The sequence below is a fragment of the Sporosarcina gallistercoris genome (assembly GCF_050459885.1).
Lineage (GTDB): Bacteria > Bacillota > Bacilli > Bacillales_A > Planococcaceae > Sporosarcina > Sporosarcina gallistercoris_A.
The window spans coordinates 1-57671 of the sequence record NZ_JBCMNO010000019.1 but is presented as its reverse complement, the minus strand read 5'-3'; the positions used below and the strand labels follow the sequence as shown (position 1 = coordinate 57671).

Here is a 57671-nt window from a genome sequence, read left to right as displayed (position 1 = left end):
AACAAGCGGTACGTCGGACTTAATGTATCGACATTGAATTCTACGCTCGCATTTGCGACCCCGCTTCGGTTATAACTATAAGCTTTCAGTTCTGGATAGTGAGTGGTCGCCATGACGCGCGCACCTGTTCCATGAACTTCATCCAAAATGGAAATGGCGAGTGCTGCACCTTCTTGTGGATCCGTCCCTGAACCAAGTTCATCGAAAATGATGAGCGAGTCGTGATCGAAGTTTTTCAGAATATCCACGATATTGACCATGTGGGATGAAAACGTACTGAGACTCTGTTCGATGGATTGCTCATCCCCTATATCAGCAAATACGGACCCGAAGACAGCAATTTCCGAACCATCCAACACTGGAATGGGCAGGCCTGCTTGCGCCATCAGCGTGCACAGTCCTACAGTTTTCAATGTGACTGTCTTTCCCCCTGTATTCGGTCCAGTGATGACAATCGTCGTGATCTCTTTTCCGAATTCAATCGTATTGGCAACAGCTTCGTCAATAGGTAAGAGGGGATGACGCGCTTTTGAGAGCCGCATATAGCCATCCTGGTTAACTGTCGGTTTAGTACATTTATTTACCATACCGTATTTCGCTTTTGCTAAAATAACGTCGACTTTCACTAGCTGGTCGACTAAGATGAACAATTCATGTGCGTGTTCTTGCACAATAGCTGAAAGTTCGCGAAGAATCTTTTCGATTTCTTCTTTTTCACGGGATTTCAACGTCCGGATTTCGTTGTTCGCTTGTACGACTGCATCCGGTTCGATGTATACCGTTTGGCCTGATGAGGACGAATCATGGATGACACCGCCATAATGACTGCGGTACTCGGATTTTACAGGAATGACAAATCGGTCATTCCGAATTGTGACGATGCTGTCGGACAACATTTTAGCCGCGTTTTTCCCTCGGATGATGCTTTCCAATCTATCCCGTACACGACTTTCTTGAATGCGCAACCCCTGACGGACCGACCGCAATGCACTGGAGGCACTATCGAGTACTCGTCCATTCTCATCCACGGCACTATTAATTTCATGTTCTAGTCCTGTAACAATCGGCATTGTGTCTTTGATGGCGAGGAAATTGGGTATTTCCACTTCCTCGTCTGCTACGACAGCTTCTATGAATTGTCGGAAAATACGGCTAGCGCGAATCGTGGATGCAGTTTCCATCAATTCTTGGGCACTTAGGACGCCCCCGATTTGAGCACGCCTCGCATGGGGTCTAATGTCTGTGATCCCCCCCATCGGAACGTTGCCTCGCACCCGTAAAATAGCAAGACCTTCATCTGTTTCTTCTAATAGGCGTTTCACCGTTTCGAAGTCGGTATTCGGTCTCAACTTTTCCATTTCTGCGCGTCCGGCAGGAAACGTACACTGTTGTGCTGCTAGTGCAAGGACTTTGTCAAACTCTAATGTTCTTAATACGCGTGAATCCACTTCGGATCCCTTCCTTTCACTTATCGACAATTTCCTGTTTGAACCGGTCCAATGACCAGGTATTGACGACAGTTTCTTTTTTCAACCATGCTTTTTGTGCATATTCTACTCCTATAGCCATGAGCTCCAATTGCTCTGTCGCATGGGCATCCGTATTGATCGAAATCCTAACGCCTGCCTTTTGTGCCATCTCCAAGTATTCCTTGTCCAGATCGAGCCGATGCGGGCTCGCGTTCAATTCAAGGATTTTATCGTATTTCGCTGCCCATTCTATAAGTTGCGGCACATCCGGGTCGTAGCCATCCCTTTTTCCGATCAGACGGCCCGTCGGATGCGCTATCAAATCGACATAGGGGTTTTTCATAGCCGAATGTAAGCGTTCCATGATCTGTTCTTGAGGTTGGTTGAAACTTGAATGGATGGAAGCGATCACAAAATCGAGCTGAGCGAGTACTTCATCCTCAAAATCGAGTGTTCCGTCCGGCAAGATATCCATCTCCGTGCCACTGAATATTTCGATGTCCGGATAGTCTTCATTGACTTCCCGGATTTCTTTCAATTGGTCAAGGAGCCGCTCGGGAGTTAGACCATTCGCCACTTTCAAATAGTGAGAGTGATCTGTAATCACCATATGGCTATATCCGCGCGCTCTGCACGCATCTGCCATTTCACGAATCGAATAGCCTCCGTCAGATGCAGTTGTGTGCATATGAAAGTCGCCCCTGATGTCACTTAATGCGACCAGGCCATCCAGTTCGTCAATACGGTCCAATTCCCGGCCGTCTTGACGTAAATTCGGCTGGATGAACGGGAGATCGAAGTGAGCAAAGAAGTCTTCTTCCGATTCGAAGGTCAGAATCGTTCCGTCTTCTTGCTCGACACCATATTCACTAATTTTTTCACCGCGCGATTTAGCAAGCTGACGCATTCTTACATTGTGATCTTTGGAGCCCGTAAAATGATGCAGCGCACTTGCAAATTGTGCGTCTGGGACAAATCGGAAATCGACATCTATGATTTCTTCCAATTCCAATGTCACGGAGAGCTTGGCATCCCCTGCTGCAATCGTTTCTATGACAGGGAGGAATTTCAACAGTTTCTCACGGACAATCGCAGGAGTATCTGTGACGATGATGAAATCCATGTCACTACTTTGCTCTTTCGTTCTGCGATAACTGCCTGCAATTGAATACTTGCTGATTTCTTCGATTTCATCGAGCACGGGCTCCACTTGGGCAACCAACTTCACCATTTGCCAGAGAGGGAACGATGTTTTCCGTTCAGATAATTGTTCGATTTCATGAAGTAACTTCTCTTCCGTTTTCTTACCGAAGCCAGGAAGTGCGCTCACTTTATTTTTTTCACACGCTTCTTTTAAGGCTTCGATCGAATCGATGCCGAGCGCTTCATGAAGTTTCGCAATGCGTTTACCTCCTAGGCCGGGAATTTCAAGTAGCGGAATCATTCCCGCAGGGACGGTTTCCTGAAGCTCCATCAGTAGGTCGGACTCACCTTTGTCCATCAAATCCTGAATGACCGCTCCTGTCCCCTTCCCGATTCCTTTCAAAGTCAAAATATCATCCATTTCAGCAAGACTTCTCGGGTCGACTTCAAGGACATTCGCTGCTTTACGAAAAGCGCCGACTTTGAAATGATTCTCCCCGAGTAATTCCATAAAGAGTGCAATTTTCTCCAATGTTTGTATGATCACTTTTTTGTTCATCAACAAAACCTCCTCGTTCTATTCGTTCCCTGACTGAACAAAAGCTTCCCGCCGCTCGGGGGGAAGCTGTTCAAACTTATTGTGCGTAAACGTACCACCACTCCTTCACTTTGTCTGAAATGATTGGAGTATGCTCGAACATGGTTTTCGACAGTAATGAGGAATCTAATAATTTTTGAACTAAGTCGATCGGCAGCAACGCAAGGAAGCTGATGAGCAGCAGAATGATGATATAGAATTCCACAAATCCCAGTGCCGCGCCAAAGAAACGCGAGATGAATCCAAGTACAGGCAAGTGTTTCAAGAAGTCGAACATCGATACAAAAAGCTGCAGTAGAAATTTAACAACAAAGAAAATCAGGATAAATGCTAATAACCGATAAAACGTCTGATCCAAGTCCAACTGTCCAAATGACCAGCTCAACTTAGACTCTGCAGTGACTCCCGGATAGGGAATCCATAGCACGAATTTATCCGCAAGTTGTTTGTAATACGCGTATGCAACAATAAATGAAACGATAAAACCTGTCATATGTAAGACTTGTACAAGCAATCCTCTTCTAAAGCCTGTAATAAGTCCTCCAACCAATAGAAACAATATAAGTATATCTAACATGATCAGCCGTCAGCCCTTCAGTTTTTTCAATTCTTCTTCAAGTAATTCTTTTTCAGTTTGCAACTTCAAATAGTCATGTACACTGTTGACAGCTGTCAGCACCGCAACTTTCGTCGTATCCAAATAGGGATTACGCGCACTGAGTTCACGCATCCGGTCGTCCACGAGTGTGGCCACTTGTCGGACGTGAGCAGACGAGTCGGTCCCGATGATGGTATACGTCTGACCGTATATATCGATGGTGATCCGTGTTTTTTGTTCTTCTTCCACCGCCATAACCTCCCGCTGAAAAACTATGAAGTTAATCATACCATGAAAAAGGTTTTTTTGTGAACATAGTCATTGCCAGCTGACTATTTTTGTGCTTTCTTACGGACACGGTATACTATACAAAACGCTTAGGAATGAACGGTTTGAAAGGATGATTTTGAGTGGTGAATTCTGTAATAATCTTATCTGATGAAAAATTGACTGCGTTAAAAGCCTATTATGCGAGTGATGTAGTGAAGCGGGATGCACCTGGGGTTGTGTTTGCTGCAAAAACGGCGAATGCATCCATTACTGCATATCGTTCGGGAAAAGTCCTTTTTCAAGGTGGCGGTGCTGAACTGGAGGCCGCCAAATGGGAATCCGGAATGGGTGCTGGTTCGAGTGCTTCGAGTAAAAAGCCTCTGACGAAAGGGACTGTCCTGCCCGATCGACTTGCAACGCTTTCCGTGATCGGATCTGATGAAACCGGGACCGGAGATTTCTTTGGCCCTGTGACGGTTTGCGCATGTTATGTACGTGCAGAACAGATTCCTCTTGTCACTGAACTTGGTGTAAAGGACTCGAAGTTGCTGACGGACCCCTATATGAGATCGATTGCCCCTGATTTGAAATCGGTGCTGACGTATAGTGTCCTGACATTACAAAATGAGAAGTACAATACCGTGCAAGCAAAAGGCTGGTCTCAAGGCAAAATCAAAGCGCTGCTGCACAATCAGGCGATCCGCCACGTATTACGTAAATTGGAAGAGGAACGTCCAGACTATATTTTGATAGACCAATTTGCTGAGCGCGGTGTGTACTACAACCATTTGAAGAATGAACAAGAGATTGTGCGGGAGAATGTAGTGTTTTCAACAAAAGCGGAAGGATTGCATGTCGCCGTTGCAGCAGCATCGATTATCGCACGTGTAGCCTTTTTAGATGAAATGGACCGTTTGAGTGAATTGGCGGGACGGACACTTCCAAAAGGTGCCAGCAAGAAGGTCGACGAAACCGCTGCAGCGATTCTCCTCGCAAAAGGCGAACCATTTTTACGTTCCATAACGAAGTGGCATTTTGCAAATGCCAAGAAGGCTGCGGTAATAGCTGCAAAAAAGCGTGGATGAAAGGATTTGAGGAATGGAGATGGTTGCGCGCGGGAACGGGCGGGTTGCTTGCGGAAACGAGCGGGTTCGGGCGTGAAACGGGCGGGTTGCTTGCGGGAACGAGCGGGTTCAGCTGTGGAACGGGCGGGTTGATCGCGGGAACGAGTGGGTTCGGGCGTGAAACGGGCGGGTTGATCGCGGAAACGAGCGGGTTCGGCTGTGGAACGGGCGGGTTGCACATATAATTTCGATTCCTCCACTTTCTCTCCTTAAATACGAAGCGGCTCCCACCAATTAGTCTTGGTTTGGCATCAAAAAAAGAGTAAATCCCGTATATGGTGATGAATTGGAGAAAGTATTGTCTGCGGAATAGATGCAGGCAGTTCTCGAAAATACCAGACTCAACGGACAAAAAAGCGCCTCGCATAGCGAAGCGCACAAATCTTCATTTGTGTTTCATCCAACATCAATCAGCTATGTCAATGACGTGTAACGACTCCCCCGCCCTTTTCCTTGCTTTTGAATATCCGAGCGTGCCAGCATTCTTTTAGCAGTGTGACGACTGGTGATTCCTGTAAACTCGCAAAATTTTCGATTTGTTAGTGGACTGGACATAAGCATAAACCAATCTATCACCGCACTTTGGTGACTCCCGATTTCACGTACACCGCAGACCGAGCAATACCACCTCAACTCAGACCATCTCATAATTGTTGGAATTTCACACTCTGAACAAAAGACCCCTCCCCGAATATCCCGTTCCCCTATTTTATATCGAGCAGTTATGGGAAATGGGTTGTACTCTGTATGTCCGCGAGCTAACGTTTTTGCAATTTCAGCAATATCCCGACTCTCTAAAGATTCGTTTTGAGGGGTCAAGGAACGGAAATAAGTAGGTGCCTCATATGCTGTAATCACTTTCATAGAAGGCTTTTCTTCAATAAACATTTCATTGTTATATGCAAATACAATGAGCCCCTTTACAGTAACGACTATATTGCGGCTAGCTAGCCATTGTTCAAGAAACTGAATTTTGCGTTCCACTTCTGCAATAGGGCTTCGAAATAGCAACCGCGATCCGTCAGGTAGCTGTTTCATAAATTGTGTTGGATTGGCTTTGATGAAGATTTTGTCTGCGATGTTTTTCACTTCCGAAATGATGATGGTATCTGGTGTAATGAAAAGCGAATCGATTTGAAAATGGACGCCTTCATGCTGAAGGGAGAGATCGTGGAGAATGGCGTGTGGATAGTCAGTCCGGACTTCTTTCATGTAACGATCGTACTCTTGCTCACCTCCGTACCCGGCACGTATTTTATAGAGTTCACTTTTGATGTAATCGTATTTTTCATGTGTTGGCGAAAGACGTTTCTCTAAAGCTAGTAGTCCACTTAATAGTCTTGGCTTTGTTCGATGTTTATAAATCAACGGCGGCACCCCTTTTTTTCTTAAGTGTATCGGTTCATACAGAGAAGAGGAAGACTTTGGTCGAAAATAGCATTATCACGTTTTTGACACAATTCACTTTAAACTTATAGTGTGTGATCTGATTCAAGTAATCTACCTTAATACCTATAAAGATGTTATATCCGTAGACTAGTTTTATTTTTGAATTAAGGAAAGATGGTTTGGTCGCGACATCGAATACGCAATAAGTGTGATTGCTGGCCGCTGTAACAACAGTAAACGGGCGGGTATTTCGCGGAAATGAGCAGGTTCTCTCGCGGAACGGGCGGGTATCTCACGGTAATGAGCGGGTTCTCTCGCGAAACGGGCGGGTATCTCACGGTAATGAGCGGGTTCCTCGCAGACACGGGCGGGTTCCCTCCCGAAACGAGCGGGTGCCCCACAGACACGGGCGCTGTCACACAAAAAAACAGAGGGAGTACCGACTTTTGTCGGTACTCCCTCTGTTTTCATCTGTAATCAGGCGCGCAAGACAGCGCCTGATTTTTCTTTTAGTGCTGTGAGTACTTTGTCGTGACGAGTGACAACTTCCTCGTCTGTCAACGTTCGTTCCGCATCGAAATAGGTTAATGAGAATGCGAGTGATTTTGTACCTTCTTCGACATTGTCGCCTTCGTACAAGTCGAATACCGATACATCTTTCAGCAGCTTGCCGCCTGCTTCTTGAATGATTTCCATCAAACTTCCTGCCGCCACATCTTTCGAAACGACGAGCGCGATATCACGTGACATCGATGGATAGCGCGGAACTTGCTCGTACACAAGTGCTTCAGCAGATTCCGTCAGCAATAGCGCTAAGTTCATCTCCATCACATATGTCTCTTTCAAATCACGTTTTTTCTGTTCAGTTGGATGCAATTGACCGAGCATTCCGACTACCTTACCATCCAATAGAACATTTGCTGTTCTGCCTGGATGCAAGCCGTCGTGTGTCGCTTTCGCATAGGTCACTTTCTCGGTCAGGCCGAGTGTATCCATGAGCCCTTCTACGATCCCCTTCATCACAAAGAAGTCGACTTTCTTCGTTTCCTGCTGCCATGCGTGGTCCACCCATTTGCCGGTGATCACTGCTGCAACGTGACCGACTTCTTTTGGAAGTCCATCTTCTTGTGTTCCAAGGAATACCGAACCTGTCTCATACAGCGCAACCGTGTCTATGCGACGCGCTACGTTATACGTCGTTGCATCCAGCAAATGAGGAAGCAAGCTTTGGCGCAATACACTGCGATCCTCACTCATTGGCATGAGCAGTTCTGTAACCGGCGCCGTCTCAAGTGCAAAGCTTTGGGATTCCGCACGCGAAGTCAGTGAATATGTGATTCCCTGATAAAGCCCCGCACTCTCGAGATAGCGGCGTACGAGACGTCGTTTTTCCTGGAAGCTGTTCAACCCGCCTGGAACACTCTCGCCAATCGGCAACGTCATCGGGATCTCATCGTACCCATGAAGCCGTGCTATTTCTTCGATCAAATCCTCTTTTATGCGCAAATCCTGTCTGCGTGTAGGAGCGTCAACGATCAATTGACCGTTCGCCGCTTCTACAGGTATTTGGAGACGACCTAATATCGAAACCATTTCGTCCATCGGAATCTTCATTCCCAGACGCTTGTTCACATAATCCGGTGACAACAAAATGCGGACGGATTCTTTGTTCAACTCATCGAATTGAACAGAGCCGGCCAAGACTTCACCGCCAGCCAAATCTGCCATCAGCTGAGCCGCACGTTCTGCAGCTTCAGCTACGCGATTCGGGTCTACTCCTTTTTCAAAACGAGTACTTGCGTCGCTGCGCAAACCGACGTCTTTTGAAGTTTTACGCACGGAAGCAGGGGCAAAATAAGCCGACTCAATGACTACAGTCGTTGTGCCATCGTGTACCTCTGAATTCGCTCCGCCCATGACACCTGCAAGTGCTACTGGCTCTTTTCCATTGGTAATCACTAGCTGATCTGCATGCAATGTACGTTCAATGTCATCCAATGTTGTCATCTTTTCACCTTCAACAGCGTGACGAACGACGATTTCTTTCGTTGCAAGACGATCATAATCGAAAGCGTGCAACGGTTGGCCATATTCAAGCAATACGAAATTCGTAATGTCGACCACATTGTTATGGGGACGGACGCCAGCAGCCATCAAATAGTTTTGAAGCCAGAGCGGTGACTCAGTAACTTTGACGTTTTTCACAACTTTAGCAATGTACATCGGGTTGTCTTCCTTAGCTTCGACTTTCAATGACAATACATCTTCTGCTTTTTCGTTCGCAGCTGTGTATTCGATCTTTGGAAGCTTGACATCTTCTGATAAAATCGCACCGACTTCATAGGCAACTCCTAGCATACTGAGTGCGTCCGCGCGATTTGGCGTCAAATCGAGTTCTAAAATGATATCATCCAAACCGACTAATGAACGTGCATCAGTACCTGGTATAGCGTCGGCTGGAAGTACATATATACCTTCCGCATAAGCTTTAGCGACAGTTTTCCCTTCAATCCCGAGTTCTTGAAGAGAACAGATCATGCCGTTAGATACTTCGCCACGGAGTTTCGCTTTTTTGATCTTTATGCCTCCTGGCAATTTCGCGCCAGGGAGAGCAGCAATAATATTTTGACCAGCCGCTACGTTCGGAGCACCACAAATGATTTGAACGGTTTCTTCGCCGATGTTCACTTGGCAAATATTCAATTTGTCAGCTTCCGGATGTTTTTCACATGATTCAACATGTCCGACAACGATGTTTGTCAGTCCTTCAGAACGGTCGATAATCGTATCGACTTCAATTCCCGCACGTGTAATCTTTTCAGCAAGATCCGCAGGTGCGATGCCTTTTGTATCTACATAGTTTTCTAGCCATTTCGTTGATACGTACATGGGGTCTCCTCCTTACACTTCTGTGCGGTTAAATTGTGAAATGAAACGCATATCGTTCGTAAAGAAATGGCGGATGTCTTCGACGCCATACTTCAACATGGCAATTCGTTCCGGTCCCATACCGAATGCGAATCCAGTGAAAACAGCAGGATCATATCCAGCCATTTCGAGGACATTCGGATGTACCATACCCGCACCAAGAATTTCAATCCAGCCAGTTTTCTTACATACGTTACAGCCTGATCCGCCACATTTGAAACATGAAATATCCATTTCTACAGAAGGCTCTGTGAATGGGAAGAAACTTGGGCGCAGTCTAATTTCACGTTCTTCACCGAACATCTTTTTCGCAAATAATGCGAGAGTTCCTTTCAAGTCACTCATCCGGATGTCTTCTCCGACTACGAGACCTTCGATTTGAGTGAATTGGTGGGAGTGCGTTGCGTCATCACTATCGCGGCGATACACTTTGCCCGGACAGATGATTTTAATCGGCTCGCCCTTTTTAGCTGCCATCGTGCGCGCTTGGACAGGAGACGTATGCGTACGAAGCAACACATCTTCCGTAATGTAAAACGAGTCTTGCATATCGCGTGCAGGGTGACCTTTTGGCAGGTTCAATGCTTCAAAGTTGTAGTAATCCTGTTCCACTTCGGGACCTTCTGCGACTTCATATCCCATGCTGATGAAGAAGTCTTCGATTTCTTCAACAACGCGAGTCAATGGATGATGGTTGCCAAGTTTGACAGGTCTTCCTGGCAAAGAAATGTCGATTGTTTCTTGTTCCAGTTTTTCATTCACCGCTTGTTGTTCCAATAATTCCATTTTATCTTCTAGCGAAGTTGTAACGGTTTCACGAACGACGTTGACGAGTGCCCCCATTTTAGGGCGTTCTTCTGCCGGTAGTTTCCCCATTCCTTTCAGAAGGTCCGTGATCGGCCCCTTCTTCCCTAGATAAGCAACACGCACATCGTTCAGCTCTTTCACTGACGTGGCGGCTTCAATTTTCTGCAGTGCTTCTTGTTTCAACTGTTCCAGCTGCTGCTCCATTGTCATTCTCCTTTCAAAATAGCTTTGTTTTCACTGATGAATGTCAGTCAAGCCCATTGCTAAACAAAAGCTTAACAAAATAAAAAACTCGTCCCCTAAAAAAGGGACGAGGACGAATTCGCGGTACCACCCTGATTATCATGCCAGTCGTGCACATGATCTCTCAACTTCGGAATAACGGTCCGTAGCCGGCTCATCTTTACAGCTCTATGCTGGTCCTGAAGGCAGCTCGCGGGGTGAACGTCAACAGTTTCGACCATCCATACTTCCAGTCAAGGTATGGACTCCCTAGCGTCAAATGTTCTGTTTCCTCTTCCCGGTCAACACTTTTGTTTTTTTGGTGCTCTTCTATACCTCATCAGTATAGCGGAATCCGTTTCATACTTCAATACTTGACTGACTTATCTGCGTGCGTATGTGTACAACAGGACACCCGCTGCTACTGCGACGTTCAATGATTCCGCCTTGCCGTATAATGGAATCTTTACGATCGCATCCGCTTGTTCCAAGTATTCGTCCGAAACACCTGCACCTTCGTTCCCAACTATAAGTGCAAACGCAGGCATCGGGTCTACAGTGAAATGATCTTTCGCTTGTTGCAAACCGGTACCGACCACTTGTAAGCCGCCTTGTTTTGCGCGTTCGATCCATTCGCTCAAGTCACCTTTGACAATAGGAATGTGAAAATGGGAACCTTGCCCGGAACGGACTGTTTTCGGACTGAAGGGATCTGCACACCCTTTCCCGAGAATCACTGCATCCATTCCAGCCGCATCAGCAGTACGGATCATCGTACCGATATTACCGGGATCTTGGACAGCGTCGATGAACAGAAGGCGTTTCCAATCCGAATAGGTATCCTCTGAAGGTATCGGCTGTTTGCAATGGGCAAAAATCCCTTGTGGGTGCTCTGTTTCTGAGATTTCAGCAGCAACTGCTTTTGTCATTTCAATGATTTGGATTGAGGACTCTTCCAATTCGAATGGAATTTCAACGTCTTCCCGGAACATAATGTGCAGCACTGAACCTTCAACTTTCAACGCTTCTTCGACTAAATGGTGCCCTTCTATGATGAATTCTTCGGACCGTTCGCGCTCTTTCTTTGTTGCAACAAGTTTTTTCCAATGTTTCACAAGTGCATTCTGGGTGGATTCAATACGTTTCATAGTGTAGGATAACTTCCTTTTTTTCTTTTCAGTGTATCAAAGACAAGCTCTCTTGGCGATACTTAACTCAAGTACGTTGAAAGGAGGTCAGATGAATGAATTTTCAAATCAGAGATGCCATTACGGCAAATATGACCGATAACAAAGCGCAAGACATTCGTGGAGTTGTCGACGATGCAATCGCGCGAGGAGAAGAGCATCTGCTTCCTGGCTTAGGCGTGTTCTTCGAGAAGTTATGGCAGCGCGCCGATGATCAGGAAAAGATGAAAATCACAGGAGAGCTCGAGCACGCCTTTGCTGCACAGTGAATCCAACTAAAAAAGACCGGGATATGCGAATTGAATCGCTTCCCAGTCTTTTTTTGTCGTCATAACAAAGCAGCTAGTAAAGCTTTCTGCGCATGCATACGGTTTCCTGCTTGCTGGAAGACGACGGATTGGTCTCCGTCGATGACTGATGCCGAAACTTCTTGACCGCGATGAGCGGGCAGACAGTGCATGAACGTATAATCTGATTTTGCGTAGCTCGTGAGTTCGTCATTGATTTCGAATCCTTCGAAGTCGGAGAGTCGCTGTGCTGTTTGCTCATCGTCCCCCATACTGACCCACACGTCTGTATATAAAATGTCTGCTTCTTTTGCAGCTGAGATCGGGTCTGTCAATTGTGTCATCGTAACACCTGATTGTTCCGCTGCTTTCTCGATAGATTTTGCGATGTCCGCATCCATTTCGTATCCGACTGGTGTAGCGATTGCTGTGTGGATGCCCATTTTAGCAGCAGCCATCAGAAGAGAATGCGCAACATTGTTTCCGTCTCCGATGTAGACGAGTTTCAAGCCTGTCAGCTTTCCTTTCACTTCCTGGATTGTCAGAAGGTCCGCCAGTGCCTGACACGGGTGTACCTTATCCGTGAGACCGTTAATGACAGGGATGGAGGCATTGTCTGCGAACTCTTTCACCATTTCATGTGAGTTCGCGCGAATCATGACTCCATCCAGATACTCGGAGAACACTTTCGCTGTATCTGCAATCGACTCCCCGCGTCCGATTTGCAGTTCTGTCGGGTTCATCATCAATGCATGCCCGCCTAGCTGGAACATGCCCACATCGAACGAAATACGGGTACGTGTCGAATTCTTTTCAAATACCATTCCAAGAGTTTTTCCTTCAAGTGGTTTACTCGCTCCTCCTGCTAAAAAATCCTTTTTCATTTTCGCTGCCTGATCGAGCAGATAGTCGATTTCTTCAGATGAAAAATCCTCGATTGCCAAAAAGTCTTTCCCTTTCAGTTGCTTCTCCATGTATTTCAATTCGAATGCGCTTGTCATACTATCATCCTCCATGAATAAAATTGGTTATTCACAGTATAAATATGAATAATTATAAAGTCAAATGTATTTTTATACTTTATTGAAAATTAAAAGAGACAGACCAGGTTCTGATCTGCCTCTTCCTTCATTTATTCAGAAATAATCTTATCGACTGTTTCTTGGTCCAGCTTTTTAATGACTTCCACGATTAGTTTAACAGCATTTTCATAGTCATCGCGGTGCAGCATTGCGGCGTGACTATGGATGTAGCGAGTCGCAACAGTGATTGCGATAGAAGGTACGCCGTTGCCGCTCAAGTGGATCGAACCGGCATCCGTCCCACCACCTGACATGGAATCGAATTGGTAAGGTATGCCGTTTTCTTCCGCAGTGTCGACAACAAAGTCACGTAACCCCTTATGCGCGATCATTGACGCATCATAGAGAATGATTTGGGGACCATCCCCCATTTTTGCTGCTGCTTCTTTAGCGCTAACCCCTGGTGTATCCCCAGCGATTCCGACGTCTACTGCAATACCGATATCCGGCTTGATTTTGTTGGCTGCTGTTCCAGCGCCGCGAAGACCCACTTCCTCTTGCACAGCTCCGACACTGTAGAGCGTGTTAGGGTGACCTTGTTTGTTCAACTCTTTCATGACATCGATTGCAATGGCACAGCCGATCCTGTTATCCCAAGCTTTCGCAAGCAAATATTTCTCATTGTTCATGACCGTGAATTCAAAGTAAGGAACAACCATGTCTCCAGGCGAAACGCCCCACTCCTTCGCCTCCTCACGAGAAGAAGCACCGATATCGATGAACATATCTTTTATGTCCACTGGCTTCTTGCGTACTTCAGCAGGAAGGATGTGTGGTGGTTTAGAGCCAATGATTCCTGTGATGGATTCCCCTTTGCGCGTTACAATCGTCACGCGTTGAGCAAGCATGACTTGTGACCACCAGCCGCCGATAGTTTGGAAGCTCAGGAACCCTTTATCGTCAATTCGTGTAATCATGAATCCGACTTCGTCGAGGTGACCCGCAACCATGACTTTCGGTCCTGCTGCGTCGCCTGTATGTTTTGCAATGAGTGAACCGAGTCCGTCCTGGTCAATTTCGTCTGCAAATGGTTCAAGATAACGCTTCATGACATCACGCGGTTCCCGCTCGTTTCCACCTGTACCTTTTGCATCCGTCAACTCTTTCAGCATGTGCAGCGTATCATCCATCATAACCAAATCCTTCGACCCCCTAAGTAAATATGTTCCTAGTATAGTACAAGTTGGCGTGTTTTCAAAGTTACCTGTACATTATTACAACAATTCTTTTCGAAGTTGTGCAGCACTTTTAGGTGATAAAAGACCTGTCGGAATGTCGAACACCGTTTTCGCACCGTACTGTCCGGATTTGTTCAATTTGTGTGCAGCTCGTGCATAAGCGGTAAGGACACTTGAAGTAAACTCAGGATTGCTGTCAAGCGTCAGTGAATATTCCATCACCTGGTTGGTGCCATTGCCTGTCTTACCGCTGCGGATGACAAAGCCGCCATGAGGCATTGCGCTGTGGTTCTGCTGCATTTCTTCTTCACTGATGAACGAAACAGTCGTGTCATAGTCCGAAAAGTAGTCTGGCATCGTGACAATGGTCTCTTCCACAGCTGCTGCATCCGCGCCATCTTCTAACACGACGAAGCATTCCCGTACATGCTTTTCTCTAGTTGATAATTCGGGCTGTTCACCAGCTCGAACTTTTACAATCGCTTCTTCTGAAGGTACGGTATATTGGACTGCACTCTTGACACCGTCAATGCGCCGAACCGCATCGGAGTGGCCTTGGCTCAACCCTTTCCCCCAGAATGTGTATGTGGATCCTTCAGTCAGTACAGACTCACCATATAGCCGATTCAACGAAAATAAGCCTGGGTCCCATCCTACAGATAGTACCGCTGTGGTGCCCGCTGGCTTTGCCGCTTCATCGAGCGCCTCGAAATATTCAGGTATTTTTGCATGTGTATCGAAACTATCGACAGTCGTAAACAACTTGGCAAGCGCAGGGCCTTGTTCAGGCAAATCTGCACGGGAACCTCCGCATAGAATCATGACGTCTATGTTCTCAACATACTTCTCAACATCTGTTAACGGATAGACAGCTACACTGTCACCAACTGGGTGGACGCTACTTGGATCTCTTCTTGTAAAAATTCCAACCAACTCCATATCAGATTGCTGGGATATAGCATACTCAACCCCTTTTCCAAGGTTGCCATATCCTGCAATTCCAATTTTAATCTTCGGTTCCATGTGTCATTCCCCCATTATGTTCGACTATTCGTTATTTTACAGTTTTTTTAGTTAGATTGCTATTTTTTGTTCTGATTTCTCCTAGTCTACAATTTCGTCACACGATTCCTCCATTTTGGTCAACAACTATTCTTGTTCGTTGATTTAAAACCTTGTCATGATAAAATATAAATGGTTATTGAATTCCTGAAACGAGGCGTATGTATGCGATTTTTTGTTTATTTAATCGTTTTCTTTTCATTTTTTGATTTGTTTTCCCAGTTACCTATTATGAGTCCCTTTGCGCTTTCTCTTGGCGCTTCCACTTTTGTAGCTGGATTAGTTGTCGGAACCTACTCCCTTGCAAACGTCTTTGGAAATGTCATTTCGGGATTTGTGACGGACAAAAGAGGTCCTTTCATTATTTTACTTATTGGGCTTTTGACAAACGCTCTGGCGTTGGCGCTCTATTCCACAGTACATGTCGCTTGGCTGCTCGTGGGGGTCCGTTTCGTCCACGGATTTACGAATGGTTTGATCATTCCTGCTGCATTTACTTTCCTAGCCAATCGGGCTCAACCTGATAAGCGCGGGAAAAGCGTCGCAATTTCCGGTGCATTTGTCGGGATGGCTGCGATTGCAGGTCCTGCATATAGCGGTATCATCGCTTCCATAATCGGGGACCCGTCAAAAGGAACACCTCTCATCATGCTCATAAACGGCGTTATCATGGCAATCCTGGCTGTTTTAGCTTTTCTGCTATTGCGTTCTGTTAAACGGTTGAAAAAAACCCAAGAAAAGTCTGCCCAAAAGCATGTTGGAACCATGTTCCGTCATCCTGGAATACAACGTGCCTTTGCTGGCGCTTTCTTCCTTATGTTCTCACAGGGTGTCCTAGCACTCATTCTTCCGTTAAAGGTGGAAGCACTTGGTTTTGATACAAAAACGACCGGTGCACTGCTTAGTACGTTCGGCATTGTGGCGATCCTCGTATTTTTACTGCCGATCAACCGGATTTTCGATCGAGTGAGGCCTATGATTACACTGGCTTTCGGAATTTCTTTAATGGGCGTCAGCATGTTGCTGTTAAGCCAGGCAGACGAGCTTTTCAATCTATATGGAACGATGTCACTGTATGGGGTCGGATTTGCGTTTTTATTCCCATCCATCAACTCCTTGCTAATCGATTCCTCGAAAGCCGCCTATCGCGGAAAAGCCTATGGTTATTTCTATGCGTTCTTCTCGATGGGAGTCGTGGCAGGATCGTACACGATTGGCGCATTGAATTTGAATTTCAGAGGTGCCTTCACTTTTACAGGTGTGGTCTTGCTGATCGTTGCAGCTTATACCATTTACGGCTTGTTCAAACAACAGACAGCACCAGTCCAATAAAACAGTTCGTTCCAAGAGTCGATGTAATCCCTGTTACTTGCTAATACCGTTCAACTAAAAGATATGATATGGTAAACGGACAGACTTGTCTGATACAATTAGAATGGAGTGGTTCCTATCGGGGTTAACGTATATGTAACATTTAACGGAGATTGCCGCCAAGCTGTGGAATTTTATGCAGACGTTTTCAATACTGAAAAACCTGAGTTCATGACATTTGGTGACTCGCCACAAAATCCCGAATACCCGTTACCGGAAGAGGCGAAAAATCTCATTATGCATACTCGTCTTACAATAAAAAATGACGTGATTATGTTCTCAGACACATTTCCCGGATCACCGGTTGTAGTTGGAAACAATGTCAGCCTAGCATTCGTAAGTGATGATAAAGAGGAGCTGACTTCCTCGTTTGAAAAGCTCAAGCAAGGTGGTTACGTGTCAATGGAGTTACAGGAGACTTTTTTCAGTAAATGCTACGGTAAAGTTAAGGACCAATTTGGTATCGAATGGCAAGTTAGTCACGAAGAATAACAGAGAACAAAACAAAAAACATACTTATTGAGTATGTTTTTTGTTTTGTATATTTTTGTGTAAGTAAACCGTCATATTTCCTGGAGTTGAAAAGACTGAATCTCCTCGATGAACGCCTCTCCATAAATCTCAAGCTTCGTTTGTCCAACACCTACAACGTCTAAAAACTCAGCAGGCGTTGCCGGCCTCTTCATCGCCATATCCTTCAAGGACTTGTCCGAGAATACGACGAATGGTGGGACTCCAGCCTCTTGTGCGAGTTGGCGTCGCAGTTGTCTCAGTTGTTCGAACAACGGATCGTCTTCTGTCAGTGTTTTGGAGACAAATGATCCTTTACGCATGATCTTATCGTTGCCAAGCAAGACTTCTTTTCCACGCTCTGCCACTCGAATCGTCGGAAACTGGCCATTCTCAACTTGTAAACAATTAGCCGAAATCAGAAATTCGATAAAATCGGAGACTTCTTTCGCATTTTTCTCTTTCAACAACCCATACGTCGTCAACTGATCGAATTTAAAATCCAACAATTTTTTATTGCGGGAACCGGTTAGCACTTGAGCAATCATCGTCTTCCCAAAACGCTGTCCCATGCGAATGACACATGACAATACCTTTTGAGCTTCGAGTGTAACGTCCATTTGTTCACGCGTATCCGTGCAATTCGCACATCTCCCGCATACCGGAGCGTCTTGTTCACCGAAATACGTCACTATGTATTGCTGCAAACATTTTTCTGTATGGCAATAATCGATCATTCCTTGTAATTTTTCAAGTTCTGCCGGAACTCTAGAGGAATCAGGGGATTGGTCAATCAGAAAGCGTTGTGTCTGAATATCTTGCGAGGCGAACAGGAGCACACATTCACTATCAAGCCCATCGCGACCTGCTCGGCCCGCCTCCTGATAGTAACTTTCCATATTTTTCGGCATTTGGTAATGGATTACATATCGAATATTCGATTTATCGATTCCCATTCCAAATGCATTGGTTGCCACCATGACTGTCGCTTCATCGTTCAAAAAGCGTTCCTGCTCTTCATGACGTTCCGAATCCGACATTCCACCATGATACTTGGCTGCCTCAAATCCAGCACGTTTCAATAATTCATAAATACTCTCCACAGCTTTACGGGTTGCTGCGTAAATGATTCCCGCCTCGCCCTTGTTTTTACTAGCATAATCTTTGATGAACTTTTCGCGGTTTTGCCCCTTCACGACTGTAAATACCAAATTCGATCGTTCAAAACCTGTCATCACAGTTTGCTCTTGAGGTATACCTAGCTGCAGACGGATGTCTTCACGGACATGAGGCGTTGCCGTAGCTGTCAAGGCAAGCAGTACCGGTTTTTCATGGAAGCAATTCAAAACGCGGCTAATATTACGATAGCTCGGTCTGAAATCATGCCCCCACTGCGAGATACAGTGCGCTTCATCGATGGCGATCATAGGTACGCTCATGCGGCTCAATTCTCTTAAAAATGATTCAGACTCCAATCGTTCAGGCGCAATGTAAAGCAATCGATAATGCCCTGCAATCGCATTCTCAAGTATTCCAAAATACTCTTCGGACGATAACGTGCTGTTTATGTAGGCTGCTGGAATCCCGAGCTGCCAAAGTGCATCTACCTGATCTTTCATAAGGGAAATGAGTGGGGATATGACGAGGACCGTTCCTTCGAATAACATTGCTGGTACTTGATAGCACAACGATTTCCCTCCGCCTGTCGGCATGACACAGAGCGCGTCCTGTCCATCCATCACATGCTGGATCACTTGCTCTTGACCTGTGCGGAATGAAGTATATCCGAATTTTTCAGCGAGCACGGCCAGTGCTTGTTGCATCATTGAGCATCCTCCTTTCGGGAAATTATCTACTCTTAGAATAGCAGATTGGTAAGCGGAATGGAACGAACATGGGGACGATACTAAATGTGAGGTGAAAAAAACCGTCTCGCAAATTCGCATAGACGGAGTGGAATATATATGGCGGAGGCGAGAAGATTTGAACTCCCGCGGCGCTTGCACGCCCTAGCTGATTTCGAGTCAGCCCCCTTCAGCCTCTTGGGTACGCCTCCAATAATGAGTTAAATTATACCATTTATCCTGCTATTCTTCAACAAAGTAACCCCTTTACTCAACTATACCGAAGTAGCTAAGTAAAGGGGGTGACTGTTATACTTTAGAAATCTTAAAGTTACTGACCATCGCCCAAGAAAGAACGAGCATCGCAATGACAAGATAAGGTGCAGCAACATATGGAACCGCGAAATATAACGCTGTTAAAATGACACCTGCCGCAGTAATCGGAACGCCGCGGAATACACCATCGAATTCTTCCACATTATATCGTGCCAAACGAACAGCACCGCAAGCGATATAAATAATTGTGGCAGCAATTCCTACCCAAAGCATATCAGATAACGCAGTATGGTAGATCAGAACTGCAGGTGCGATCCCAAACGATATAATATCACTTAAAGAATCCAATTCTTTACCAAAAGCGGATTCTGTATGGAAATGACGAGCCGTCATTCCGTCAAAACGATCGAATAACGCCGCCAGGAAAATGAATACCAAACTCATGTGGGACAAATCTCGTGAAATCAGTATTATGGCGATAACCCCAAAACTTAAGTTCACTAAAGTGATGGCATTCGCCAATTGGGCCTTCACTTTAGTATAATCAATGTATCGAAACGAAAACATAACAAACCTCCCAATAATATATATTAGATAAAGATGGTGATTGTATTGAAAAAGAAATTTTTAAAATCATTTGTAGAATTGACAGGAAACCCGGTTGCTTCTAGTATACTTCGGCATTTGTCTGCTTCACGGCTAAGTAAACCGCTCATTAAAATGTACTCTAGTGCCTATAAAATAGATGAGTCCAGCATGGAATATCCAAGAGCACACTATGACAGCCTGCAATCTTTTTTCACACGTAAGCTAACGTCCGGAGCGCGACCTTTTGATAATGCACCAGAAGTTCTCATCTCTCCTTCCGACGGACATCTAAGTTCTTTTGGGCGTATGAAAGATGGACACCAATTTACAATTAAAGGTCATACGTACAGTATAAATGAAATATTCATGGATGAAAAGAGGGCATCTGATTATAAAAACGGTTGGTACTTTGTATTCTACCTGTCTCCAGCAGATTATCATCATTTCCATTATCCTGCAGATGGTACAGTCATTAACCGTTACGCTCTTGGAAAAAAATCATATCCTGTTAATAATATGGGACTAACTTATGGAGACAGACCATTTGAAACGAACTACCGTCTCATAACTGAACTTTCAACAGCTTACGACAAATTAGCACTTGTCAAAGTGGGTGCACTGAATGTAAACTCCGTACAGTTATACTCATCTTCCAAAGAAGCTAAAAAAGGGGATGACTTCGGGTATTTCTCTTTCGGTTCAACGATTCTGTTGTTCGTTGCAGGTGATTCTACATTCTCTCCAACAGTCCAAAAAACGGGTGCAATACAAGTCGGAGAAACGATTGGTCGATGGCTTCCATAAGATAGTTCATCAAAGAATTGACAAAAGAGGGATATAAGTGAGCGTTTTGCAAGAATTTGTTATCCATTACGGGTATTTTGCTGTTTTTCTTTTTCTGTCTCTCGGGATTTTCGGTTTACCTATGCCTGATGAATTCGTCATTGTCTTTATTGGATACTTGTCTTCTGCAGGGCTTCTCAATTTTGTATGGGCAATGAGCATTGTAATTCTTGGTGTGTTCATCGGAACGCTCGTAACATATGCTATTGGAAAAAAAGTCGGACGTCCCCTCATTGAGCGGTTCGGGAAATGGGTCGGGCTGTCCGAAAAACGGGTGTTGAAAGTTGAACGCTGGTTTGGCCGCTATGGATCCTGGACTGTGACATTGGGCTTTTTCGTTCCTGGAATGAGGCATTTCGTCTGCTGTTTTTCAGGCATGAGCGGTATGGCCGTAAAACGCTATATGCTATTCTCATCACTCGGCACAACAGTTTCAGGTATTATATGCATCACATTCGGTTATTTGTTCGGTTGGCCATTTTAAACATTCCGTTGATGGCGGAGTGTTTTTTGTTTGGTCAAAGAAGTTCAAAAGCTCAGTGCAGCGAAGCAAGTTTACATAATTGTATCCTCGAAACGGATCCGCACCATTTTCCTTCGATAACTCCACCTGCCCTTTATTTTCCATCCTCTACGAAAAGGATTGCAATCCTTTTTATCATCCGCATTGATAGCTATTTTCGCTATGAGCTCCATTTCCCCTGCCCGTTCATTCCCAAATCGATTTGCTTTGTCCGCATTATCGTCCAGCAGTTCCTCTATCCCTTAGAAATCAGATGGAGAAGTTTCACTTTTCTCGTTCTTGTCTTCACGCGCAAAAAGGCACATTCCTTACGATTGGCCATGATAATATGAACAGCGTTAACGACTATTTCAATGTCGACACAGCGATTTCCTTTCAAATATTAAAGGAGATACAAGTATCCAATATGGTAATTTCCATTTTCCAAGAAGACTAGGTAGTTAACAAGAAACGAGAAAAAACTATGATAAATGTAGTGACAACCTACATTTGTCATAGCCTTTTCCATTTATTCCGAGTGGTCCATTACGCTTCGCTTCGATTTAACTGGCTCACATACCGCGATCCAATTCCACAAGACGCCGGTAACGTGAAGAACTCACAAGAAGTTCTTCGTGCGTTCCCGCATCCGATAGTTCACCGGCTTCCAAAAACACGATATGGTCCATCAGTTCCATCCCCATCAAGTGATGAGTGATCCAGATGACTGTTTTCCCTTCCAGACTTTGCATCATCGTCTGAATGAGATCACGCTCTGTTTCAGGATCCAATCCGACTGCGGGTTCATCGACAATGACAATTGGCGTGTGGTTCAACAATATACGAGCTAACGCAATGCGTTGACGTTCCCCCCCGGAGAATCGACGTCCGGCTTCTTCCGTTTGGGTTTGAAGTCCATCAGGAAGTTTGCGGAGATAGTCCTCTAAGCCGACCTGACGGATTACTTGGTCAACTTCTTCCATTGTTGCAGAGGGATTTCCGAGACGAATATTATTTTCAATCGTTGTACCAAATAAATAAGGTTTTTGGTTTAATACACTTACGATTTGATGAATATTTTCGCCGTATCGTTCCGGTGATCTGCCTGCAATCCGTATCTCCCCTTCGTCCGGTTTCAACGCACCTAATAAAAGCTGAACAAGCGTCGATTTACCTGCACCACTTTTACCGAGAATCGCCACTTTTTTCCCTTGTTCAATTTCGAGAGTTGCATGTTTTAGCGCTTGTCTTTTTTCCGACTCATACCCGTAAGAAACATTCTGAACTTGGATATCTGCAGTAGTCGGCACATCATCCACTGTTTCAGTCGTTGTGAAAACCGACTGGGCTGTATCTTCCGTATGCTGTATACGAGCAAACGATTCTTGATAGGCAGGAATTCGTTCAACAGCATGTGAAATAGGGATCAGCGATTCGATGATTGGAAGTGTCACGAGCGTAAACGCGGCAATATAGGTTGGCAGAATGGTTCCATCTATCGCTTGCATCCCTGCCCAAACCCCTACAATCACGGTAATGAGTCCAGATATCAAATGCAGTTGGAATGTTCTATTCTGATCACGCTTTGCAAGCTTTTTGTCTGTCTCATAACTTACATTGCGCTCTGTCTTGAACTTATTCAGAAAATCAACAGTTCTGCTGCTAATGAGCCAATCTCGGATCCCATAGACGGCATCTCCAAGTGTATGATACAGCTTTGTATGTTGCTGTTTCGATTTCTGCTGGTGTTTTTTCATCATCAATAATGACAACATAGGATAGACGAAAGCGATCACACTCAAACAGAATCCGATGAACAGTCCGAACTTCCAATCGAACACTGAGACGGATACAGTTGCAAACACAAATATGAATAAGCCGCTAATCGTCGGGAATAGCGTACGGATGTACACATCTTGTAAATGTTCAATATCGTCTGCCAGTGTACCAAGTAAATCCCCTCGCTTAAAACGCGAGCGGATGAATAGCGCTTGCGGCTCCAATGCGCGGTATAACCGTACACGCATTTCAGACAACACTTTCAACACGGCGTTGTGACCTGTCATCCTTTCTGCATAACTGAAAGCTGCGCGTGACAAGCCGAATGCACGGACCAATACAATCGGGACGTAGACAAGTAATATCGTTTCAGGACGTTCAGAAGCAGCAGATATTAAATAACCCGATGCAAAAATAAGAAGTGCCGCAGACAAGGACGCACAAATGCCTAATAGAACAGTAACTGACATTAACTTCCAATATTTACTCATATATGGAGTAACGAAGCTTTTGACGTAATTCATAGCACCATCCCTTCCCATTGTGCACGGGCAAATTTGCTGTAGACACCGTCTTGTTCAGACAATTCTTTATGAGTTCCTTGTTCAGCAATCTGACCATTTTCCATGACAAGGATCCAGTCCATTTCTTTCATCCAGTGCAGACGATGTGTCGCAAAAAATACGAGACGGTCTTCCAAAATCGGCAGAAGCAATTGTTTGATTTCATGTTCGGTCTCGATATCCAAGTGGGCTGTCGGTTCATCCAATAACAAGACTGATGTATCCTCCAGCAACGCACGGGCAATCGCAACACGTTGTTCTTCCCCGCCGGAAAGTGGTCGTCCGCCTTGGCCGATCATCTCATCATATCCATTCGCCAGTTCACTGACCAGTTGCTCGAGTCCCGCAGCTTGTGCGGCTTTTATAACTGTGTTGTCACTCGCTTCGGGATGATAAAAACGAATGTTGTTTGCAAGTGTGTCAGAGAAAATCGTTGGGTGCTGTGGAATGTACGTCACTTGCTTGCGCCAAGAATCCGAAGCAAGAGAATCTATAGACTGTTCTCCAATCTTAAATTCACCACTTGTCGGCGAAGTGAATCCTGCCAACAGGTCAATGAGTGTGGACTTACCGGATCCTGAAGCACCGATAATCCCGATTTTTTGTGCACCAGTTACGGAAAATTGTACGTCTTTTGCAATTTCGATGTCATGATCTCCAAGTTTTCCAATAGAAATTGCCGAAAACTTACTTGCTTTAGTAACAGTCGGAACGATGACAGCGACTTGTTGAGCGGTTGCTTCAGATTCAGCAAGCAGTGAACGGATTTCATCCGCTGCGTCTTTTCCATCCATCGTCGCATGGAAATCAGCTCCCAAATCACGGACAGGTAAAAAATATTCAGGAGCTAATATGAGGATGACGAGTGCGGCTTCCAGTCCGATCCCTCCATTGATCAATCGCAGACCAAGTTCAACAGCCACCAACGCCACAGAAAGGCTTGAAAAGAAATCCAGTGAGAATGATGACAAAAAGGCATAACTTAACGAACGATTCGTCGCTACCCGGTATTTGTCACTCACTTCTTCGATTGCTTTCTCATGCGACTTGCTGCGCCCTAAAAACTTCAGTGTTTCAATTCCTTGAATGGAATCAGCAAAATGTCGGGAAAGCTGGCGGTATGTCCCCATTTGGTCGTCGATCTTTTTCTTGGAAACAATCCCGATCAAAATCAAGAAAATGATCAGAATCGGCATGACAAGGAACAGAGTCACGCCAGACATTAAATCGGACGTGACAATGTAAAGAAGAATGACCCCTGGGATGATTCCCATCGATAATGACCTTGGTATGAACAGTTCCACGTAATTACGGAATTTCGGGACACCTTCCAAGGTAAGGGTCAACAACGAACCGGAGCCTTGTCGTGCAATCATTCCCGTTCCATCCCTTAGGAGTGCTTCAGCTAACTGGTCTTGGTAAGAACGCGCAATTTCATCTGCAAACTTGAGCGCAATGCGTTCTTTCCCCCATTGGAGGGAATGACGAATCGCATGAGCGACAAAAAACACGGCAAGCGATATAACGGTCCCCTTCCATTCTAGCCCTTGAAACATCCGGGTAATGGCTGAAGACAAGGAGAGGGCTTGCAGGATGATGAAAGCCGCTTGAATGACTGTCAAGATTCCTACAAGCGCAAAGGTTTTCCTGCTGCCGTTATACCGTAGAAGATGTCGGTCCATCAATGTTCCATGTGCTCCACATCTTCTGTAATCCGTTTACGGAACACATAGTAACTCCAAATTGTATAGGCAATCACAATCGGCACCATTGTAAGCGCAACGAATGTCATTAATTTCAACGAATAGTCACCAGATGCTGCTGCCCGGATGGTCATGTTAAATGCAGAATCCAATGAGCTGATCATTACGTTCGGGAACAAACCGATAAAGAACGATGCCATCACTGCAACGAGGGTGATCCCTGTAATAGTGAAACTGAATGCTTCTCGTCCTTTTGCAATGAAGCGATGTAGGAACGCATATAATACGAAGACGACTGCAAATAGCGGTATCAGAATGGGTCCTCTGTCTGCGAACGCTTCTGTGTAAACAGCTGTTAACGCTACAAACGCTATTATGACAGCACCCGTTGCCCAATAGATCTTAAGTGCAGCCTCTTTTGCCCGTGTCCGAAGTGATCCTTCTGTTTTCAATGTCACAAACAGCAATCCATGTAAATAAGAAAGAAGTACAAACGCTGCTCCCCCTACCACGGTGTAGACATTGACGAAATCAGTGAATCCAGCGTAGATGTTCATGTCCGCATCCACCGGCATACCTTTCAACATACTGGAGAATAGGACACCTAATAGGAAAGGCGGCAGAATACTTCCCGCAAAGATTGCCCAATCCCAAGTTTTCACCCATTTGTCCGATTCGATTTTCTCTCTGAATTCGAACGCTACTCCGCGGGCGATCAACGCCATCAGCAACACGACAAACGGCAAGTAATATCCACTGAAAACCGTGGCATACCAATGTGGAAATGCTGCAAACATGGCTCCACCTGCAGTGATCAGCCACACTTCGTTCGCATCCCAGACAGGTCCAATCGTATGGATGAGCATCTTTTTATCTGTTTCATTTTTGGCTAAGAATTTCAAACTCATTCCGACACCAAAGTCAAACCCTTCTAGAAATATGAACCCTATGAACAAAACAGCGATGAGCACAAACCATAATTCACTTAGAGCCATTAGACACACCTCCTACATTAAACGGATCTGTTACGGATACGTCTTTTTGCTTACGCTCTTCAGGTCCGAGTTGAATGACCTTCACAAATAATACAACCATGATAATCCCGAGGATCGCATAGATTGTAGAGAATGAAATGAGTGAAAACAATATCTGTCCTGCCGAGACGTTAGGCGAAACACCATCCGCAGTCTTCATAAGACCGTTGACGACCCATGGTTGACGACCGATTTCAGACATGATCCAACCGAATGAGTTCCCGATGAACGGTAGGAAGATGACTGGAATCATCACTTTCAAATACCACGTAGTGGCAGCGATTTTTTTGCGGAACAGTAGGAACAGTCCAAGAATACTAGCCACTACGAGAGCTCCACCCGTTCCCGCCATGATCCGGAAACTCCAGAATGTCGTTTTCACAGGAGGAATGTAATCTCCCTCTCCATACTTCTCAATCATTTGCTTTTCTAGACTTTCCATTCCTAATACTTTACCTGAAAATTCATTGTATGTTAGATAGCTTAGTAAATAAGGAATTTCGATTCGTCCAGTTGTGACACGGTTTTCGGTATCAATATTACCGATAAGTGTCCATGCTGCCGGGTCTCCACTATCTTGCCAGAGTCCTTCTGCAGCAGCCATTTTCATTGGTTGAGCATGCATCAGGTACTGTGCTTGGGAGTGACCTGTCAATGCAAGACCTAACCCACCAACAAATCCAACGAGTAAACCGATGGCGATTGACTTCTTAAAGAAATCAACTTGGCGCTTCTTAATAAGATAGAACGCACTTACTCCGACAACAAAGAACGCACCTGTTGCAATACTGCCGAAAATGGTATGAGGAAATGCTACCCACAATTTCTCGTTTGTTAAAAGTGCAACAATGTCGTTCATTTCGGCACGTCCATTTTGAAGAACATAGCCTACTGGATTTTGCATGAAAGAGTTTGCTGCTAAAATCCAAAAAGCTGAAAGGATCGTTCCGATCGAAACGAGCCATATAGAAGCTAAGTGCATTTTTTTAGATAGTTTGTGCGCTCCGAAGATCCAGATTCCGATGAATGTAGACTCCAGGAAAAACGCGAGCAATGCTTCTACTGCTAATGGAGCACCGAATATATCTCCAACAAATCTGGAATAGGTCGACCAGTTCATCCCGAATTGGAACTCCTGGAAAATCCCTGTTACGACCCCAATCGCGAAGTTAATAAGAAAGAACACACTCCAAAACTTCGTCATTTTCATATATATCTCTTGTTTTTTTACAACGTAGAGCGTTTGCATGATCGCTATGATCAGCGCCAATCCGATAGACAACGGGACAAATATAAAGTGAAACAATGTTGTCGATGCGAACTGGATCCGTGCAAGTAAAACTTCTTCCATCTCTACCTCTCCCCTCAATCTCAATCTCAATCTGTCTCCATTATAAATTAAACGTTAAAATACTTTGTGAGCAATTAGCGTATGATCTGTTACAAACCTCAAAACTTCAGGGGGGTTCCGGGGTCTAATGTTGAAATGTTGTCACAAGGTCCGTTTTTTCGGGAATTTCTTCTTCCGAGAATAGAATTGTTGCAACTCTAACTATCTGTTAATAATAACTTCTCCTTAACGATAATTATTCTAAACAAAATGCTAGCTATCTAAGAAACGCTCTGCTATAGTTAGTTTAAAGCTTCACAAACCTTTATGTAGGAGGAATACACATGAACAATAATGAGAATGAGTCTCGTAAAAAGTTAACTACTGCTGCTGGTGCACCTGTAGTTGATAATCAAAATTCAATGTCAGCAGGTCCAAGAGGTCCTCTGCTGCTTCAAGACGTATGGCTTATCGAAAAACTTGCGCATTTCGATCGGGAAGTCATTCCTGAACGTCGCATGCATGCAAAAGGATCAGGTGCATACGGTACTTTCACTGTGACAAATGACATTACAAAATACACGAAAGCTAAGATCTTCTCTGAAGTCGGTAAGAAGACAGAGATGTTTGCACGATTTTCAACGGTTGCAGGTGAACGGGGTGCAGCTGATGCAGAACGTGACATCCGCGGATTCTCATTGAAATTCTATACTGAAGAAGGAAACTGGGATATGGTCGGAAATAACACACCAGTCTTCTTCTTTAGAGATCCACTTCAATTTCCGGACTTAAATCACGCAGTCAAACGAGATCCACGAACCAATCTAAGAAGTGCCACAAACAACTGGGATTTCTGGACATCACTCCCTGAAGCACTCCATCAAATCACGATTTTGATGAGTGAACGCGGAATCCCGCGCACTTATCGTCACATGCACGGTTTCGGCAGCCATACGTATAGCTTTATCAGCCCTGATAACGAGCGTTACTATGTGAAGTTCCATTTCCGTTCACAACAAGGAATTGAAAACCTTTCCGATGAAGAAGCCAGCAAAACAATTGCTACCGATCGCGAAAGCCATCAGCGCGATTTGCTTTTGAGCATCGACAACGGAGATTTCCCGAAATGGAAAATGTACGTTCAAGTGATGACAGAAGAACAAGCAGCAAATATGCCTTACAATCCGTTCGACTTAACAAAAGTTTGGTATAAAGGCGACTTCCCTCTTATTGAAGTGGGTGAATTCGAACTGAATAGAAATCCAGAGAACTATTTTGCAGAAGTTGAGCAAGCTGCTTTTACACCAGCTGCAGTCGTTCCAGGCATCAGTTTTTCACCAGATAAGATGTTGCAAGCCCGACTCTTCTCTTATGGGGATGCACAACGTTACCGTTTAGGTGTCAATCATCACCAAATCCCAGTCAATGCGCCTAAATGTCCGTTCCACAGTTTCCATCGTGACGGTCAAATGCGTGTAGACGGTAATCATGGCAGCAGAACTTCTTACGAGCCCAACAGTGTAGGTGAGTGGCAAGAGCAACCTGATTTCAGGGAACCTCCTTTGAAGCTGCATGGTGCTGCAGATCACTGGAACTTCCGTGAAGATGATGATGATTACTTCACTCAACCAGGAAAGCTGTTCAATCTTATGGACGACGAACAAAAACAGCTCCTATTCCGGAACACAGCGGATAACATGGGCGATGCACCCGAAGAAATCAAATTGAAACACATCAAGCACTGCTATCACGCGGATCCAGCTTATGGTGAAGGTGTTGCGAAAGCACTCGACATTTCGATGAATGATGTTCTTGTCAACTAAGTGATTGCCTGAGGCCAACAAATGAAAAAAGAACGTACAGAGGATTTACAATCCCTGTACGTTCCAGACTGTAGACAAAAGGGTTGGAAATCGAAATGATTTCCAACCCTTTTAGTTTTTGTTCGTATAAATCTGCAACTCATCTAGAGCCGTTGATCTCCGTTCCGGTCGGACGCTTTCCAGGGGGCTTGCCCTCAGCCTCCTCGTCGCTTTGCTCCTGCGGGGTCTTCGCGCTGCGCTGATCCCCCAGGAGTCGCCGACCTGCTCTCCAATCAACTCGATGTCCCATAGGATATTCCATATGTATGTGCATTTTCCCTTACAGATGGGATCCATGTCCAGCTGACAAGTTTCTTCAAATTTTGGGCAGCGAAAGTAAGCATCGCCTGCATAGACATTTTTTTAAGTCCCCTCAGGGTTGTCCATCGCATACCATGCTTCTCCTTGGCATCGGCAAAGACTCGTTCAACCGTCTCTTTGCGTTTTCCGTATATTTCTTTGATTTCATAATGGTGTCTCAAGTCTTCTGCTACATCTAGATAGTCTTGCCAGATATGACGCTGTATCAGCTTTTGTTGATTTTTACTTTTCGTACACTGATCGATTACTGGACAAGATGCACAAATGGAAGGTGTCGATGCGTATTGGCGATATCCTTCCTTCGTTGTCGTACGGTAATTGAGCGCTTGTCCTTCTGGACAAAGATAACAATCGAAATGCTCATCATAAACGTACTCATTTTTCTTGAAGAAGCCTTCCTTTGTCATTGGCCGTTTATAAGGAAGCACCGGCAATATCTGATTTTCTAGGAGAAAGTTTGCAATAGCTGGTGTCTTATAGGCAGCGTCAGCGGCGACAGCCAGTGGACGTTTTCCTTATCGATAATTTTCTGGACCAGCGGTTGAAGCATATTGCTATCGTGAACATTACCTGGAGTAACGATATTTGCGAGTACAAATCCTCTTTCATCCGTGGCTGCGTGAAAGGAATAAGCAAACTGCTTTGTTCGCTCATCTTTTACATAGTAGCCACTTTCCGGATCCGTTGTAGACTCCTTGATTTCTTTATGCTCATCCTTTTCAAACTTCTCTGGTGGAAATGGTTTCTTCCCGTTCTTCTCACGATCTATGTTGAGCTCTTCTTGAAGCTTTTGCTCATAAGCTCTGCTCTCTTTACGGACGACTTTCTTTTGGAACTTCCGTTTGTTTGCACTTGCTTTCACGTGTGTCGAATCGATAAAAACGTGTTCCGAGCTAAGTAGCCCACGATCTGCGACTTCCTTTAGTACTTGATAGAAGATCTGTTCGAATAGATCTGTATCTGCAAAACGGCGGACGTAGTTTTTTCCGAATGTAGAGAAATGAGGAACCTCTGTGTGAAAACCGAATCCAAGAAACCAGCGATAGGCCATATTGGTTTCAATTTCTTTGATGGTCTGACGCATCGAGCGAATACCAAAGGTATATTGAATGAATGTCATTTCAATGAGTACAACTGGATCTATGCTGGGTCTCCCAAATAATGAATATAGATCTTCAACCAATGGATAAATGAAAGAAAAATCAATTGCTGCATCTAATTTACGAACCAGATGGTCTTGTGGAACTAACTGTTCTATTGTAAGCATTTCCATCTGTTCCCGTTCATTAACTTGATTCTTCGTCATCAATTCCATCACCTCATTTGATAGTTGGGAGATTCCGTTGATTGTAGCGGAGAGCGGCGACTCCGTAGGGATCAGCGAAAGCTGTGACGAAGAACAGCTTTTGCGAGTAAAAGCGAAGCGTTAGGAGCACGTGTTTTCGAAGACCCTGGACTGAGCAAAGCGAGGGAAGCGGCTGAGAGCAAGCCCCTCGGAAAGCGTCCGCTCGCAGCGAAAATCAACTTTTTCTAGTTAATACTATTGTAAAAGAAAAAAGACTGTAGGCACCCCCCCTGATTACTGGAGTTTGTCTACAGTATGGAACGTACAGAGGATTTACAATCCCTGTACGTTCTTTTTCATTTGTGTAATTCAGAAACAGTGACGAACTTGTAACCCTGACTTTTTAAATAAGCCATGACATTATCCAATCCATCTGCTGTCGACTGATGAATATCATGCATTAATATGGTACTTCCATCTTTGGTCGACTTTTTCACTTCTTCAAGAAGTTTAGTAGAATCCCGATACTTCCAGTCTAAGGTATCCACATTCCACAATACGATAGGCGGGATCCTTTGCTTGCTCAGCTGATCTGTATACGCACCATACGGAGGACGGAAAACTGTCGGTTTCTCACCAGTCACTTTTTGAATGATATCAGTGGTCCGGTTAATTTCTTCTAATGCCTTAGCTAATGGCATTTTACTTAAATCGGGATGATTCCAAGAATGATTCCCAATTTCATGTCCAGATGCTTTTACGGCTTTAGCCGCATCTTGATAATATTCTACTCGGCTTCCCAACATGAAAAATGTAGCTTTTGCATTATACTTTTTCAACGTCTCTAAAATCTGGATTGTGGATTTAGGGTCGGGACCGTCATCGAATGTAAGTGCAATTTTTTTCTCGCCAGTTTTCTCTGCTTGAGTTGGACTTTTCTCGTTTCCAGACTCTTGCTCCTCTTTGCCATTTACATTGTCAGCTTCGCTTTCCAAATCCTTCTCTCCTGTAGAATCCTCTTTCTTTGAAGTGTCAGATTGGTTGTCTTCATCCCCACTAGTTGGAGATGCTGATACCACTTGGTACTCCGGTTTCAACAAATCATTCATATCTCCTATTGGGATCATGGCAATTTGCGGGCCAGCCTTCACATCTTTCAAAGACCCGCTTTCAAAATAGAAGAACATGAACTTCTCAGAGATTGCAAAATTCTCAAAGTTTTTCCACTCAGGTTCAGTACGGATCTGCATTTTGTCAAGAATCAATCCTTCGCTCAACTTCTCTGAATGCTGGATTTTCTCTCTCACTCGATCCGTAATCTTTTGCAACGTAGTCGTGTCTTCTTTAAAAACTGTTTGAATATCCAGCTGTTCACCCGATTTTGAATTCAAATGAAATGACTCAATTTCTGATAGACGTTTTTGTCCTTGAAGATACTCATTATTCATCAATACAAAGGAATAGTTCCCTTTCTTGTCAACATGCGTCTCATAAGAAATATTTAGTTCACTTTTCCGCTTGTTATTTTCAATTTCCACATTGCGGATAGCTTGTAAATAGTTTTTCTTTGCCTGGTGGATATATGTAGAGACATGATTATTGAACTCTTCATTTTTACTTTGTGGATACTGAATGGCATATTTCCCTAAAGGGTCATTAGAGGTTTCGGTAATGATTTTAATACCTTCGTATTTTGAGTCTGATTTGTCCACGACTACCGCATCTTTATCGGATGATTGGCTTATGGCGGATTTTAAATGACTACCAGAACTTCCTTTTGTGAAAATCAGCACAATGGCTGTCATTGCTAAAAACACAATGATGGTTGTCAGTAACACGTCGATTAATTTAAATCTTCTATTTCTGAAAGTTTTCTTCATAACTGTAAAACCCCTTCATAGCGTACTTCCAAGTAATTAAAGGCCATTTTCTCAACAGTATTTCTTTCCCATGGTAAATTATTGTTTCTATATCCATACTAAATACTAGTATAAAAGTTGATAGAATACAATTGTTTCTAGTCGAATTTTGTTCACTTTTTTAGATTGGTGTTTTATGATATACTGTCATAGTCCCGGATCTTGCACATGCGGGTTTCTTTTATGTGTAAAAAACTGTAATTGTACCGGGCCGACTGTTTTACCCTATTGCAAAGTGAAAAAACAGAAGGTGGTTAGAACCATGGAAAGAGAAAATTATCGAGTATTGTTGTTTTACAAGTACGTTCAAATTGAAGATCCAGAAACATTTGCAGTCGAGCATCTGCAATTTTGTAAAGAAACGGGCTTGAAAGGCAGGATCTTGGTTGGAGAAGAAGGTATTAACGGAACATGCTCAGGTACCATTGCACAAACCGATGCGTATATGGCACACATGAAAAATGATCCTCGATTCGAGGACCTTTGGTTTAAAATAGATGAATCTGACGGTCATGCATTCAAAAAAATGCACGTCCGCCCACGTAAGGAAATCGTCAACCTGAGTTTAGAAGATGATGTCAACCCTTTAGAAACCACAGGGACTTACCTTGCTCCTGAAGAATTTTTGGAACAAATGCAAGATGAAAATACAGTGGTCATTGACGCTCGAAATGACTATGAGTATGACATTGGTCATTTCCGGGGAGCAATTCGACCGGATATCGAAAACTTCCGTGATTTACCTGATTGGGTGCGCGAAAACAAAGAACAGCTTGAAGGTAAGAAAGTTCTTGCTTATTGCACAGGTGGGATACGATGTGAAAAATTCACAGGTTGGTTGAAGCGAGAAGGATTCGAAGATGTAGGACAGTTGCATGGCGGTATCGTCACTTACGGTAAAGACCCAGTTGCGAAAGGCCAATTATGGGACGGCCAATGTTATGTATTCGATGAACGGATTGCAGTTCCTGTAAACCAGGTTGAACACGTCATTGTTGGACGCGATCATTTTGATGGCACGCCATGTGAACGTTATGTAAACTGCGCAAATCCTGAATGTAATGCAAAAATCCTTTGCTCAGAAGAAAATGAACATATGTACATGCGCAGTTGTTCAGATGAATGCCGTACACATCCGCGCAACCGCTATTTTGTGGAGCATGATCTAACTAAAGAAGAATTCAACGAACGGTTAGCGGCAATTGAAGCTCATCGTGCTGAAACACACGTATCATAATGAATGAAAATGGCGCATAGACGGCACCATCCGACTATGCGTTTTTCTATGCCTGAATTCCCCTTTTTTTCTGTTGTTAGTCTAGGAACATTTCCTACCTAATTCACGTCATAGATTCAAGCACTAAATTGGAGGATACACAAATGGAATGGAGAAATATTTACAGAGGCTTTTTAATGGGTATCAGTGATTTAATACCAGGAGTCAGCGGTGGAACCATCGCATTTTTGTTAGGAATTTATGATCGCTTGCTCATTTCGATCAATGGCGTATTCAGTAAACATTGGCGCAAACACATCGGCTTCCTTGTGCCGCTTGCGATCGGTATGGGAACGACGATTGTATTGTTTAGCCGAGTCATAAAATTTTTGTTAGCGAATTACTTTGCGCCAACTCAATTCTTTTTCATCGGATTAATAATCGGTGTTTTGCCTTTTATGGCGAAACAAGCGAAGATCAAAACCACTTTTAACTTGTGGCATTATCTTGTTCTAGTGATAGTCGGTGTTTTATTAGCGATGACTGCGTTCATAAAACCGGCCGACTCTACACTCATCACATCTTTAACGCCCACTACTACACTAATTCTATTCCTTTCCGGCTGGGCTGCAAGCACAGCCATGTTATTACCAGGAATTAGCGGCTCTTTTGTACTTCTATTGCTCGGTGTGTATTCAACTGCTATCGGCGCCATATCCGATTTTAACATTCCGATCATCATTGTAATTGGATTGGGCGTGACTTTAGGCTTCCTGATCAGCAGTAAGGTCATTCACTATCTCCTCAACCATCATGCGACAATGACGTTTTCAATCATCATCGGATTAATTATCGGATCTGTTTTTGTCATTTATCCTGGCGTGCCTGAAAGCGGTACTCCATTCGTTATGAGCGCTGTTTCACTAATCATGGGACTTCTCGTTTCGAACCTATTCAGCCCACCAGAGGCGGACCCAGAAATTTAGTAAATAAAAGCCCAGAAGATCTTATCTTCTGGGCTTTTGTTTGTTAGATTATGAAAAGACACTTGTACTATGCAATGGTTGTACACGGGCTTTAGGATCGACGTAAGCTTTCGCATTATTTACAGCAATTGGAGCTTCACCAAGTCCAACAGCAATCAGTTTTACTTTGCCGTCGTAACTAGTGATATCACCAGCTGCGTAAATTCCATCAATATTTGTTTCCATGCGGGTATTCACGACTATGGAATTCTTATCCATCTCCAGACCCCATTCTTTAATAGGTCCTAAAGAAGAGATGTTACCATAGTTGACAATGACATGATCCATCGGCAATATTTCTTCAGTACCGTCTTTGTGAATAATTTGAACTTCATTCACTTTACCATCTTCTCCGCGCAACGACTTTACCGAGCGAGAAGTCATGACATTGACTTTGGATTCCATCAACTGGTTGACACTCGTTTCGTGTGCTGTGAAGCGCTCGCGACGGTGTACCAGTGAAACTTTATCCGCAATGTCCTCAAGCATTAAGGCCCAGTCAACTGCCGAGTCGCCGCCACCACATACAAGTACTTGTTGTCCTTTGAACATCGCTAAGTCTTTGATGCTATAGTGCAAACTCGTATTTTCGAAATGGACTTCTTCTTCAATTCCGATTTTCCGCGGCTGGAATGCCCCGATTCCTGCAGTTAACAAAATTGTTCTTGTTAAATGCTCCCCTTTGTCCGTTTTCAAAACAAAATGGTCTCCTTCACGAGTCGCGGAAAGAGCGGCTTCCCCAAGAAGAATTTCAGGGTTGGAATGATGCGCCTGTGTCACCAAATTGGCAACGAGATCTTTCGCAAGGATTTTTGGGAATCCTCCAACATCATATATATATTTATCGGGATATAGCTCGATAAGCTGTCCTCCCAGTTGAGGTAGGCTATCGATGATTTTCACTGACATTTCACGCATACCTGCATAGAAAGAGGCAAAAAGACCTGTCGGCCCTCCGCCAATGATCGTAATATCGACGATTTCTCGATCCATTGAAAACACTCCATTACTGAAAAATTTTGTAGAACATCCGGACGTTCTGTTGTTTCGACGCCCAACCATTCGGTTCTACGTTTATTATCCACTATTTTAAGAAGAATTTCACGTTATTTGAACGCATTTACAACTTTTTTAGTTGTTTTTTGACGTTTCTTCTACTTTTTCCACATTATTTCTGCAGAACGCAAGCACTTCTTCGAGTTCTTCTTGCTCCAACTCGAAATCCATTGCTTGCTCCGTTCCTTTTTTAAAGAAATAACTAGCCATTATCTTATCGTCCTCACCGTCAACGACATAGATCGTCCGGATTCCCGCAGTATCTTCTTCTAACAATTCGTCATCTTCTTCAAACTCCAGAAACAGATGGAATTCATATCGCTTCCCCGTAAGGATGCCTGTCGGGTCTTTCAATTCTGAAACTGTAAACTGAATAATATTCATAAGTAAGTTGTATTCCCTTCTTGAATCAATTTAACATTCGTTCATGCGTACATGCTCTCATCATACCATGATAAACAGGTTGAGGATACATTTACACTTTTTTCTCTGAAAACTTCCTTTTCGGAGGATACTTTTTGCATTTTCCTAGATTTTCAGGAACAATAGAAAGGAATGCATATTATTACTAGAGCGGAGGAAGATTATGATTACGTTTGACGAGTATCAGTACACACGGCCTGAAATGGAAGATATCAAAAAAGAATTCACTGAACTTTTGGATGAATTCCACAAGTCCGATTCATACGAAACACAAAACACAGTGATCGAAAAGATCAATTCGATCGGTAATGACTATTCAACTCAATTGAACCTTGCTTATATCAGGTCTTCCATCGACACCAATGATGACTATTACCAACAAGAGCGGGATTATTTTGATGAAGTCAGTCCTGAATTCCAAGGTCTTTCCACAGAATTTTACAAGGCATTGATCACTTCAAAATTCCGGTCAGAGCTAGAGGAAAAATGGGGATCTCAATTATTTGCTCTAGCAGAACATGCCATCCGTGCATTTTCTCCGGAAGTGATGCCCCTTCTTCAGCAAGAAAATAAACTGACTTCAGAGTACGCTAAACTTGTAGCTTCCGCACAAATCGAATTTGACGGTAAAGAGCTGACACTTGCCCAACTTGGCCCTTATATGGAATCGACTGATCGCTCCATTCGTAAAGAGGCGATGACTGCTCAGTACTCGTTCTACGAAAAAAATGAAGACAAGTTTGATGGAATTTACGACCGTCTTGTCAAACTTCGGGATGAAATTGCGAAGAAGTTAGGATTTGCGACATTCACTGAATTAGGATATGTAAGAATGTCCCGAGTCGGATATGATGCTGAAATGGTTAAAAATTTCCGTGATCAAGTGCGGGATTACATCGTTCCAGTGGCTAACAAGTTATATGATCGCCAAGCCTCACGAATTGGCGTCGAAAATCTGAAATTCTACGATCAATCACTCGATTTCCTGACAGGCAATGCAGTTCCACAGGGATCGCCAGAATGGATCATTGAACAAGGCAAGGAAATGTATAAAGAATTGTCACCAGAAACGGATGAGTTCTTTTCGTATATGACTGAAAAGAAATTATTGGATCTCGTTGCGAAAAAAGGAAAAGAAGCGGGCGGGTATTGTACGTTCATCGACAACTACGATTCTCCGTTCATCTTCTCGAACTTTAATGGGACTTCCGGAGACATCGATGTGCTGACTCACGAAGCAGGACATGCGTTCCAAGTCTATTCAAGCCGTAACATCGGAATTCCTGAATATGTTTGGCCGACGAGTGAAGGCGCAGAAGTTCACTCGATGAGTATGGAATTCTTCACATGGCCGTGGATGGAATTGTTCTTTAATGAACAAACCGATAAATATAAATTTTCTCATTTGAGCAGCGGCCTTCTATTTCTGCCCTATGGTGTAGCAGTCGACGAATTCCAACATGAGGTGTATAACAATCCAGAAATGTCCCCAGCTGAGCGTAAAGCGGCTTGGAAGCGTATTGAAGGGATTTACTTACCGAAGCGAGATTACGATGGAAACGAGTATTTGGAAAGCGGAGGCATTTGGCAGCGCCAAGCACATATTTATGAAATTCCGTTTTACTATATCGATTATACATTAGCACAAATATGTGCGTTCCAGTTTTGGAAAAAGGATCGCGAGAACCACGAATCTGCATGGAATGATTACGTGCGCCTTTGTAAACTAGGAGGTTCCAAGTCATTCACTGAATTAGTCAAAGAAGCGAATCTGATCTCTCCTTTTGAAGATGGATGCGTTGAATCGGTCGTGGGTACCATCGAGGAATGGCTGGATACAGTGGACGATAAAGCTCTATAGGGTTGAACCGGGAATGCGATACCATTCTACTTATATAAAACAGCTCGTTATCTCAAATGGAGGATAGCGAGCTGTTTCGTTATACAGTAAAAACTATTTTCCCGAATTGAGAACTGGATTCAAGCATCTTGAATCCTTCGAGTGCGTCATCTAATGGCAGACTACAATCGATAATCGGTCGAATGCGATACTTTTCCGTAAATGCAAGCATTTCTCTCAACTCATCGCGGCTCCCCATCATCGAGCCGATAATTTCTTGCTGCTTATTGAAGAGTTCACGTAAATCCAAGTCAATCACGTCTTCAGTGGTTGCACCGAACACGACAAGTCTGCCACCTTTTTTCAAACACTCCAAAGACCTGTTGAATGTAGCTTTCCCGACACTTTCTATGACAAGATCGATTGTTTCGTCCTTCAACTCTTCTTTCCATTCCGCATTTGTGTCGATTGCGCGATCTGCACCAAGTTTCAACGCCTGCTTTCTCTTTTCTTCGCTTCTCGAAGTGACAATGACTCGGGCACCTGCAGCTTTTGCAAACTGGATTATGAACGTGACCACTCCACTTCCTGCTCCAGGAACAAAGACAGTATCCCCTTCCTTCACCTTGCCACGCGTTATGAGTGCACGGAACCCGGTTAATCCCGCTAATCCAATACTTGCAGATTCTTCCCAAGATAAGTAGACAGGGCGTGGTTCCAGCTGTTCCTCCGAAATCACAATTTTTTCAGCGAAAGTTCCGTTGTCAGGCATTCCTAGCGGCCCAAAGCCTTCAGGTGAGCCATCACTCTTTTCAAACCAATTAAGAGATGGGTTGATCAACACCTCCTCTCCTACAGACCATCTCGTAACACTTTCGCCTAAGGATTCCACTACCCCTGCACCATCTGAACCCAGAATCAGATCCCGTCCTTTGTTTCCTCTTCTTTCCGGTATGTACAAGTCTCTGCGATTCAGTCCTGCAGTTTTGATAGCCACCACCACTTCACCTTTTTCAGCCACAGGAGCTGGCATTTCTCCTAGTCTTAGTCCCTCATCTCCATGAATAATCGCTTTCACTGTCAACTTCCTTTCCATATCAGTATTGTTTGAATCTTTCAGTTACTTTCTTCATCATACCGTAATCCGACAAAAAGCAAAAATAAAAACACAATAGACATGAAATCCATTGTGTTCAGCTTCCATTATTTTGTTTCAGATGTTTTTTGAAGACGACACTTCAACTTAGCGAGCTCGAGTAATTCAAGGACATCTTTTTTTGGTAATCCTGTAAGTAGATTTAGTAATTCACGTTCAGCAAGACGTCGTCCCTTTCCACTGCGGTAACGAGCTTTGTTACTTGCATCCAATTGTGCATAAAGCTCATCTGTTCCTTCGTCCTGTTCGTCTGCAAAGCCATCAACTGTGATTGTTTCACGTAAGCGTTCATATAATGACTCTGCACTAGCAGCATTCGCTTGTTTAAAAGCGGAAGATTTTTTCGAGTCACCAAGAATAAGCTCGTCCGTGGATACATTGAAACGTTCAGAAATTTTAGCAACCCATGCTGCTGATGGCGCATTTTTTCCTTTTTCCCAGTCTTTAATGCGACTTGCTGATGTCCCGATAGCAGCTCCGAAAGCCATCATGGATAATCCTCTTTGCTCTCTTAGTTCCTTTAACCTAATACCGAAACCTTCTTTACTCCAGTCGTTCACAAAAATCCTCCTCTAATATCTAGTAATCCTATTATTTTTCATTTCTAGGTATTTGTCAATCTTTTATTTATTAATAAAAAACGGATCTCAATAAGGCTCTCTTTAGCGAAAGATCTATTTCAATATCCTTCCTTTTGTCTTTCATAATTTTTCTCATTTTTTTCAATGTAGGCATCGTAAATTTCTTGTAATGAAAATCCAAGCTTTTCAGCGAGCGTTCCATACTGATTCCAAAGACCCGTATATGTCTCCATATTTGGATGCTGACCAAATTGAAGGACTGCCTGATTTGTTTGAATGAACGCAGTTGTTAGAGAATCGGTAGAAGTATTAAATCGCCACTCATTGAAACTCATCAAGTCTTTGACAATTCCCAATGATAAGAGAAAATGAATGGAATCCACATATTCTTCGAGTACGATAGATCGATCCGATGATCCTTTTAAGCTCCAAAACTTAAAACATCTCGTTTCGTTTGCCAACTCGGAAAGTTCGACGAGCAACGCGAGAACCTTGTCTTCAAAAAGATTTCTTCCTGTGAGATCATGTTGTGCCTGTATGTATGAATCAAGTTCTTGCTGCATGTAAAATAATTTCTTCATATCCAATGTGTTCTCCCCCTATTGTATCTTTTTCACCCTATTAAAAGAGTTGCGATAGCGCCGGCATCTTAAGACCGATGAAGTATAAGATGACTGCCAGATCTATAAGTGCCAGCATCAGAAATCCTACCCGGAATGAGGTATGAAGCGTTTTATGGCGAAACACTTGCATTCCGAAATAAGCACCGATTCCGCCTCCCGCTATTGCCAGGAGCCAAAGAGTCTTTTCAGAAACCCGACTTTTCTTCCGTTTGGCTTGTCGTTTGTCATATCCCATTGCAATAAATGCCCAGATGGATATAAACGCGATCCATTCGATTCCGAGTGTTCCCATAAAAATATCTCCTCTCTTACTGATCAAACACGACCTTAAGATCTTTATCACTCTTTATAATAGATTTTCACGAAGAAAAAACGTCACGTTCCGAATCGATTCGGAACCGTGACGTTTAGGAAATCAATTATTTAGCAAGTGATTTCTTTGCTGTCTCAGCAAATTGAGCAAATGCAGCTGCATCTGTCACTGCAAGATCAGCAAGCATTTTACGGTTTACATCAATGCCAGCAACTTTAAGACCGTGCATAAGTGTGCTGTAAGACATACCATTTACACGAGCTGCCGCGTTGATACGTGTGATCCAAAGTCTGCGGAAATCCCGTTTCTTCTGGCGACGGTCACGATAAGCATAGTTCAATGACTTCATGACTTGTTGGTTTGCTACTCGGTAGAGACGGTGTTTAGAACCAAAATACCCTTTTGCTAATTTCAATACTCGATTACGACGCTTGCGCGTCACTGTTCCACCTTTTACGCGTGGCATAGTTCATTACCTCCTGCTATTCCTGTAAGAATATATTAGATTTGAATTCAATGGGTTTGCTATCAATAGTGATCAGCTAACCGGGCTGATGCTATTACTTCATGTAAGTAAGCATCTGACGAATACGCTTGAAATCGCCAGAAGAAACTAGTGAAGATTTGCGCAAGTGACGTTTTGCTTTAGTCGACTTGTTAGCAAAAAGGTGGCTTGTTTTAGCGCGTCCGCGCTTCAACTTGCCGCTTCCTGTTTTTTTGAAACGTTTCGCGGAACCGCGGTGTGTTTTCATTTTTGGCATGATCTGTTCCTCCTAAATCGTTTGTTCAGCTTACTTTTTCTCTGCTATTGGTGCAAGCATCAAGAACATGCTGCGTCCTTCCATCTTAGGGCGGACCTCAACTGTTCCAACTTCTTTACAAGCTTCTGCAAACTTGTCAAGAACGCGCTGACCAATTTCTTTGTGAGTAATCGCACGTCCGCGGAAACGGATGGATGCTTTCACTTTGTCGCCTGCTTCAAGGAATTTGATTCCGTTACGAAGCTTTGTCTGAAAATCGTGTTCATCGATCGTCGGACTTAATCGGACTTCTTTAACTTGGATGATCTTTTGATTCTTCCGGACTTCCCGTTCTTTCTTCTGTTGCTCGAATTTAAACTTTCCATAGTCCATAATACGGGCTACAGGAGGTTTAGCTGTCGGTGCTACCAGGACGACGTCCAAGTTAGCACGAGCAGCAATTTCAAGTGCTTCAGTACGGGTTTTAATGCCCAGCTGATCTCCATTGTGGTCGATAAGTCTAAGTTCACGGGCACGAATTCCTTCGTTCACATACATATCTTTGCTAATCGTAATCCACCTCCGAATAATATCTCGTGAATACACCTGTTTGAGCATTCTGCCCCGATTCGGAACAGCTTGCAAAACCGTTCAGCATTCTGAGCCTTCAGGTAATGAGGCAATAAAAAAAGCAGACAAATGATCATTTGTCTACCCGCAATCGCACACGTATTCACACACGTGGCTTCACTACTGTGCTAACCTCAACAACTACCGATCGGCGTCGTTCAGGTGAGAAGCGGGCAGCTCCTTCTTGTATCACAAACTGTATTCTTTAACCTTATCTACTTTATCATCGATTAGAGATAGTGTCAAGGGGTTTCATTCGAAATAAATAGCACTGTGTTGATTTACGTTACAGATGGACGCTTTCCGAGGGGCTTGTTTTCAGCCTCCTCGGTTCGCTTCGCTCCCTGCGGGGTCTTCAAACTGCGCTGATCCCTCCGGAGTCGCCATCTTTCACTTCAACCAACAGTATAGTGTTTACATCCCATATTCATTAAAAAGAATTTTGACCAGAAAGTATTAATGAGCTACGTCACTATTCAAGAGTTCCAGGAAGTCTTGGAAGCTCATGGATTCGGAGTTTTGTTCTCCGTATTTACGGACGTTGACGTTGCCTGATTCGGTTTCTTTGTCTCCGAGTACGAGCATGTATGGTACTTTTTGGACTTGTGCTTCGCGTATTTTGTAACCGATTTTTTCATCGCGGCCATCGAGGTCGACCCGGAATCCAGCAGCTACAAGTTGTTCACGGACGTTGTCTGCGTAGTCGAAGTGCGCTTCAGGTGAAACCGGAATGACTTCCACTTGGATTGGAGCGAGCCATGTTGGGAATGCACCTTTATATTCTTCGATCAAGAATGCGACAAAGCGTTCCATTGTCGATACGACGCCTCTGTGGATGACAACTGGACGGTGTTGCTTTCCGTCTTCTCCAATATAAGTGAGGTCGAATCGTTCTGGCAGTAAGAAGTCCAATTGGACAGTGGAGAGTGTTTCTTCCATTCCGATTGCCGTTTTCACTTGGACGTCGAGTTTCGGACCATAGAATGCCGCTTCTCCGTCTGCTTCAGTATAGTCAAGCCCCATGTCGTCCATAGCGTCCTTCAACATGTGTTGTGCGCGTTCCCACATCGCGTCGTCATCGAAGTACTTTTCAGTATCCGCAGGATCACGGTATGAGAGACGGAACGTGTAGTCAGTAATGTTGAAGTCTTTGTATACGTCAATGATGAGTTGGACTGTACGTTGGAATTCATCTTTAATCTGGTCTGGACGGACAAAGATATGCGCATCATTCAAAGTCATCCCACGAACCCGTTGAAGGCCTGATAGCGCTCCCGACATTTCATAGCGGTGCATAGTTCCGAGTTCCGCTATGCGTATCGGAAGGTTCCGGTATGAGTGAATGCCATTTTTGTAGATCATCATGTGATGCGGACAGTTCATCGGACGCAATACTAGATCTTCGTTGTCCATGCTCATTACCGGGAACATGCCATCTTGGTAGTGATCCCAGTGCCCGGAAGTTTTATACAATTCTACACTGCCTAAAACTGGTGTATATACGTGATCGTAACCAAGACGTTGTTCTTTGTCGACGATGTATCGTTCGATGACCCGACGTATTGTAGCGCCTTTCGGAAGCCAAAGAGGAAGTCCTTGTCCAACCTTTTGAGAGTTCATGAACAAATCCAATTCTTTACCGATTTTACGGTGATCACGCTCTTTCGCTTCTTCAAGCATTTTCAAGTGAGCTTGAAGTTCATCTTTTTTGAAGAATGCTGTTCCGTAAATACGCTGAAGCATTTTGTTATCGGAGTTACCGCGCCAATATGCACCAGCAATACTAAGTAATTTGAATTCTTTGAGCTTGCCTGTATACGGAACATGGACACCGCGGCATAAGTCGAAAAACTCCCCTTGTTCATAAATGGAAACTTGTTCGTCTTCTGGAATGGCTTGCAGCAATTCCAATTTGTATTCATCATCTATTTCTTTAAAGCGGAGTTCCGCCTCAGCACGTGACACATCATGGCGGACCACTTCCAAGTTTTCTCCGATAATGCGTTTCATTTCCTTTTCAAGTTCAGGAAGATCATCTGCAGTGATGGGTGTCGGCGAATCGATATCATAATAGAATCCATTATCGATTGCCGGTCCAATACCGAGCTTCGCATCCGGGAATTTGCGTTTTACGGCTTGAGCTAATAAGTGCGCAGTACTGTGACGCAAAATTTCAAGCGCTTCCGGAGATTGTTGAGTAATGATTGCAATCTCTCCATCTTGTTGAATAGGTGTTTTCAAATCGACCAGCTGATCATCCAGCTTGCCTGCAAGTGCACTTTTTCGCAGTCCAGGGCTAATGGATGCTGCGACATCTTCAGTTGTTGTGCCTGCAGGAAACTCTTTTACCGCGCCATCCGGAAATTTTAAATGAATTGAATTCGACATGTCAATGCACTCCCTTTATCTATTTTTGAACACAAAAAAGCCCCATCCCATAAAGGGACGAGACTTGTACTCGCGGTTCCACCCTTCTTCCTCCATTCCGGAAAAACCGGAAAGATGAAGCTTCAAGCGGCTAACGGGCCGGTGCCGTCAATAGGTACTGGAGAGCGGACTCTACGGTTCCCTATTGCTGCTCAAAGGTGGTAGATCGATGTCGTGTCCTGCAAGGTTCTCAGCAAACCCCTTGCTCTCTGTAGGCCGTTCCAACAATCATTGTCCTTGTCAAAGCATTTTATCATCGTGTAGTGCTCATTATAGTGAACATGAGCATGAAATGCAAGGGAATTATGGAAAACAATCAGTCTTTTCCAGGATTCCTGCGATTTTTCCCTGATAACAACACTGGGTCACTCATAATTTTGATACGTTCCATGATACGTGCTGCTTTGATCGGTTCTTTTTCACCTCGCTGAGAAAACGTAAGATGATGCTCCAGTTCAGACAAGGTGAAGTTTGATGTGAAAAATGTAGGCAATTGATCTGCCATGCGATATTGCAATATGGTTCCTAACACTTCGTCACGTGCCCAGGCTGTCATCGATTCAGCCCCGATATCGTCAATCATGAGAACCGCTGCTTTTTTTACAAACTCGATTTTTTCGTTGAGGGAGTTATCTTGGATGGACTGTTTGATTTCCCGCAAAAACTCAGGTAAGTAAACGACTACAGTACGGATTTGGCGACTAGCCAGTTCATTTGCAAGTGCGCCTAGTATGAAGGACTTTCCAGTACCGAATTCGCCGTGGATATAGAGCCCTTTTTCAGGCGGTACCCCAGTCTTCACATATTGGGAGATGAATTCACTGGCTTTCTCCACGATATCCAAACGGCTATTATCGTAATACGTATCCACGTCAATAAGTTGCGCTTTCATGACATCTTTTGGCATATACAAGCTATTCAGCATCTTATTAACCGCCCGCTTTTCATCGTCCAGTTCTTTTCGCGGACAACGGATATAAGTTACATCGATGATTCCCTGATTCAAGGTCAGCTTCGGTTCAAATCCCTTCATGACATTGATGCAGCCTGAGAGATTTGGACACTTGTCGCATTCGTGAGATGCTGTTGTAAACTCATAGAGTTTGTTCAAACTCTTCTCAATAACTTGTTTATCAATTTCATCTGCATGTTCTTCGATGAATTGCTGGATTTTTTCATTGGCAAGGACTTCATTTCTTAACTCATCATACCGCGCAGCGAGAGTAGGCGCGTTAATGACTCTTTTCATAGCTTCTCCGATTCGCTCCATTTAATTCACCCCGTTTCGCATAGATTCTAATTTGGCTAATAACGCTTTGCGTTTTTCTTCCACTTTACGTTTTTCATCACTATCATCTTTGTTTTCTGAAACAGCCGGTAGTATTGTTTCTTTTTTACCCTCTTTTTTATAAAACCATTCAGGCAGCGGTTCTTCCCGAGTCGGCTTTCTTGTCCCTTTGTTGGATTTACCGCCTTCACTCATCCATTTTGTATATTGAGCGTGCTCTTGTCTAGCGATTTCCATCGCTTTTTCAGCAGTATCAATCTTTTTCAGCGCCCAATGGGAAGCAATGCGCTGTGCAAAGCTTGTAGTGATTTTCATATCATTCCGTAAAAGGATATATTGCAATAATACGTTCACCACACTCATTTCCAGCCCATGCCCATTGACTAGATTTTCAGCGAGCTGGACATCGACTGGCATAGGTTCTTTTCCTGTCAGATGCAAGAGCATCTCTCTAGGTGATGTACTTTCGAAGTACGCGATGAGTTCGCGGTCTTTTGTGGGCGGTCCTTCATATACTGGCGGTAAAGCTTCCGTGTTGTAAGTTTTTTCAAGTTTTGGAGGGGTTTTTGATATGTTCATTTTATAGAAGTCCTTTGCAGCTTTTCGGAGCCGCTCTTCGGGAACTTCCAGATTCTCATCCAGTGCTATCATGATGATTTTCTGCATATCCAAAGGATTCAGAGCGTACATGAAAGCGAGCTTTGCAATGAGTTCCCTTGATATGCCGGATAATGCAGCACGCGGAACCATTTGCTCAGAAAGCCCACTCATCAACAAATCGAAATCGAACAAACTTTGTTCGAAAGGCACGCCTGTCGACCTGGTTCTAATGGATAATTCCTGATCATTTTGTAATGCATACGCATGACTGTTCACGGGTGTATAGACATCCATGAACGTTCTGGAAATTTCCGTGTACCCTGAAGTGTCACTGTGTCCTGTTGCAAATCGCGCACGCAGATCGCGGTAAGGCTGTTCTCCAATTTTACTGAACAAAAACGTCGCCAGTAACGGATCTTGGAAAAAGTCCTTTGCATCCAGCGGAGCTAGCAATTCATATACAAATGAGCGATGACCGCCTTCTGTCTTAGTGAATGTACGCAATAAGCCAATCGCTTCGAGTGAGATGCGTGCCTGAAAAATTGTCTTGAGAGGCATGGTTAAAATATTCATCAAATGATAATGATTGAATTCCCGGCTTTCCCTAACATCCGCATCCGCCAACATAGTTGCAAATAGCCCCATAGCTTCGGGGCCTGTCAACGGTTGGTACAAAAGAGTAAGAAGTTGACGATCGTAATCAGAAAATGGTGTTGATACTTTTAGCGAATACGTATCGACGGGTTGCAGTTCTTGATAAAGCATGTTCGATTTCCCTCCTTACTCTTCGGACGGCCCCTCAGAACCGTTCTTTTCACGAAGGGGACCTTTTTGCAAATTCTTCAGTTCATCTATGAACATCGTGATGTTCTGATAATCTCGGTAGACCGATGAAAAACGGACGTATGCAACTTCATCGACATCTGCGAGCCGTTCCATGACCATTTCTCCAACGTCATGCGAAGCAATTTCAGAGACGCCCCTGCTTTTCAATTCTTTTTCGATGGAGGCCACGATATTTTGTAATTCTTCCAAAGGAACAGGCCGTTTTTCGCACGCTCGAACTAGACCTCTTAACAATTTTTCACCCATGAATTCTTCACGGGTTCCTTCTTTTTTCAATATGATGAGTGGTGCTTCTTCTACTTTTTCAAAAGTCGTAAACCGATAGTTGCATTGCTCGCATTCTCTGCGTCTACGGATCGAGCTGTTCTCTTCAGCTGGTCTAGAGTCGACAACACGCGTTCCGTTGTATCTGCAAGCTGGACATTTCATAATTCGTTCCTCCGGTTTTCTGTAGTTCATCTAGTATAACAGAGAGACCGTTTTCACAACACCCGTGATAACTCGATCCACTTATGGAAATTTCTAGACGAGATTCATTTCCACAAAAAAGACTGCCGTTCCTTGCGCTCTTTCAAGCAGCAAGAAAGACAGTCTTCGAAGTGAAAATCACGCTTTTACGCTGGTACGAAGTTCTTTGGCGACCTTTTTGGTTAAGTCTACAACGCGTGCCGAATAGCCCCATTCGTTGTCATACCAAGCCAATACTTTCACTTTACGATCACCGATGACCATTGTCGACAAGCCGTCAATGATTGCCGAGTCAGATGTGTTATTGAAGTCTATTGAAACGAGCGGTTCCATTGTCAAGCTTAAGATTCCCTTCATGGAGCCTCCCATCGCTTTCTTGAACACTTCGTTTACTTGCTCTGCAGTAACATCTTTCTTCACGTCCACCACGAGATCCACAAGGGATACGTTCGGTGTTGGAACTCGAAGCGCCATTCCGTGAATTTTGCCTTCAAGTTCAGGAAGTACAAGCGACAATGCTTTGGCAGCTCCAGTTGAAGTCGGTATGATCGATTGGCCGCATGAACGCGCACGACGAAGATCTTTGTGAGGATTATCCAAGTTCTTTTGATCATTCGTATACGCGTGCACAGTCGTCATCAGACCGTTCTCGATGCCGAATTCATCATTAAGGATCTTAGCGACTGGTGCCAGACAATTCGTAGTACAACTCGCATTCGAAATGACGTCGTGCTTTTCAATATCTAATTTCTCATCGTTGACACCCATCACAATCGTGATGTCTTCGTTTTTACCCGGTGCTGACAAGATGACTTTCTTTGCACCTGCTTCCAGGTGAAGAGCTGCTTTGTCACGAGCATTGAACACACCAGTTGCTTCAATTACGATATCAACGCCAAGCTGTTTCCAAGGGAGTTTGGATGGATCGCGTTCTGCGACAAGTTCTACTCGTTTGCCGTTAACTAGCAATGCATTCTTTTCAATTACTACATCGCCATCGAACGTACCGTGGGTTGTGTCATACTTAATCAAGTGTGCTAATGTTTCGGGTGGGTAAAGGGCGTTGATCGCAATAGCGGTCACCTCATCCTCTACTATCAACTGCCTGAATACCATGCGGCCGATTCGACCGAAACCATTAATCGCTACTGATGTTGTCATGAAAAGTCCTCCCAATATGTATGATGTTATACTGTTTACTTAAATATCGTAATTAGTATAACACATTTTTGCCATTAGGAAAGAGTTTGTGCAACATTGAACAATGTTTGATTTTTCAGAACCGACTCAAATGAGCCAGTTTTGCACTATGTCATTTACTTGTCGTTCGGTTTCGGACAAATCTCCGTTATTATCGATCACAGCATCTGCGCCTTGTTCTTTAATCTTGATGGGTAATTGAGCGGCGATCCTTGAATCCGCTTCCTGCTCGGATAACTGGTTACGGCTCATCAGACGTGCTTTTTGAATTTCGGGTGTGACGGAGACAACGAGGATCTTTTCTACATAATCGTGCAGCTTGTTTTCAAAAAGTAACGGGATATCTAAAATGACGGTTTTCGCTCCTGCCGCCAGATGCGCTTCTTTTTGGGAAATGAGTTCTTTCCGGATCGCAGGATGAATAATAGCGTTCAGCTGTTCCCGCTTCTTCTCATTGCCAAAAATCAGCTTGCCCAAAGCAGTACGATTCAAAGAACCGTCTTCAGAAATGACTTCAGTACCAAACACGGTTGAAATTTCCTGAAGCACATGACTTCCGGGCTCCACAACGAACCGTGCAATCTTATCTGCATCGACAATGGGATATCCCCGATCTTTCAATAGATTGGCGACTGTACTTTTACCACTCGCAATACCGCCCGTTAGACCAATGATCATATGAAGGCTCCTTTTCAATGCTGACATTTTTTGCAGTAGGTTGAGGTGCGGTTCGCAATTTGAATGGAAGCAGTCTCCGCACCGCACCGGGGACACACTTTACGTCCATACATTTGCAGACGGTTCTGCATGGAACCCGCTTCCCCGTTACTATTTCGATAATCGGATATCGAACTCCCACCCGCTTGAATACTTTCATCCAATACAGTTACGATTTCACGGAATAACTGTCGTTTTCTTTGGATACTAATTCTTCCGGATGATCGCTTCGGATGGATCCGCATCCTGAACAGCGCTTCTGTCGCGTAAATATTTCCGCATCCTGAAATGACTTGACCATCCATGATCACTTCTTTGATCGCCTTTTTTGCATAGTTACCTTGATTCGATTTTCCGATGAAAAATTCTTCCGCACCGGGATCGAAAGGTTCAGGAGCCATTAACGTGAGCGGCGGATGATCCTGTTCACACGTCAGCAAGCGGAGTTCACCGAAACGGCGTATGTCCGAATAGACGAGAAGACCGCCATCTTCAAACTGAAAGATGGCGTGTATGTGGTTACGAAACTTTTGTTCACGGATTTCAGAGATTGCATTCACAACGAACCACGCTCCTGTCATCCCTAAATGGCTGACAAGGAGACGACATGCATTATCCTTGATGAGATGAAAATAAATATATTTACTGCGTCTCGTAACGGCTTCGATTGTGTATCCAGCTAGTTCTGCAGAGAATCTATCAATTGAAAGTCCTTTTACAATGGCTTCCTTTCCTGCAGCTTTAGAGGCAGCTACCGTTTCGGAAACAGTCACATTGCATATTGTACGTCCGCTTGCCGCTGGTGCTAACGAACGGACAACTCCTTCTACTTCCGGTAATTCCGGCATCTTGCTCCCCTCACTTCGTCTCGTACCAACTTGCACCATACGCGGAATCCACTTTTAAGGGTACATCCAGTTCCAATGCGGATTCCATCACTTCAGGTACGATTTTCTTCAGTTGTTCCAATTCTTCTTCAGGCGCTTCAAATATGAGCTCATCATGCACTTGCAGCAGCATTCGAGCTTGCAAACCTTCTGATTCCAAACGTTTGTCCATATCGATCATCGCTTTTTTTATAATATCCGCTGCTGTCCCTTGAATCGGTGTATTCATTGCAGTACGTTCTGCAAATCCTCGTAAGTTAAAGTTCGAGCTTGTAATATCAGGCAGATAACGACGACGATTCATCAGTGTAGAGACAAATCCCCGTTGCTTTGCATCGATGATAATATCATCCATATACTGCTTGACTCCGGGGAAGCTTGCCAAATAGGTGTCGATAAACTCAGCAGCTTCCTTCCTTGGGATATCCAGACTTTGTGATAACCCATAATCACTAATTCCATATACGATACCGAAGTTAACTGCCTTTGCTGCACGCCGCATGTTGGATGTCACTTCTTCTTTCGTGACACCGAATACATCCATGGCCGTTTTCGTATGAACGTCTTCATCTGCACGAAATGCATCTATCAGTTTTTTGTCCTGGGAAATGTGTGCAAGGACACGCAACTCGATTTGTGAATAATCCGCCGCGAACATGATCCAATTCGGTTCTGACGGAACGAATGCCGCACGGATCTTTCGTCCTTCCTCAAGACGGATCGGGATGTTCTGCAAGTTAGGATTGATGGAGCTTAGACGTCCGGTTTGTGTTAAAGCCTGCTGAAAACGAGTATGGATCTTGCCATCTTCATGGATTTCTTTTGATAATCCGTCGATATATGTGGATTTCAGCTTCCCGAGCTGGCGGAATAAAAGAATGTGCTCGATGATCTCGTGCTCAGGCGCTAACTTTTCCAACACATCCGCAGCCGTGGAGTAACCTGTTTTCGTTTTTTTGATTGGCGTTAACCCGATCTTCTCAAAAAGAATCATTCCAAGCTGTTTTGGGGAATTGATGTTAAATGGCTGTCCAGCCAACTCATAAATTGTCGTTTCCAGATGTTCAAGACGGCTTGTCAATTCCGTGCCGATCGTTTGAAGTGTAACCAAATCCGTTTTCACGCCAGTGGATTCCATCTTGCCGAGAATGATCGCAAGAGGCAATTCCAAATTATAATACAGTTCGTATTGCTCGTTCTGTCGAAGTTTTTCAGTAACGGTCTCAAACAAATTCCAAACGGCCACTGCTTTAGTTCCTGCATGTTGTGCAATTTCTTTGGTTTCCGGAGCTGCTTTCTTAGCTCCTTTTCCATAGACTTTTTCGTCTTTCTGGATACCGTTCCAGCCTACAGATGCAGCGGCTTCCGATACGTCATCAAAAGACAAAGACGGATTGACGATATACGCAGCGAGTGTTAAGTCGAAATCGATTCCTGTTATTTCGATGTCATTAGCGGCCAAAGCTGCAAAAAGAGCTTTCGCATCCGTCGTGTATTTTTTAGTTCCGGGGTCAGCAAGCCACTTTTTCAGTACATCATCCTGTTTCAAATCATCCATCGATACGTAGAAAACGTGCTCGCCATTCGTCATCGCAAGACCGAATAGTTCAGACGTTAAATAGTTATCGTCCATCATCTCCAAGTGGACTGCCATCTGATCGGAAAGGTCCGCTTCAGTCAACTCGCGCTTTGTTTCTACTTCGATTGCTTCGACAGGTTCAGACTCCACGCCTTCTACACCCATTTTTTCAAGGAGCGTTGTGAATTTCAATTCTTTATACAAAGTGGTCAGTTGTTCTTCGTCTGGTCCGTCGTATGACAGATCCTGTATACTGATCGTGATCGGCGCATTCACTTCAATCGTGGCCAACTGCTTACTCATATACGCCTGTTCTTCGTTATTCGTTAAATTCTCTTTCAGTTTTTTCCCGCTGATTGCGTCAAGGGACTCATATACGTGCTCAACGGATCCGTATTCCTTTAACAGTTTCAGCGCGGTCTTTTCACCGACTCCTGGTACACCGGGTATATTATCAGAGGTGTCTCCCATTAGTCCTTTCATATCAATGATCTGCAGGGGTTTGATTCCATATTTTTCTTCAATATGAGCAGGTGTATAGATTTCCATATCAGTGATCCCTTTGCGTGTAATGCAGACAGTCGTTGAATCCGTTGCAAGTTGCGTCAAGTCCTTATCCCCGGAAATCACAACGGTCTTCGCTGCTTCTTCACTCGCAGTACGGCTTAGTGTTCCGATAATATCGTCTGCTTCAAAGTTCTCCAATTCATATTGTGGAATCTTGAATGCGTTTAGCAGCTTCCGTAAGTAAGGAAATTGTTCTGAAAGCTCAGGCGGAGTTTTTTGTCTTCCACCCTTGTACTCACTGAACGTACTATGGCGGAAAGTGGTTTTCCCTGCATCCCAAGCAACGAGCACATGGGTCGGCTGTTCTTCCTTAAGTATGTTTTGAAGCATCATCGTGAATCCATATACAGCATTCGTATGGATTCCGCTGTCGTTTGTTAATAATGGCAGTGCAAAAAATGCACGGTAAGCCAAACTGTTCCCGTCAAGTAATACAATTTTTTTAGTCGCCACGTATCTCGTCCACTCCTTCATAAAAAAAACGTCGTCTCCCTCCATCTTACCACGCAGGCAGGATGAAATGAAAACGACGGGTTCCTTCTCTATTCATTTGAAATCGGATGCTGACGAACGGGAAGTTTAATGAAGAATACAGATCCTTCACCTAACTCACTTTCCACCCAGATACTGCCGTGATGTGCTTCCAATAAGTGCTTTACGATGGCGAGTCCGAGTCCAGTACCGCCTGATTCACGGCTTCGTGCTAAATCGGCACGGTAAAATCGTTCAAACACTCTTTGCAGCTTTTCCTTTTCAATACCAATACCTTCGTCCGCTATTGAAATCACAATTGAATCCTGATCTTTCTTTCCCGTGATACGGACCTTCGTACCTTGTTTGGAATAAGTGATTGCATTGATGAGTAAGTTGACGAGCACTTGCATAAGACGCCCACTGTCAGCTTCCAGCACTAATTCACCCATCTCTTCAATCTCCACCGTCATTCGTTTTTCAGCAAGCTTCCCAGATACAAGTTGTGTGGCTTCCTGGATTGTAATGGCAGCATCCACTTGAGACAAGTTCAGTGTGAATCCATGCTGTTCAATTCCTGACAACTCCAGCAGATCCGTCACAAGAGAATGCAGCCGTCCACTCTCTTTTTCAATAATCGTGATGAAATCCCTGGAAATTTCCGGATCCGAAAGTGCTCCATCCAGTAAGGTTTCAGCAAACCCTTTGATGGAAGTGACAGGAGTCCTCAATTCATGCGACACGTTTGCGACGAAGTCTTTTCGAACTTCCTCCAAGCGGATGATTTTGGATATGTCGTGAAACACCACGATGATCCCTAACCAATTGCCGTGACGCCCGATAACGGGTGCCCCGTAAACCGTCATGTCAATCGGTTTCTTATCGTGCTGAATACGGATTTGCTGTTCGTGAACTTTTTCAGATAGGAAAACATCTTCAATTAACTTTTCAACCGCTAAGGGCAATCCGATTTCTTTATAAGATTTCCCGATCGCATCAGGCGAAGAGGCATTAAATGTTTGGGCAAATACCCCATTCATCAGATTCACTGTTCCCCCTCTGCCAAGCATAAGTAAACTGCTTCCAATACTCTCAATGAGAGTCTTTAGCCGTTCCTTTTCCATCGATCTCACAATTTGAGTTTCTTGACCATTCCTTGCAATCTGGTTGATGGAAACGGCTAAATTCCCAAGATCCTTAAACTCACTCACACTTACCCTCGCTTTGTAATCCCCACTTGCAAGCTTTCTTGCTGCGAGTGTCAATTCGTCAACCGGCTTTGTGAAATGATAGATAACCCGAGAGACCGTAAACAAACATAAAATTAAGAACAGAAGTATCACTACAGTCAAATACAGAAGAAATTTCCTTTCCAAAGAGGCATCCGAATTTACATCCATAATATTGAAGAACTGACTGATAACAATCCACAATACAATTGAAAAGACAACTAGTGCAGCACTAGTTGTTAGTAGGATTCGGTGGGAATGGCCTTCTTTTTTCATGAAAACTCCTCGAATTTATAGCCGATTCCCCGCACAGTTTTTATGGACCGTGGTTTTTTCGTATCTTCTTCGATTTTATCGCGAAGGTGGCTAATGTGCACATCCACAATCCGAGTATCTCCACTAAAATCATAATTCCACACAGCCGATAACAATTGATCCCGGGATAATACACGGTTTTTGTGTTTCATGAGATAGACAAGAAGTTCGAATTCCTTTGGTGTGAATTCAAGCAGCTCTCCATTCAGTTCTGTTTGGTAGCGCTCAGTATACACGGTTAATCCGTTGATACTAATACTGTCACTTGGTTGTTTCGGTCCATTAGCACGGCGTAATACCGCCTTAACACGTGCAGTCAATTCACGTGGGCTGAACGGCTTGGTCATGTAATCGTCAGCACCAATCTCCAAACCTAATACTTTATCGGTTTCGTCCCCCCGCGCTGTCAACATAATAATGGGTGTTTCCATATTACGTTGTCTTAGATTCCGGCAGACATCGATGCCATCCATCCCAGGGAGCATAATATCCAGTACGATCAAATCAGGTTTATTTTTCGTCGCTTTTTCCAAAGCATCTATGCCGTTTGTCGCTATCAAAGTCTGATAACCGTTTTGTTTCAAGTTATAGTCAAGTAATGTACAGATCGACGGGTCATCTTCTACGATTAAGATCGTTTTCGTTGAAATCACTTCAATAGTATCCATATCAGAAATTATCCATTGATTGTGATGTGAGTTGTTTTTCTTTCAATTCAGGAGCCGCAACACTAACAGTTCCAATAATTATTTGGTCATCTGTTTCATTCACAGCATTTACAAAAATGTCAATTCTATTCTCTTCGGTATGAACTTCCTGGACTTCTAATGTGATCGTTACAGTTTCGTAATGATGCACCGGCACAGGAAACTCCAAATGTTGAGCAAGAATGTAGGACCCTGGGCCTGGTAAGTATTTAGAAATAGCCGAAGTGATGATGCCAGTCAGCATGAGTGTCGGTACAATCGGTTTTTTTACATCTGTCTGTGAAGCAAAATCATGTTGAATATAGATTGGATTGGGATCGTTTGTTAATCCTAAGTATAGAAGCAGATCTCTGTCTTCTATCTTTTCAGTCAATTTAAGTTTTTCACCAAGCTTAATCTCATTAATCCCTCTTCCGACTCTTCTCTTTTTACCAAGCATCAAAAAAAGTCCCCCTTATTTAGGTACTAACCTTCCTCCTTAAAGTTTATCATAAAACAAAAATAAATCGAGTAGTGTCTACTGTCACTACTCGATTCAAAATTTTTCAGGCAAGCACTTGCATGACCGCTTTAACGGATTCTGCTGATTTCCTCAATGCTTGTTTCTCTTCATCCGTCAACTCAAGCTCAATAATTTTTTCGATTCCATGTTTTCCAAGTATCGTTGGAACTCCTAAGTAAATCCCGTCCATTCCAAATTCGCCTTCCAGATAGGCAATTGCAGGGATAATGCGTTTCTGATCTTTCAAGATCGCTTCTGCCATCTCTACAAGGGAAGCAGCTGGTGCATAATAAGCTGATCCAGTGCCGAGGAGATTCACAATTTCAGCGCCGCCTTTACGAGTACGTTCAACTATTTCTTCGATTCTCTCAGTAGAAATTAACGACCCCAACGGGACGCCTCCAACTGCTGAATATCGAACGAGCGGCACCATATCATCTCCATGCCCACCTAATACAAATCCAGATACGTCCTTCACTGAAACGTTCAATTCTTGCGCAATAAATGTCCGGAAACGCGCCGTATCGAGAACCCCTGACTGACCAATCACTTGCGCTTTTGGCAACCCGGACTCCTTATAGACCGTATACGTCATCGCATCAACTGGGTTCGTCAAGACAAGGATCGTTGTATTAGGAGAGTGTTTCATGATTTCAGATGTTACAAACTTCATGACTTTCTGATTGGTCTGAACAAGGTCATCCCGACTCATCCCAGGCTTACGTGCAATGCCTGCTGTAATGATTACGATGTCGGAATCCTTGGTATCTGCATAATCAGCCGTTCCAATTATCGAAGCATCAAAGCCTTGGATCGGACTCGCTTCTAACATATCCAGGGCCTTTCCCTTCGTTGAATTCGCCATATCGGGAATGTCCACCAGTACCACGTCACACAATTCTTTCTGAGCAAGCAGAAACGCAGTGGTAGCTCCCGTAAATCCAGAACCGATAACAGAAACCTTTTTACGAATCATAGACATACTAAAACACCCTTTCAGAATTGGATTAATAAAAATGAACGGTGTTGATTTTCGTTGCAGGCGGACGCTCTCCGCGGGCTCAATCTCAGCAAATCGAACCACGAAGAGTTCGATTGGCCTTATTTCTGTGCACTTTACAGAAATTAAGGCCGCCTAATCGGTGCTCCTTGCGCTGCGCTTTTGCGAAACAAAAGCGCAGCGCAAGGAGC

The 57671-nt window shown here is 44.0% G+C and carries 51 protein-coding genes, 1 tRNA gene, 1 pseudogene and 1 other annotated feature (1 of these 54 running past the window's edge); of the genes and pseudogenes, 12 read left to right on the top strand and 41 right to left on the bottom strand.

Going from position 1 to position 57671, the window contains the following annotated elements:
• The 4 genes from ABE021_RS12255 to zapA form a co-directional block, all read right to left on the bottom strand.
• Nucleotides 1–1448, bottom strand: partial view of an endonuclease MutS2 gene (locus ABE021_RS12255; protein ID WP_430288995.1) — the 5' portion only. Its footprint begins 910 nt before the window's first position; the window shows 1448 of its 2358 coding nt (coding positions 1–1448); the start codon lies at nucleotides 1446–1448; the stop codon falls past the left edge of the window.
• A gap of 16 nt (nucleotides 1449–1464) precedes the next feature.
• A complete protein-coding gene (gene polX / locus ABE021_RS12250) occupies nucleotides 1465–3171 on the bottom strand; it encodes a DNA polymerase/3'-5' exonuclease PolX (protein WP_430288994.1) in 1707 nt (568 codons plus the stop codon).
• A gap of 76 nt (nucleotides 3172–3247) precedes the next feature.
• Nucleotides 3248–3787: a CvpA family protein gene (locus ABE021_RS12245; RefSeq protein WP_430288993.1), complete on the bottom strand. Its 540-nt coding sequence runs from the start codon at nucleotides 3785–3787 to the stop codon at nucleotides 3248–3250.
• A gap of 9 nt (nucleotides 3788–3796) precedes the next feature.
• A complete protein-coding gene (zapA, locus tag ABE021_RS12240; protein ID WP_191689133.1) occupies nucleotides 3797–4057 on the bottom strand; it encodes a cell division protein ZapA in 261 nt (86 codons plus the stop codon).
• A 161-nt stretch (nucleotides 4058–4218) separates the two neighbouring features.
• Here zapA and rnhC point away from each other — a divergent pair, with 161 nt between their 5' ends.
• Entirely contained in the window at nucleotides 4219–5163 is a 945-nt protein-coding gene (rnhC, locus tag ABE021_RS12235; RefSeq protein ID WP_430288992.1) for a ribonuclease HIII, read from the top strand.
• A 23-nt stretch (nucleotides 5164–5186) separates the two neighbouring features.
• A complete protein-coding gene (locus ABE021_RS12230) occupies nucleotides 5187–5387 on the top strand; it encodes a hypothetical protein (RefSeq protein ID WP_430288991.1) in 201 nt (66 codons plus the stop codon).
• 229 nt (nucleotides 5388–5616) lie between these two features.
• On the opposite strand, the gene ABE021_RS12225 is transcribed toward ABE021_RS12230, so the two are convergent.
• Nucleotides 5617–6570 (bottom strand): nuclease-related domain-containing protein, encoded by a 954-nt coding sequence (locus tag ABE021_RS12225; RefSeq protein ID WP_430288990.1) that lies wholly within the window; start codon nucleotides 6568–6570, stop codon nucleotides 5617–5619.
• A 279-nt stretch (nucleotides 6571–6849) separates the two neighbouring features.
• On the opposite strand from ABE021_RS12225, the gene ABE021_RS12220 reads away from it, so the two are divergent.
• Nucleotides 6850–7068, top strand: a complete 219-nt coding sequence (locus tag ABE021_RS12220; RefSeq protein WP_430288988.1) for a hypothetical protein — start codon at nucleotides 6850–6852, stop codon at nucleotides 7066–7068.
• On the opposite strand, the gene pheT is transcribed toward ABE021_RS12220, so the two are convergent.
• The 3 genes from pheT to ABE021_RS12205 all read right to left on the bottom strand — a co-directional run bounded on the left by pheT (nucleotide 7069) and on the right by ABE021_RS12205 (nucleotide 11696).
• Entirely contained in the window at nucleotides 7069–9480 is a 2412-nt protein-coding gene (gene pheT, locus ABE021_RS12215) for a phenylalanine--tRNA ligase subunit beta (protein WP_430288987.1), read from the bottom strand. It lies immediately after the preceding gene.
• Between the two features lie 12 nt (nucleotides 9481–9492).
• Nucleotides 9493–10530 carry a phenylalanine--tRNA ligase subunit alpha gene (gene pheS, locus ABE021_RS12210; protein ID WP_430288986.1) on the bottom strand — a complete coding sequence of 346 codons (1038 nt, stop codon included), beginning with the start codon at nucleotides 10528–10530 and terminating at the stop codon, nucleotides 9493–9495.
• A gap of 401 nt (nucleotides 10531–10931) precedes the next feature.
• Entirely contained in the window at nucleotides 10932–11696 is a 765-nt protein-coding gene (locus tag ABE021_RS12205; protein ID WP_430288985.1) for a TrmH family RNA methyltransferase, read from the bottom strand.
• 95 nt (nucleotides 11697–11791) lie between these two features.
• On the opposite strand from ABE021_RS12205, the gene sspI reads away from it, so the two are divergent.
• The gene (sspI, locus tag ABE021_RS12200; RefSeq protein WP_025783254.1) at nucleotides 11792–12004 is read left to right on the top strand and encodes a small acid-soluble spore protein SspI; all 213 of its coding nucleotides are present in this window, start codon (nucleotides 11792–11794) and stop codon (nucleotides 12002–12004) included.
• Nucleotides 12005–12063: 59 nt separating this feature from the next.
• On the opposite strand, the gene argF is transcribed toward sspI, so the two are convergent.
• The 3 genes from argF to ABE021_RS12185 form a co-directional block, all read right to left on the bottom strand.
• Nucleotides 12064–13023: an ornithine carbamoyltransferase gene (gene argF, locus ABE021_RS12195; protein ID WP_430288983.1), complete on the bottom strand. Its 960-nt coding sequence runs from the start codon at nucleotides 13021–13023 to the stop codon at nucleotides 12064–12066.
• Nucleotides 13024–13154: 131 nt separating this feature from the next.
• A complete protein-coding gene (locus ABE021_RS12190; RefSeq protein ID WP_430289025.1) occupies nucleotides 13155–14237 on the bottom strand; it encodes a M42 family metallopeptidase in 1083 nt (360 codons plus the stop codon).
• A gap of 81 nt (nucleotides 14238–14318) precedes the next feature.
• Nucleotides 14319–15305 (bottom strand): diaminopimelate dehydrogenase, encoded by a 987-nt coding sequence (locus tag ABE021_RS12185; protein ID WP_430288982.1) that lies wholly within the window; start codon nucleotides 15303–15305, stop codon nucleotides 14319–14321.
• 171 nt (nucleotides 15306–15476) lie between these two features.
• On the opposite strand from ABE021_RS12185, the gene ABE021_RS12180 reads away from it, so the two are divergent.
• Both ABE021_RS12180 and ABE021_RS12175 read left to right on the top strand, forming a co-directional pair.
• Entirely contained in the window at nucleotides 15477–16676 is a 1200-nt protein-coding gene (locus ABE021_RS12180; protein WP_430288981.1) for an MFS transporter, read from the top strand.
• Nucleotides 16677–16793: 117 nt separating this feature from the next.
• Nucleotides 16794–17207: a VOC family protein gene (locus ABE021_RS12175; protein WP_430289022.1), complete on the top strand. Its 414-nt coding sequence runs from the start codon at nucleotides 16794–16796 to the stop codon at nucleotides 17205–17207.
• A 71-nt stretch (nucleotides 17208–17278) separates the two neighbouring features.
• Here the strand turns inward: ABE021_RS12175 and recQ are convergent, their stop codons facing one another.
• The 3 genes from recQ to pssA form a co-directional block, all read right to left on the bottom strand.
• On the bottom strand, nucleotides 17279–19051 hold the full coding sequence (recQ, locus tag ABE021_RS12170; protein WP_430288980.1) for a DNA helicase RecQ: 1773 nt from the start codon (nucleotides 19049–19051) through the stop codon (nucleotides 17279–17281).
• Nucleotides 19052–19190: 139 nt separating this feature from the next.
• Nucleotides 19191–19281: transfer RNA gene (locus tag ABE021_RS12165), tRNA-Ser, on the bottom strand.
• A gap of 97 nt (nucleotides 19282–19378) precedes the next feature.
• Nucleotides 19379–19912, bottom strand: a complete 534-nt coding sequence (gene pssA, locus ABE021_RS12160; protein WP_430288979.1) for a CDP-diacylglycerol--serine O-phosphatidyltransferase — start codon at nucleotides 19910–19912, stop codon at nucleotides 19379–19381.
• Between the two features lie 45 nt (nucleotides 19913–19957).
• Between pssA and asd the strand changes: the two genes are divergently transcribed.
• Together asd and ABE021_RS12150 are read left to right on the top strand one after the other, a co-directional pair.
• Entirely contained in the window at nucleotides 19958–20737 is a 780-nt protein-coding gene (gene asd, locus ABE021_RS12155; protein WP_430288978.1) for an archaetidylserine decarboxylase, read from the top strand.
• Nucleotides 20738–20774: 37 nt separating this feature from the next.
• Nucleotides 20775–21260 carry a DedA family protein gene (locus ABE021_RS12150; RefSeq protein ID WP_430288976.1) on the top strand — a complete coding sequence of 162 codons (486 nt, stop codon included), beginning with the start codon at nucleotides 20775–20777 and terminating at the stop codon, nucleotides 21258–21260.
• A 590-nt stretch (nucleotides 21261–21850) separates the two neighbouring features.
• On the opposite strand, the gene cydC is transcribed toward ABE021_RS12150, so the two are convergent.
• The 4 genes from cydC to ABE021_RS12130 are packed head-to-tail and all read right to left on the bottom strand — an operon-like array spanning nucleotide 21851 to nucleotide 27708.
• Nucleotides 21851–23581, bottom strand: a complete 1731-nt coding sequence (gene cydC / locus ABE021_RS12145) for a thiol reductant ABC exporter subunit CydC (protein ID WP_430288975.1) — start codon at nucleotides 23579–23581, stop codon at nucleotides 21851–21853.
• Complete coding sequence (gene cydD, locus ABE021_RS12140; RefSeq protein WP_430288974.1) at nucleotides 23578–25302, bottom strand: thiol reductant ABC exporter subunit CydD; 1725 nt, start codon at nucleotides 25300–25302, stop codon at nucleotides 23578–23580. The genes cydC and cydD overlap by 4 nt, the downstream gene beginning before the upstream one ends.
• Nucleotides 25302–26318: a cytochrome d ubiquinol oxidase subunit II gene (gene cydB / locus ABE021_RS12135; protein ID WP_430288973.1), complete on the bottom strand. Its 1017-nt coding sequence runs from the start codon at nucleotides 26316–26318 to the stop codon at nucleotides 25302–25304. Before cydB ends, cydD begins: the two co-directional genes overlap by 1 nt.
• A complete protein-coding gene (locus ABE021_RS12130; RefSeq protein ID WP_430288971.1) occupies nucleotides 26305–27708 on the bottom strand; it encodes a cytochrome ubiquinol oxidase subunit I in 1404 nt (467 codons plus the stop codon). The genes cydB and ABE021_RS12130 overlap by 14 nt, the downstream gene beginning before the upstream one ends.
• Nucleotides 27709–28031: 323 nt before the next feature.
• Here ABE021_RS12130 and ABE021_RS12125 point away from each other — a divergent pair, with 323 nt between their 5' ends.
• Nucleotides 28032–29510: a catalase gene (locus ABE021_RS12125; protein WP_430288970.1), complete on the top strand. Its 1479-nt coding sequence runs from the start codon at nucleotides 28032–28034 to the stop codon at nucleotides 29508–29510.
• Between the two features lie 272 nt (nucleotides 29511–29782).
• On the opposite strand, the pseudogene ABE021_RS12120 reads toward ABE021_RS12125, so the two are convergent.
• Together ABE021_RS12120 and ABE021_RS12115 are read right to left on the bottom strand one after the other, a co-directional pair.
• Nucleotides 29783–31179: pseudogene (locus ABE021_RS12120) on the bottom strand (IS1182 family transposase).
• A 332-nt stretch (nucleotides 31180–31511) separates the two neighbouring features.
• Entirely contained in the window at nucleotides 31512–33035 is a 1524-nt protein-coding gene (locus ABE021_RS12115) for a polysaccharide deacetylase family protein (protein ID WP_430288969.1), read from the bottom strand.
• A 301-nt stretch (nucleotides 33036–33336) separates the two neighbouring features.
• Between ABE021_RS12115 and ABE021_RS12110 the strand changes: the two genes are divergently transcribed.
• Both ABE021_RS12110 and ABE021_RS12105 read left to right on the top strand, forming a co-directional pair.
• A complete protein-coding gene (locus tag ABE021_RS12110) occupies nucleotides 33337–34311 on the top strand; it encodes a rhodanese-related sulfurtransferase (RefSeq protein WP_430288968.1) in 975 nt (324 codons plus the stop codon).
• A gap of 143 nt (nucleotides 34312–34454) precedes the next feature.
• On the top strand, nucleotides 34455–35276 hold the full coding sequence (locus ABE021_RS12105; RefSeq protein ID WP_430288967.1) for a DUF368 domain-containing protein: 822 nt from the start codon (nucleotides 34455–34457) through the stop codon (nucleotides 35274–35276).
• A 48-nt stretch (nucleotides 35277–35324) separates the two neighbouring features.
• Here ABE021_RS12105 and ABE021_RS12100 read toward each other — a convergent pair whose 3' ends face one another.
• On the bottom strand, nucleotides 35325–36308 hold the full coding sequence (locus ABE021_RS12100) for an NAD(P)/FAD-dependent oxidoreductase (protein ID WP_430288966.1): 984 nt from the start codon (nucleotides 36306–36308) through the stop codon (nucleotides 35325–35327).
• Between the two features lie 138 nt (nucleotides 36309–36446).
• Nucleotides 36447–36755: a DUF6509 family protein gene (locus ABE021_RS12095; RefSeq protein WP_430288965.1), complete on the bottom strand. Its 309-nt coding sequence runs from the start codon at nucleotides 36753–36755 to the stop codon at nucleotides 36447–36449.
• Nucleotides 36756–36957: 202 nt separating this feature from the next.
• On the opposite strand from ABE021_RS12095, the gene ABE021_RS12090 reads away from it, so the two are divergent.
• A complete protein-coding gene (locus ABE021_RS12090; RefSeq protein ID WP_430288964.1) occupies nucleotides 36958–38655 on the top strand; it encodes a M3 family oligoendopeptidase in 1698 nt (565 codons plus the stop codon).
• Nucleotides 38656–38734: 79 nt separating this feature from the next.
• On the opposite strand, the gene ABE021_RS12085 is transcribed toward ABE021_RS12090, so the two are convergent.
• The 19 genes from ABE021_RS12085 to mdh all read right to left on the bottom strand — a co-directional run bounded on the left by ABE021_RS12085 (nucleotide 38735) and on the right by mdh (nucleotide 57462).
• On the bottom strand, nucleotides 38735–39712 hold the full coding sequence (locus ABE021_RS12085) for a zinc-binding dehydrogenase (protein WP_430288963.1): 978 nt from the start codon (nucleotides 39710–39712) through the stop codon (nucleotides 38735–38737).
• A gap of 125 nt (nucleotides 39713–39837) precedes the next feature.
• Complete coding sequence (locus ABE021_RS12080; protein ID WP_430288962.1) at nucleotides 39838–40350, bottom strand: helix-turn-helix domain-containing protein; 513 nt, start codon at nucleotides 40348–40350, stop codon at nucleotides 39838–39840.
• Between the two features lie 119 nt (nucleotides 40351–40469).
• The gene (locus tag ABE021_RS12075) at nucleotides 40470–40952 is read right to left on the bottom strand and encodes a dUTP diphosphatase (RefSeq protein ID WP_430289020.1); all 483 of its coding nucleotides are present in this window, start codon (nucleotides 40950–40952) and stop codon (nucleotides 40470–40472) included.
• 40 nt (nucleotides 40953–40992) lie between these two features.
• Nucleotides 40993–41286, bottom strand: a complete 294-nt coding sequence (locus ABE021_RS12070; RefSeq protein ID WP_430288961.1) for a DUF1294 domain-containing protein — start codon at nucleotides 41284–41286, stop codon at nucleotides 40993–40995.
• A 127-nt stretch (nucleotides 41287–41413) separates the two neighbouring features.
• A complete protein-coding gene (gene rplT, locus ABE021_RS12065; protein ID WP_191689099.1) occupies nucleotides 41414–41773 on the bottom strand; it encodes a 50S ribosomal protein L20 in 360 nt (119 codons plus the stop codon).
• 94 nt (nucleotides 41774–41867) lie between these two features.
• Nucleotides 41868–42068, bottom strand: coding sequence for a 50S ribosomal protein L35 (gene rpmI / locus ABE021_RS12060; protein ID WP_039043978.1), 201 nt, complete (start codon nucleotides 42066–42068; stop codon nucleotides 41868–41870).
• Nucleotides 42069–42098: 30 nt separating this feature from the next.
• The gene (infC, locus tag ABE021_RS12055) at nucleotides 42099–42665 is read right to left on the bottom strand and encodes a translation initiation factor IF-3 (protein ID WP_430288960.1); all 567 of its coding nucleotides are present in this window, start codon (nucleotides 42663–42665) and stop codon (nucleotides 42099–42101) included.
• A gap of 468 nt (nucleotides 42666–43133) precedes the next feature.
• Nucleotides 43134–45065 carry a threonine--tRNA ligase gene (thrS, locus tag ABE021_RS12050; protein WP_430288959.1) on the bottom strand — a complete coding sequence of 644 codons (1932 nt, stop codon included), beginning with the start codon at nucleotides 45063–45065 and terminating at the stop codon, nucleotides 43134–43136.
• Nucleotides 45066–45115: 50 nt separating this feature from the next.
• Nucleotides 45116–45357 (bottom strand) — a binding site (T-box leader).
• Between the two features lie 63 nt (nucleotides 45358–45420).
• A complete protein-coding gene (dnaI, locus tag ABE021_RS12045; protein WP_430288958.1) occupies nucleotides 45421–46374 on the bottom strand; it encodes a primosomal protein DnaI in 954 nt (317 codons plus the stop codon).
• Entirely contained in the window at nucleotides 46375–47757 is a 1383-nt protein-coding gene (locus ABE021_RS12040) for a replication initiation and membrane attachment family protein (RefSeq protein ID WP_430288957.1), read from the bottom strand.
• Between the two features lie 15 nt (nucleotides 47758–47772).
• Nucleotides 47773–48267, bottom strand: a complete 495-nt coding sequence (gene nrdR, locus ABE021_RS12035) for a transcriptional regulator NrdR (protein WP_430288956.1) — start codon at nucleotides 48265–48267, stop codon at nucleotides 47773–47775.
• Nucleotides 48268–48444: 177 nt separating this feature from the next.
• Entirely contained in the window at nucleotides 48445–49467 is a 1023-nt protein-coding gene (locus ABE021_RS12030; RefSeq protein ID WP_430288954.1) for a glyceraldehyde-3-phosphate dehydrogenase, read from the bottom strand.
• A 126-nt stretch (nucleotides 49468–49593) separates the two neighbouring features.
• Nucleotides 49594–50184: a dephospho-CoA kinase gene (gene coaE / locus ABE021_RS12025; RefSeq protein ID WP_430288952.1), complete on the bottom strand. Its 591-nt coding sequence runs from the start codon at nucleotides 50182–50184 to the stop codon at nucleotides 49594–49596.
• A gap of 14 nt (nucleotides 50185–50198) precedes the next feature.
• Nucleotides 50199–51071 (bottom strand): bifunctional DNA-formamidopyrimidine glycosylase/DNA-(apurinic or apyrimidinic site) lyase, encoded by an 873-nt coding sequence (gene mutM / locus ABE021_RS12020; protein ID WP_430289018.1) that lies wholly within the window; start codon nucleotides 51069–51071, stop codon nucleotides 50199–50201.
• Nucleotides 51072–51081: 10 nt separating this feature from the next.
• Nucleotides 51082–53709 (bottom strand): DNA polymerase I, encoded by a 2628-nt coding sequence (gene polA, locus ABE021_RS12015; RefSeq protein WP_430288951.1) that lies wholly within the window; start codon nucleotides 53707–53709, stop codon nucleotides 51082–51084.
• Between the two features lie 89 nt (nucleotides 53710–53798).
• Nucleotides 53799–55232 carry a two-component system histidine kinase PnpS gene (gene pnpS / locus ABE021_RS12010; RefSeq protein ID WP_430288950.1) on the bottom strand — a complete coding sequence of 478 codons (1434 nt, stop codon included), beginning with the start codon at nucleotides 55230–55232 and terminating at the stop codon, nucleotides 53799–53801.
• Nucleotides 55229–55939 carry a response regulator transcription factor gene (locus tag ABE021_RS12005; RefSeq protein ID WP_430288949.1) on the bottom strand — a complete coding sequence of 237 codons (711 nt, stop codon included), beginning with the start codon at nucleotides 55937–55939 and terminating at the stop codon, nucleotides 55229–55231. Before ABE021_RS12005 ends, pnpS begins: the two co-directional genes overlap by 4 nt.
• A gap of 1 nt (nucleotide 55940) precedes the next feature.
• Nucleotides 55941–56420 carry a MaoC/PaaZ C-terminal domain-containing protein gene (locus ABE021_RS12000; RefSeq protein WP_430288948.1) on the bottom strand — a complete coding sequence of 160 codons (480 nt, stop codon included), beginning with the start codon at nucleotides 56418–56420 and terminating at the stop codon, nucleotides 55941–55943.
• Nucleotides 56421–56523: 103 nt separating this feature from the next.
• Nucleotides 56524–57462 carry a malate dehydrogenase gene (mdh, locus tag ABE021_RS11995; RefSeq protein WP_430288947.1) on the bottom strand — a complete coding sequence of 313 codons (939 nt, stop codon included), beginning with the start codon at nucleotides 57460–57462 and terminating at the stop codon, nucleotides 56524–56526.
• Nucleotides 57463–57671: the final 209 nt, after the last annotated feature.

Excerpts from the sequence above, each read along its gene's own strand:
- ABE021_RS12190 (WP_430289025.1), bottom strand. The coding sequence starts at position 14,237 with ATGATGGATGATACGCTGCACATGCTGAAAGAGTTGACGGATGCAAAA.
- ABE021_RS12220 (WP_430288988.1), top strand. The coding sequence starts at position 6,850 with ATGAGCAGGTTCTCTCGCGGAACGGGCGGGTATCTCACGGTAATGAGC.
- ABE021_RS12005 (WP_430288949.1), bottom strand. The coding sequence starts at position 55,939 with ATGGATACTATTGAAGTGATTTCAACGAAAACGATCTTAATCGTAGAA.
- argF (WP_430288983.1), bottom strand. The coding sequence starts at position 13,023 with ATGACAAGCGCATTCGAATTGAAATACATGGAGAAGCAACTGAAAGGG.
- ABE021_RS12090 (WP_430288964.1), top strand. The coding sequence starts at position 36,958 with ATGATTACGTTTGACGAGTATCAGTACACACGGCCTGAAATGGAAGAT.
- polX (WP_430288994.1), bottom strand. The coding sequence starts at position 3,171 with ATGAACAAAAAAGTGATCATACAAACATTGGAGAAAATTGCACTCTTT.
- thrS (WP_430288959.1), bottom strand. The coding sequence starts at position 45,065 with ATGTCGAATTCAATTCATTTAAAATTTCCGGATGGCGCGGTAAAAGAG.
- sspI (WP_025783254.1), top strand. The coding sequence starts at position 11,792 with ATGAATTTTCAAATCAGAGATGCCATTACGGCAAATATGACCGATAAC.
- ABE021_RS12030 (WP_430288954.1), bottom strand. The coding sequence starts at position 49,467 with ATGACAACATCAGTAGCGATTAATGGTTTCGGTCGAATCGGCCGCATG.
- ABE021_RS12185 (WP_430288982.1), bottom strand. The coding sequence starts at position 15,305 with ATGGAACCGAAGATTAAAATTGGAATTGCAGGATATGGCAACCTTGGA.
- nrdR (WP_430288956.1), bottom strand. The coding sequence starts at position 48,267 with ATGAAATGTCCAGCTTGCAGATACAACGGAACGCGTGTTGTCGACTCT.
- ABE021_RS12105 (WP_430288967.1), top strand. The coding sequence starts at position 34,455 with ATGGAATGGAGAAATATTTACAGAGGCTTTTTAATGGGTATCAGTGAT.
- rpmI (WP_039043978.1), bottom strand. The coding sequence starts at position 42,068 with ATGCCAAAAATGAAAACACACCGCGGTTCCGCGAAACGTTTCAAAAAA.
- recQ (WP_430288980.1), bottom strand. The coding sequence starts at position 19,051 with ATGATGCAACAAGCACTGGCCGTGCTCGCTGAAAAATTCGGATATACT.
- ABE021_RS12070 (WP_430288961.1), bottom strand. The coding sequence starts at position 41,286 with ATGGGAACACTCGGAATCGAATGGATCGCGTTTATATCCATCTGGGCA.
- dnaI (WP_430288958.1), bottom strand. The coding sequence starts at position 46,374 with ATGGAGCGAATCGGAGAAGCTATGAAAAGAGTCATTAACGCGCCTACT.
- ABE021_RS12100 (WP_430288966.1), bottom strand. The coding sequence starts at position 36,308 with ATGGATCGAGAAATCGTCGATATTACGATCATTGGCGGAGGGCCGACA.
- pheT (WP_430288987.1), bottom strand. The coding sequence starts at position 9,480 with ATGTACGTATCAACGAAATGGCTAGAAAACTATGTAGATACAAAAGGC.
- ABE021_RS12110 (WP_430288968.1), top strand. The coding sequence starts at position 33,337 with ATGGAAAGAGAAAATTATCGAGTATTGTTGTTTTACAAGTACGTTCAA.
- ABE021_RS12180 (WP_430288981.1), top strand. The coding sequence starts at position 15,477 with ATGGTTATTGAATTCCTGAAACGAGGCGTATGTATGCGATTTTTTGTT.
- ABE021_RS12205 (WP_430288985.1), bottom strand. The coding sequence starts at position 11,696 with ATGAAACGTATTGAATCCACCCAGAATGCACTTGTGAAACATTGGAAA.
- pnpS (WP_430288950.1), bottom strand. The coding sequence starts at position 55,232 with ATGAAAAAAGAAGGCCATTCCCACCGAATCCTACTAACAACTAGTGCT.
- pheS (WP_430288986.1), bottom strand. The coding sequence starts at position 10,530 with ATGGAGCAGCAGCTGGAACAGTTGAAACAAGAAGCACTGCAGAAAATT.
- ABE021_RS12125 (WP_430288970.1), top strand. The coding sequence starts at position 28,032 with ATGAACAATAATGAGAATGAGTCTCGTAAAAAGTTAACTACTGCTGCT.
- mdh (WP_430288947.1), bottom strand. The coding sequence starts at position 57,462 with ATGTCTATGATTCGTAAAAAGGTTTCTGTTATCGGTTCTGGATTTACG.
- cydC (WP_430288975.1), bottom strand. The coding sequence starts at position 23,581 with ATGAATTACGTCAAAAGCTTCGTTACTCCATATATGAGTAAATATTGG.
- cydD (WP_430288974.1), bottom strand. The coding sequence starts at position 25,302 with ATGGACCGACATCTTCTACGGTATAACGGCAGCAGGAAAACCTTTGCG.
- ABE021_RS12115 (WP_430288969.1), bottom strand. The coding sequence starts at position 33,035 with ATGAAGAAAACTTTCAGAAATAGAAGATTTAAATTAATCGACGTGTTA.
- mutM (WP_430289018.1), bottom strand. The coding sequence starts at position 51,071 with ATGCCGGAATTACCGGAAGTAGAAGGAGTTGTCCGTTCGTTAGCACCA.
- ABE021_RS12040 (WP_430288957.1), bottom strand. The coding sequence starts at position 47,757 with ATGCTTTATCAAGAACTGCAACCCGTCGATACGTATTCGCTAAAAGTA.
- rplT (WP_191689099.1), bottom strand. The coding sequence starts at position 41,773 with ATGCCACGCGTAAAAGGTGGAACAGTGACGCGCAAGCGTCGTAATCGA.
- infC (WP_430288960.1), bottom strand. The coding sequence starts at position 42,665 with ATGCTCAAACAGGTGTATTCACGAGATATTATTCGGAGGTGGATTACG.
- cydB (WP_430288973.1), bottom strand. The coding sequence starts at position 26,318 with ATGGCTCTAAGTGAATTATGGTTTGTGCTCATCGCTGTTTTGTTCATA.
- ABE021_RS12075 (WP_430289020.1), bottom strand. The coding sequence starts at position 40,952 with ATGAAGAAATTATTTTACATGCAGCAAGAACTTGATTCATACATACAG.
- pssA (WP_430288979.1), bottom strand. The coding sequence starts at position 19,912 with ATGTTTTCGTTTCGATACATTGATTATACTAAAGTGAAGGCCCAATTG.
- ABE021_RS12130 (WP_430288971.1), bottom strand. The coding sequence starts at position 27,708 with ATGGAAGAAGTTTTACTTGCACGGATCCAGTTCGCATCGACAACATTG.
- coaE (WP_430288952.1), bottom strand. The coding sequence starts at position 50,184 with ATGATCATTGGTCTAACGGGCGGTATTGCGAGTGGTAAAAGTACAGTC.
- ABE021_RS12245 (WP_430288993.1), bottom strand. The coding sequence starts at position 3,787 with ATGTTAGATATACTTATATTGTTTCTATTGGTTGGAGGACTTATTACA.
- ABE021_RS12095 (WP_430288965.1), bottom strand. The coding sequence starts at position 36,755 with ATGAATATTATTCAGTTTACAGTTTCAGAATTGAAAGACCCGACAGGC.